Here is a 52,622-nt window from a genome sequence, read left to right on the forward strand (position 1 = left end):
CCGCCCCGCGCGCACCCCGCCGCGGCGGCAGCGCGCGGGGGCAGGGCCTGGTCGCCCACGTCTTCCTGCTGCCCTGGATGATCGGCATGGTCGGCGTGACGGCGGGCCCGCTCGTCGCGTCCGCCGTGCTGGCGTTCACGGACTACGACCTGCTCAGCGCGCCGCAGTTCATCGGCCTCGACAACTTCACGCGCATGGCGGGCGACGAGCGGTTCTGGGCCGCCGTCCGCGTGACCCTCGTGTACGTGCTGGTGTCGGTGCCGCTGCAGCTCGCGTTCGCGCTGTTCCTCGCCGTCGTGCTCGACAAGGGCCTGCGCGGCCTGTCGCTGTACCGCAGCGCGTTCTACCTGCCCTCCCTGCTGGGCGGCAGCGTGGCCATCGCGATCCTCTGGCGGCAGATCTTCGGCGAGGACGGCCTGGTCAACCACGTCCTGGGCTGGTTCGGTCTCGAGCTGGGCTCGTGGCTGCAGGACCCGTCGCTCGCGCTGTCCACCCTCGTGGTGCTCAACGTCTGGACGTTCGGCTCGCCCATGGTGATCTTCCTCGCCGGCCTGCGGCAGATCCCCGAGGACCTCTACGAGGCCGCGATGATCGACGGCGCCGGCCGCGTGCGGCGGTTCTGGTCGATCACGATCCCGCTGCTCACCCCGATCATCTTCCTCAACCTCATCCTGCAGATGATCGGCGCCTTCCAGGCGTTCACGCAGGCCCACGTGGTCAGCGGCGGCAGCGGCGGCCCGCTCGACTCGACGCTCTTCTACACCCTCTACATCTACCAGCGCGGCTTCGTGAACTTCGACATGGGCTACGCGTCCGCGATGGCGTGGGTGCTGCTCCTCGTCATCGCCGCCGCCACCGCCGCGAACTTCGTCGTGTCGCGGCGCTGGGTCTACTACGGAGACGAATGATGGCTGCCACGGTCCGCACCTCGAGGGGGAGCCGCCTGCTGCGGCACGCCGTCCTCCTGCTGTTCGTGCTGCTCATGATCTACCCGCTCGTGTGGATGGTCGTGAGCTCGTTCAAGCCGAGCAACCTGATCCTGTCGCAGACCGGGATCGTCCCGACCGAGGTCACCCTCGACAACTACGTCGACGGCTGGGACGCGCTCGGCTCGCCGTTCACGCTGTTCCTCGGCAACTCGCTGCTCATCGGCGTCGGCTCCGTGCTGGGCAACCTGTTCTCGTGCTCGCTCACGGCCTACGCCCTGGCGCGCCTGAACTTCCGGATGAACAAGGTGTACCTGGCGCTGACGCTCATGACGATCATGCTGCCGTTCCACGTGCTCGTGATCCCGCAGTACATCCTGTTCGCGGAGCTGGGGTGGATCAACACCTACGTCCCGCTGCTGCTGCCCAAGTTCCTGGCCACCGACGCGGTGTTCATCTTCCTCATGGTGCAGTTCATCCGGTCGCTCCCGCGCGAGCTGGACCAGGCCGCGATGATCGACGGCGCCGGGCCGTTCCGGATCTTCTGGTCCGTGATCCTGCCGCTCATGCAGCCCGCGCTCATCACCACCACCATCTTCACCTTCATCTGGACGTGGAACGACTACTTCGGCCCGCTGCTGTACCTCACCCGGACCGAGCTGTACACGGTCCCCGTGGCGCTGAAGTCGCTGGTCGACACCGAGACGACGAGTGGCATCGGCACGATGTTCGCGATGTCGCTGATCTCGCTGGTGCCGATCGTGCTGTTCTTCGTCTTCGCTCAGCGCTACATCATCAAGGGCATCGCGACGACGGGAATCAAATGACGGCTACCCGAACGGCACAGCGCACGCGGCTGGGCGGCGAGCACCGCTGGACCCAGCTCACCTTCGTGGAGAACGACCCGCTCGACTTCGACCTCGACGCGTGGGCCGACGTCATGGAACGCACGGCGTCCACGGCGGTCTGCATCAGCGCGGGCGGCTACGTGGCCTACTACCCGACGAAGGTCGGGCTCCACCACCGCAGCGTCCACCTCGGCGACCGCGACCTGCTCGGCGAGGTGGTCGACCTGGCCCGCTCGCGCGGCATGGCCGTCATGGCCCGGGTGGACCCCCACGCGGTGCACCAGGACGTCGCCGACCAGCGCCCGGAGTGGATCGCCCGCACCGAGGACGGCGCCCTGCGGGAGCACTGGGCGATGCCCGGCATCTACCTCACCGACGCGTTCGGCGGGTACAGCTGGGAGCTCACCACCGAGGTGCTGCGCGAGATCGCCCGCGAGTACGACGTCGACGCCCTGTTCGCCAACCGGTGGCAGGGCCACGGGCCCGGCTACACCGAGACGACCGAGCGCGAGTACCGCGCCGCGACCGGCCTGCCGCTGCCCCGGTCCGCCGACCCCGCCGACGGCGCGGCGTGGGCGACCTACCGCGCCTGGCGCCGGTCCCGCCTCAGCGAGCTCGTCGCCCACTGGGACCGCGCCGTGCAGGACGTCGCCCCCGACGTCCGGTTCGTGCCCAACCTCGGCTCGTTCACCGCGGCCGACCTCGAGCCGCGCGTCGCGCGCTCCGTGCCGTTCCTGCTCGTCGACCACCAGGCCAGGGGCGACGGCGAGGCGCTGTGGGCCGCCGGTCGCGACGCCAAGCGGGTGCGCGCGCTGCACCCCGGCAAGCCCGTCGGCCTCATCACCTCCGTCGGCCCCGAGTCGCACGACTTCCGGTGGAAGGACTCCGTCAACGCGGGCGTCGAGACCACCGGGTGGATCGTCGACGGGTTCGTGCACGGGGCCTTCCCCTGGTACACGAAGTTCGCCGCCCGCATCCACGACCCGCGGTGGATCCCCGCCGTCGAGCGCGCCTTCGGGCTGCACGAGGCCGTCGCCGTCGGCCGCGACGACGAGCGGCCCGTCGCCGAGACCCTCGTCTGGGACGCCGACGCGCACACCGCCTCGCGCCGTGTCCGCGACGCCGCGTCGGGCGTCTACCAGGTGCTCGTCGAGCTCGGGGTGCCGTTCGAGTACGTCGGCCCCGGGTCGCTCGGGGTGCTCGAGCGGCCGGGCGTGCGGCTCGTCGTCGTGCCCGAGGTGCCCCAGGTCCCGGCCGAGGCCGCCGACGCGCTCGCGGCCTTCGCCCGCTCCGGCGGGTCCGTGCTGCTCACCGGCGGCGGACCCGACGTCGCCGGCCGCGGCCACCTCGTCACCGAGCTGCTCGGCGTCGAGGTGGCCGAGCGGCGCGACGGCATCGTGCGCAACAACTACGTGCAGCGCGAGCCCGGCGGCCCCCTCCAGGACGGGTTCGGGGACGCGCGCCGCATCGTCGGCGGCACCCGCCTCGTCCGCTTCGGCCCCCTGCCCGACGCCGCCGAGGTGGCCTGGCGGTTCGTGCCCGACCACCCGGACCTGCCCATGGAGGAGGTCTACCCCCGGTCCGAGCCGACCGAGCCCGCCGTGTTCGGCGCACCGCTCGGCGCGGGGCGCGTCGACGTCGTCGGGTTCAACGCCACCGAGCTGTACTGGCAGGCGCTCCAGGCCGACCACCTCACCCTGCTCGGCAACGCCGTCCGGCACGGGCTGGGCGGCAGCGCCGCGGCGTCCGTGAGCGGCCCCGGTGTGCTCGACGTCGCGACCTGGGCCGGCGAGCGGTCGTTCACCGTGCTCGCCGCCAACCTCACCGACCCGATGATGATGCGCGGGCAGCGGCGGCGGGTGTCGCCGCTCGAGGGGGCGCGGGTGGAGCTCGACCTCGACCGGGTGGGGGCGCTCGCGGGGGCGGCCGGTGCTGTGCCGGATGGTGCTGTGCCGGATGGTGTGCCGGGTGCCGTGCGGGTGCAGGTGCTCGGTGACGCGGGCTGGGTGGACGCCGCGCCGGTGGCGCACGGCCGCCGGCTGGAGGTCGCGCTGCCCCCGGTCCGCGAGCTGGCGACGCTCCGCCTCACCTGGTGACGCCCCCGGGTTGATGCCCCCAGCGCCCGCTGAGATCTGGTGTTCGCGGCGAGATCTGGTCGTGCTCCACCAGATCTCGCCGTGAACACCAGATCTCGGCGCGCGGGGGATACCGGGGGCTGGGTCAGCGGGGGGCCGGGCCCGTCGAGCCGCGGACCACCAGGGCCGGGCGCTCCAGCGGGACCGGCTCCTCGACCGTCTCGCCGAGCAGCGTGAGCACCTTGGCGGCCGCCGCCCGCCCGCGCTGGAACGCGAAGCGCTGCACGGTGGTCAGGGGCGGGTCGATCCACTCGCCCAGCGTGAGGCCCTCGAAGCCGACCACCGAGATGTCGTCGGGCACGCGCAGCCCTGCGGCCTGGAGGGTGCGCATCCCCGCGATCGCCATGGTGTCCGTGCCGTACAGGATCGCGGTCGGGCGCACGGGCGCCGCCAGGAGCGCCGTCGTCTCCTCGGCCGCACGGGCGGGCGAGTACTCGACCGAGACCACGGCGTGCGGCTGCCGCCCGTGCTCGGCGAGGCGCTGGACGAAGGCCTCGCGCCGCTGCACGGGGAGCACGAAGTCCTTCGGGCCGCTGACGTACGCGATGCGCTCGTGGCCCAGCTCGACGAGGTGGTCGACGGTCTCGGCGATGCCCGCGCCCGGCGGGTCGGCGTCGACGTACTCGATCGCGCCCGGCTTCCACGGCGTGCCGACCAGCACGGCGGGCAGGCCGAGCTGGGTCATCAGCTCGGGACGGGTGTCGCCGACCATCGAGTTGGTGAGGATGATCCCGTCCATCCGCTGACGCTCGGCGAGCGTGCGGTAGAAGTGGTGCTCGTCGTGCTGCCCCGAGATGAAGACGTTGAGCAGCAGGCCGTACTCGCGCGGGCTGAGCACCGACTCGATGCCCGAGATGAAGTCCATGTTGCCGGCACCGACGCCCGGCACCTTCGAGTCGCTGCTCAGCACGAGGCCGATCGCCTGGGCGCGCGCCGTGCGCAGCGCGATCGCCGCGGCGTTGGGGCGCCAGCTGAGCTTGCGGGCGGCGTCGCGGATGCGCTCCGCGGTCGCCTCGGAGATGCGCCCGGTGCCGTTGAAGACCTTCGAGACGGCGCCCGGCGAGACCCCCGCCAGCGCCGCCACGTCGCTGATCGTCGGACGGCCGCTGCCACGCGGCTTCTGGGGCGTTCTCGGTGTCGTCATGGGGCACTCATCTCGTGCGCCATCTTACGTGGTCAATCGGTGCACCAGGCCCGGGCGAGGCCGTGGCGCACCGGTGACGGCCCCGGTCAGCGCAGCCGCAGCGTGGCCACGAGCACGCCCGTGAGGCACAGCGCGCCGCCGACCAGTGCGACGGGGGCGGGCACCTCGCCGAGGAACGCCCACGACATGAGCACGGCGAGCGGCGCGGCGGCGTACGTGGCGGCGCCGAGGCGGCCCGCGGTCGTCCGCGTGAGGGCGTAGCCCCAGGTGGCGAACGCGACGGCGGTGGGGAAGACGCCCAGGTAGACCATGCTCAGCGTGGCGGAGGTCGAGGCGGCCGACAGCTCGGCGAGCAGCGCGGGGGCGAACGGCAGGGACGCGACCGTGCCGGCGAGGCAGCCGAGCCACGTCATGGTCAGGGCGTCGACGTGGGGCAGCAGCCGCTTCTGCAGGATGGTGCTGCCCGCGTAGACCAGCGCGGCGGCCAGGCCGAGCGCGACGCTGACGCCGTCGGACGCGCCGCCCGACGTGGCCAGCGCGATGCCCGCGACGCCGACGAACGCGATGCCGATGCCGGCGAGCAGCCGGGCGGGGAAGCCCTCGCCGAGCGTGAGGCCCGCGAACACCGCGATGAGGATCGGCGCGAGGCCGACGAGGAGCGACGCGGTGCCGGCGTCCAGCGTGCGCTCGGCGGCGTTGAGCGCGAGGTTGTACAGCCCGAACCACAGCACGCCCCAGACGGCGACGCCGGCCAGCACCCGGCCGCGCGGCAGCCGGAGCCTGCCCGTGAGCCCCGCCATGACGGTGAGCGCGAGCGTGCCGACGAGGACCCGGCCGAGCGTGAGCGCGCCGGGGGAGTAGTCGAAGCCCGCCGCCCGGATGCCGATGAACGCCGAGCCCCACAGCACGACGGTGACGGCGGCGGCGAGCGGGACGAGGAGACGGCGACCGGGGGCCGGGGCCGCCGGGGCGTCGGCGGGGCCGGGGACGCGGGTGGAGGTCGTGGTCACGTCGTCCACCCTGCCCGCGGGCGACGGCGGTGTCTGGCGGGTTTCGGCCGCTGCGTTCGTGGTCATGCCCTGATCGTCGCCCCGCAGGACCGTGAAGCACCAGCGATTCTTCCTTCATCCGGATTCAGCCTCGCTGTAGGGTTGAGTCATGCTCGACGTCCACCGCCTGCGCGTCTTCCGTTCCGTCGTCGCCTCCGGGTCGATCGGCGCCGCTGCCGCCAACCTCGGGTACACGCCGTCCGCCGTCAGCCAGCACGTCTCGGCGCTCCAGCGCGAGACCGGCCTCAAGCTGCTCGCCCGGCACGGCCGCGGGATCCGCCCCACCGCGGCGGGGCACGCCCTGGCCGCGCAGGCCGACGGCGTGCTCGAGCGGCTGGGCGAGGCGGAGTCGATGATCGCCGACCTGCGCGCGGGGCGGACGGGGTCGCTCTCGCTCGCGTACTTCGCCTCGGTGGGCTCCGCGTGGCTGCCGGGCGTGGTCCGCGTGCTCACCACCCGGTTCCCGGGCGTGCGCCTCGACCTCGAGCTGGCCGAGCACATCCCCGACAAGACGGAGGACCGGGCCGACGTGCAGGTCGCCGTCGCGCAGGCCGGGTTCGACCCGGGCACCGGCTTCACGGCGCACCACCTGCTCGACGACCCGTACGTCGTCGTGCTGCCCGACGGGCACCGGTTCGCCGGGCGGGACGAGGTCGAGCTCGCCGAGCTGGCCGAGGAGTCGTGGGTGGACAACGACTTCGCGCGCGGCTGGTGCCGCCGCAACCTCCTGGAGGCGTGCACGGCGGCGGGGTTCAGCCCGACGTTCCACGTCGAGGCGCACGACTACCCGACCGCGATGGCGTTCGTCGAGGCGGGCATCGGCATGACCGTGCTGCCCGAGCTGGGCGCGGCGCACCTGCCGTCCGGCACCGTGGCCGTGCCCGTCGTGCGGCCCACCCCGGTGCGCTCGATCTACGCCGTGGTGCAGGACGCCGTGGCGCACACGCCGCCCGTGGTGGCGGCCCTGGAGGCGCTGCGCGAGGTCGCCGTCGCTTCGCGAGCCGTGCTGTCACCCGCATAGGGTTGGGGGCGTACCGGCGCCGGGAACCCCCGGTGCCCTCCCGATCGAGAGGCAATCCTCGTGACCACGCTTCCTACCGCCTCCGGCAGCTTCGGTGACAAGCCCGAGCTGACGTTCCCCGAGGGTGGCGCACCCGCCGGCCTGCAGGTCCAGGTGCTCTCCGAGGGCAACGGCCCGGTCGTCGAGTCCGGGCGCACCATCGTCGTGAACTACCTCGGCCAGACCTGGGGCGGCCACGTCTTCGACAACTCCTACGACCGCGGCACCACCATCGACTTCCCGATCGGTGTCGGTGCGGTCATCGGCGGCTGGGACAAGGGCATGGTCGGCCAGAACGTGGGCTCGCGCCTGATGCTGTCGATCCCGCCGGAGCACGGCTACGGCGCGCGCGGCGTGCCGCAGGCCGGTATCGGCGGCACGGACACCCTGGTCTTCGTCGTCGACATCGTCGCCGTCAAGTGATGTCCCGCTGAGTGCGGGATCGTCGCCCTTCGGCAGAGCGGAAGGGGCGACGATCCCGCACTCGGCGTCTCAGGAGGTGGGCGGGTACGAGACGACCTGCGGGCTGGCGAAGCCACCGACCGCCGGGTCGCCCGTGTCGTTGATCACGTGGTTGATGCCGCCCGAGCCGTTGAGGAAGACGCTCGTCATCGACCGGAAGCGCACCCCCGCCGTCCGGGGGGCCTGGATGCCCGACTCGACGCGGACATCGACGCCCTGGTTGAAGAACGAGTACACGCCCAGACCGACCGCCTCGTGCTGGGTCACGCCGTCCGCGACGCGGTACGACGCCCAGCCCGGCCGGTCGCCGTCCCGGTACGCGTCCTGCGACGGCGGGTCGTACGGGATCTCGCTCTGGTAGAAGACCGTGCGGCCGCGCTCGCCGTTCCACACGGTCTGGTTCTCCTGGTAGTGCTCGACGAACAGGCCGGTCGCCGTGACGTCGTCGCCGTTGACGACGACGCCGTGGGCGCCGGTGTTCGCGTCCCAGCCGATGCCCTGGCCGTGGTCGCCGCGCCAGGCCCAGATGTGGTCGAGCAGGGTGTGGTCGGTGTTGACCTCGATGGACGTCACGGCCTTGCCGACCCACGGGCCGCCCACGCGGACGAACACGTCGCTCAGCGTGGTCGGGTCGGACGCGTCGGCGCCCGCCCCGCCGGGCGTGCCCACGCGGACCAGCGTCTCGGACTCGGGCACGTTCGCGTCCACCGTGATCCCCGCGACGACGACGCCGGGCACGTCGCCGATCTCGAGCGCCGCCGTCCCCGCCGTCGGCGTGAGCGACGCGTAGCCGAGGCCGAGCACGACCGTGCGCGGGTTGTCGACCCGGATCGGCGCGTCGAGCTCGTACACGCCGGGCGTCAGCAGCAGGTGCTTGCCGCCCGCGACCGCCGCGTTGATCGAGGCGGCCGTGTCGGTGTCGGCGCGGGCGACGTACACGTCCTCGATGCCGATGGTGCGGCCCGACGCCGCGTCCGTGCCCCAGTCGACGCCCTGGCTGCCGGTCCGTGCGTGCGGCACGAAGACCTTGAGCTCGCCGTCGGAGGCGCGGAAGAGGAACGGCGCCTCCCGGCTCACGGGCGTGCTGTCGAGCGTGGTCTTCACGCCGCGTGCGCCGTCGCCGAGATCCTGGCCGAAGTCCGTGGCCGGGGCGCCCTCGACGCCGGAGAACACCATGTTCCAGACGCCGCCGTCCCAGGTGCCGACCTCGCTGTTGCGCGTGAACCACTGCTGCTGCGAGCCCGTGGTGATGGTGCCGGCCACGCGCGAGTTGGCCAGGTAGCCGCCCGAGGCGAACTCGCCGTACCGGCCGAACACCGTGAGGCTGCCGCGCACGTCGACGCGCCGCATCGGCGCCGCCTGCGAGACCGCCCAGCGCATCTGGTGCGGCTCGACGACGCCCGCGGGGAACGGCCGCGCGGCGTCCTCGCCGACGGGACGCTGGATCGGGTTGAACGCGAGGTTCGACATGGAGCGCCAGAACCGGGTCAGGGAGCCGGGGTCCGCGCACGCCCAGGGCTGGTCCGGGCACCCGACGACGGGCTCGACGTGCAGCGCGCCGTTGACGAGGACGTCGCCGGGCTGGGCACCGAGGCCCGCGATCGACTCGTAGTAGCCGACCTCGGCGTTCACGATGCCGGTCGCGGTGGCCGGGTCGTCCTGCCCCGCGGCGCTGCCGTACGTGCCCGGCTCGAAGAACACCTGGTGCCGGTCGAGGCTGAACTCCGCCTCGTCGTTGACCGTGTCCAGGAAGGCGTTGATCTGGTCGGTGGTCCACGTCTCGTCGATGAACGTGACGTTGGGTCCGAAGTCGGGGTCCGCGGCCTTCGGGTCGTTCTTCCCGGGCTTGCCGGGCTTGGGCTTGCCCGGGCGGGGCGTGTGCTTGCCGGGCTTGCCGGGCTGGTGCTTGCCCGCCTGCTGGCCGGGGTGGGCCGCCGGGGCCAGCGCTCTGCCGGGGCCGTCGCCGGGCGCGGCGGTGGCCGGCAGCGCCGTCACCGCGGTGCCCGCGGCGAGCGAGGCCGCGACCGCCGCGACGGCGGCACCGCGCAAGGTGGTTCGGAGTGTCATCGTCGACGTCCTTCGTGCTCGGGGCAGGCCGGCTCGCCGGTGACGGCCTGGCCGGTCGTGCTGCCGTGCGGGTGCACCCGGACGGGCGCTCCGTCAGGCTAACCGTGGTCAACTGACAGATCAGTAAGTGATTCCCGCAGCCTTCGTGCCACGGGTCAGGCGCGCGCGACGCTCCGCGTGACCGTGAACCGGCGGTTCTGCGCGACGTGCTCCGTGCGGCCGACGGCCCGCTCGAGGGCACCGCGGTAGTGCAGGCCGGTGTTGAACACGGTCCACAGCTCGCCGCCCGGGCGCAGGACGCGGCCCGCCGTGGCGAACATCCGGTGCGCCGCGTCGGTGCTCAGCGCTGCGCGGTCGTGGAACGGCGGGTTGAGCAGCACCAGGTCGGCCGAGCGGTCGGGCAGCGTCGAGCCGGCGTCGTCGCGCAGGACGGTGCCGGTGATGCCGTTGGCGGCCAGCGTCGCCCGCGTCGAGGCACAGGCAGCGGCGCTGCGGTCGGTGGCGACGACGCGGGCCCCGGGATAGCGCAGGCCGAGCACCGTGGCGAGGATGCCGGTGCCGCAGCCGAGGTCGACGGCGGTGGTGCGCTGCGCGGTGGTGGGGTGCGCGGTGGTGCGCTGCGCTGCGGTCGGGTCCGCCGTGCCGGGCCGCTGTGCCGGGCCGGTGGCCGGGCCGGTGGCCGGGCCCGTGGTGGGCAGGGTGGGCCAGCGGTCGGCCTGGGCGAGGAGGAAGCGGGTGCCCTGGTCCAGGGCCGCTCCGGCGAAGGCAGCGCCGTGGGCGACGACGGTGAGGGCGGTGCGCCGGGTCGCGTCCGCGGGGGCGCCCGCGGGCGGGGTCGCGGCACGGACGATCTCCTGATCGGTGAGCCGTGCGGTCACCGGGTAGGACGGCGCTCCGACGTCGGCCCGCGGCTCCCGGGCGATCAGCAACCGCGACTTCTGCCGGGCCAGCGACGCGCTCACGTGGCCGAACGACGCGGCGAGCACGTCGTTCATCGCGTGGGTCATGTGCTTGACGCGCCCGCCCGCGAGCAGGACGACCGCGGGGTCGGCTTCGCGCGCGACGAGCTCGGCGATCTCCGTCAGCTCCGCCAGCGACTTCGGGAGCTGCAGGAGCACGAGCCGCGCCCCGCGCACGAGCTCCGCGGACAGGTCGTCGTGGACCGTGAAGCCGAACCCGCCGCCGGCGTGGGCCGCCCGCAGCGGCTCGCTCACCAGGGCGCTGTTCGCGTCGAGCGCGGCCTCGGCCGTGAGGGCGTCCGTGTGCACGTCGACGTGCCGGACGCCCAGCGCGAGGGCGCCGATCGTGAGCGCGCCGAACCGGTCGCCGATGATGACCGCGCGGTCATCATCGGCGGTGCGCCCGGGGGCGACGTCGGCGCGGGCCGCGCCGTCCTCATCATCCGCGCCGTCCGCGCCGAGGAGCAGCGCGGCGGCCTCGTCGAGCAGCAGCCGGTCGGTCGCGTCGACGGCGACGGGGCCGTCGGCGCGTGCGCCGTCCTCGGGGAAGGGGCGCAGCAGCGCGAGGACGGCCTCGGCGGCGGGGCTCACCGCGCCGAGCGCGACTTCTTCTCCGCCGCGGTGCGGGCTGCCGCCAGCCGTTCCTCCTCGGCGCGTACCTGCACCGCGATCTCGCGCTCCCGCACGAGCCACTCCGGCGGGTCCTCGCGCAGCTCGTCGATCTGCTCGGTCGTCAGCGGCTCCGTGATGCCGCCGCGGGCCAGCCCCGCGATCGAGATGCCGAGCCGCCCGGCGACGACGGGCCGGGGGTGCGGGCCGTTGCGCCGCAGGTCGGACAGCCACTCCGGCGGGTTCGTCTCCATCTCCTCGAGCTCCGCGCGCGTGACGGGGTTCTCCTGGAACTCCCGCGGTGTGGCAGGCAGATACACGCCGAGCCGCTTGGCGGCGTTGGACGGCTTGAACCGCTGCGAGGAGAAGGAGGAGCTCATGCCCCCAGGGTACTGGCCGCCCGGATCGACCGACCGTCGACCGAGTGCAGTCTTCATCACCCCGCGGACCGTCCGCTGCAGACTGTGTCACCGACACCACGGGGATCGCGGAGCCAAGCTCTGCACTTCACGGTGGGGGCGCTCCGGCCCGGACGGCGGCGCGGCGGCGACGCGGCGGCGAGAAGAAGTCGGGGGCGGGCCGGACCGTTCCGTCGGGGGCGCAACGGACCGAGCTCGTCCACAGGCGGCGTCGTCCACAGGCGCCGGTCGGACGCCCGGCGCCGGCCACCCGTGATGCGCTCGAATTCTTCGGGTGAGCCCCGCCCCGATCCTTCCCGCCGAGCTGCTCGACCTCGCGTCCCGCCAGGAGCGGCTGGTCGGCATCACCCAGTGCCTGGACGCCGGGTTGACCCGGCAGCGCGTGCACCGTCTGGTGCGCGCGGGGTCGTGGGCACGGGTCACGCGCGGTGTGTACGACACGTGCGTCGACCCCGTGCCGCAACGGCTGCGCGACGGCCGGTACGACCACCTGCGCCGTCGGGCCGCCTGGGTCGGCCTGCTCGCGTATCCCGACGGCGTCGCGACGGGCGCGTGCGCGCTCGCGCTGCTCGGCGTCGGTGGGCTGCCCGTGCTGGTGACGCCGGAGGTGTCGCGGCCCGCGCGCATGGACGCCGGGGTGCGACCAGGTACGACGCTGCGGCGGTACGGGACGTTTCCGGTGATCAGGTGGCACGGCAGAGACGTCGCCGAGACGGCTCACGCGCTGGCGCAGGGCCTGCTGACCCTGCCGCGGGACAACGCGGTCGCCGTGCTCGGCGACGCGCTGCGCGCGGGACGCGTCCCGGATCTCGGCGAGATCGCGGCGCTGATCCGCGGTCGGCGCGGGGCGACGCGGGTGCGTCCGTGGCTGGCTCTCGTCTCGCGGCACGACGGCTCGCCGGCTGAGACGTTCGCGCGGCTCTCGCTGATCGACCACGGCGTCCCGCCCGACGGGCAGCAGATCGAGTTCTGGGCGGACGGTCGGTTCCTCGGGCGGGTCGACTTCTGCTGGGTGCTGCCCGACGGCCGCTACCTCGTGGTCGAGATCGACGGCCGGGAGTTCCACGCCGGCAGCGAGATGCTCGCGGACGACGCCGCGCGCCAGAACCGTCTCGTCGGCAGCGGTCGCCTCGTGCTCCTCCGCTTTCCCGCGCCGCGGAGCAGCGGCGACGGCGACCTCGGTCGGCAGGTCGCGGCGCACCTGGCCCGCTTCCGTCGGCGTTCCGCGTCCGCCGTCCCGCCGTCGGTCGACCTCACGACCCGGCTGTCTCCCGGTCGGAGCGTGCAGAGTTTGGTTCGGCCGATGGCGGATCTCGCGGAACGAGCTCTGCAGTAGACGGCTCGGGCGGGCTCGGGACGCGCGCACGTCGGCACTCGGTGTCGTCCCGACGGGCCGTAGCCTGGGGGCGTGACGAGTGAGCAGGCGGGCGAGAGGTTCCGGCTGGCGTACGTGCCGGGCGCGACGCCGGGGAAGTGGGCGGCGGTGTGGCGCGAGCGGCTGCCCGACGTCGAGCTCGAGCTGGTCCAGGTCGAGGCCGCCGACGTGCCGGCCACGCTCGGGTCCGGCGACGCCGACGCCGCGATCGGCCGGCTGCCCGTCGACAAGGAGGTCTACTCCGCCATCCCGCTCTACGAGGAGACGCCGGTCGTGTGCGTCTCCCGCGACCACCTGCTCGCGGCGCTCGCCGACGACGAGACCGTGACCAGCGCCGACATCGCCGACGACCCGGTCTGGGTGCCCGGTGACGACGTCCTGTTCGCCGACCGCCCGGTCCCCGGGACGGTGCCGGCCGGCCCCGACGGCACGCCGCTCGAGCGCGTGGCGACCACGGCCGACGCCGTCGCGACGGTGGCGGCGAACGTCGGGGTCGCGGTGCTGCCGATGTCGCTCGCGCGCCTGCACCGACGTAAGGACGTCACCTACCGCGTGCTCGTCGACGGGCCGACGGCGCCCGTCGGGCTGGTCTGGCCCACGGAGCGCACGACGGACCTGGTCGAGGAACTGATCGGGATCGTCCGCGGGCGCACCGTGAACAGCTCGCGCGGGCGCGGGGCCCCGGCAGCGGCGGAGAAGGTCGGTCGCGGACGGGGCGCGAGCAAAGGAGAGGACAAGAAAGCAGGTCACAGCGCCGCCGCGGCGCAACGGGACGGTCGCGGGAAGCAGGCTCGAGGGGCGAAGGGGCGTGGCCGCGGAGCCGCGCAGCGAGGTTCAGGGCCGCGCTCCGGTTCCACAGGGCAGAAAAAGGGCAAACGTCGGTAGAAGCCGAGAAAAGCCGCTGTAAGGTTTTTTGCCGCGAAACTCGAATATTGGCGATCTGCGACATTCTGGCTACGCTCCCCGGAACGCGCCCGACGACGGGCGCCCAGAAGTTCCGTCCCGTCTCCTGCCAGTAAGGAGCGCCCCGTGCGCAAGATCACCGTCTGGGGAGCGTCCGCGCTCCTCGTGGCCGGCCTCGTCGGCGCCCCGTCCGCCGCGTTCGCCGCCCCGGCCCCCGCTGCACCCGTCGCGACCACCGGTGGTGCGACCTGCCCCAAGGACGGGAAGGTCGACGTCGGCGGCGAGCAGGGCTCGGTCACCGTCACCGCGCCGGACGGCTACCTCATCACCGGCTACTGCGTGAAGGCCGGGTCCGCCAAGAACGGCGCCGGACCCGAGACCGTCACGGTGGACCCGCCGGTCGCCGAGGTGACCATCAGCCACTCGAGCGGCAAGGCGGTCAGCCACTACACGCTCGTGACCGTCGCCGCCGGGACGACGCCGAGCACGGAGCCGACGCCCCCTGCCGAGGAGCCCGCGCCGACGGCGCCCGCCGAGGAGCCCGCGCCGGTGGACGAGCCCACGGACGGCCCGGCCGCCGAGCCCGGCACTGAGCCGGTTGCTGGGCCGGTCGCTGAGCCGGTCGCCGACGAGGCCGACGGGCAGGCGCCTGCCGAGGAGGCCGCCGCCCCCGTGCCGGCCGAGGGCGAGCTCGCCGCCACCGGCGCGAGCACCGTCATCGGCTTCACGCTCATCGCGCTGGCGCTCGTGGGCGGCGGCGTGACGCTGCTCGTGCTGCGCCGCAAGGGCGTGCTCAACGGCTGAGCCGAGAGGCGACGCGGCACGAAGGCCGCCGGCGGGCACCCACCCGCCGGCGGCCTTCGCTCACGACACGGCCGTCACGTGGAGGACGAGCGCCTGCATCGGCCAGAGCGTCGGCAGCTGCAGCCCGACCCCGGTGAGCACCGCCCCGGGCATCTCGACCGCCTCCTTGCCCAGCCACCCCGGTGTGATGCCGCCGAGCCATCTCGCGGCGCCGACCTCGTCACGCACCCGCACGCTGTAGCGCCGGGCGGGGTCGAGGCCGTCGAACCGGACCCGCTCGGTGAGCGCGTCCTGCGGCGACGCCACCGTCGCCACCGTCCAGACGCCCGCGGAGCGGTCGGGGGCGACGAACCCGGTGACACGCAGCGCCGGGTCCACGGTGTCGGCGTGCACCACGGTTCCCGTGTGCACCAGGCCGCGCAGCTCCTTGTAGAGCGCCGCGTAGGCGGACACTGCGGCGAGCTCGTCCTCCGTGCACGTCAGGAGGTCCCACTCGAAGCCCGCGTGCCCCTGCAACGCGGTCGCCACACGGTAGGACAGCTCGGTGACCCGGCCTGACGAGTGCGTCGGCGACGGACCCACGTGCGCGCCGATCAGCTCCGGCGGCAGGACGAGCGACGTCCACCGCTGGATGTCGAGCCGCTCCAGCGGGTCGTTCGAGTCCGACGCCCACACCCGGTCGGTCAGCTCCAGGATCCCGAGGTCCGTGCGGGCACCGCCCGACGAGCAGGACTCGATCTCCAGGCCCGGGTGGTCCGCCTTGAGGCGGGCGATGAGCGCGTACGCGGCCAGCGTCTGCACGTGCGTGCCCGGCTGTGGCACGCCGTCGGCCCGGTGGTGCACCGGCTCGGCGAGGTCGCGGTTGTGGTCCCACTTGATGAAGTCGATGCCGAGCTGGGACACCAGCGCGGACATCTGGCCCCGCACGTGCTCCCAGGCGTCGGGGTTCGCCAGGTCGAGCACGTACTGCGTGCGGTAGGACAGCCCGTCGGGCGACGGCACGGCCGCCGTGTTCGACAGGATCCACTCGGGGTGGGCGCGGGCCAGGTCGGAGTCGAGGTTGACCATCTCCGGCTCGAACCACAGCCCGAACTCCATGCCGAGCCCGTGCACCAGGTCCGCCAGCGGGTCCAGTCCGTCGGGCCATACGTCGCGGTCCACGACCCAGTCGCCCAGTCCCGCGGTGTCGTCGCGGCGGGAGTGGAACCAGCCGTCGTCGAGCACGAAGCGTTCGACGCCCACGGAGGCGGCACGCCGCGCCAACCGCTCGAGCGTGGCAGGGGAGTGGTCGAAGTACACCGCCTCCCAGGTGTTGAGCACGAGCGGCCGCGGCGTCGTGACGTGCTGCGGACGCGCGCGCAGCCAGGTGTGGAACCGGTCGGAGACGCCGTCGAGCCCGGCGGGCGACCACGCGAAGTAGGCCACCGGGGTGCGGTACGTCTCGCCCGGCGCCAGCCGGATCTCGCCGGGGCGCAGCAGCTCGCCCGCGCCGAGCAGCGTCGTGTGCTCGGTGAGGCGGTCCACGCGGTGCGTCACGTCGGCGCTCCAGCCGAGGTGGGTCGCCCACGCCTCGCCGGTCCGGTTGCGCGGCGCGCCCGACGACGCGACCGTGACCCACGGCGCGTCGTGCCCCGACCGGCCGCGCCGCGTCTGCCGCACGGTGCTGCCGCCCGGCAGCTCGCTGGTCACCGGCACCTTCTCCCGCGACCACCGGCCCGTGAACTGCGTGAGGTGGTCGGCCGCGCGCGGCACGGGCAGCGTCGCCTCCAGCCAGTGCACGTCGAGGGTGCGCTCGCCGTCGTTGGTCAGCTCGTGGCGCAGCAGCACGAGGCCACCGGCCCCGATCTCGAGCCGGGTGCTGACCGTGAGGTCCAGCACCTCGTCGCGCGCCGTGACCCGCAGCTCGGCCGGTGCCCGCTCCGCCTCGGTCACGGCCCAGCGCGGGTAGAGCAGCACGCCGTCGGCCGCCACCTGCACGCCCGGGCGGCCCGACCAGCCGTCACCCTCCTGCGGCAGGAGGGAGGGCCGCCAGGCCGCGTCGAGGGTGCCCGGCGCCGTCTGCCTGCTCGTCGCCGCGTCCAGCGCGAGCACGTCGGCGGGGGACAGGTCCCCCAGGTCGGCGCCCCAGTGCAGCACCAGCGGCAGGCCCCGCTCGGGGTGCGACACCACGACGCTCACGCCGTCGCGGCGCAGCACCGACCAGCTCGACCCCTCGGCCAGGTTGTTCATCCGTCGTCCTCTCGCCCCCCTGGGCCACCACCGTACGTGGGGCCCCTGACATCCGGCCGCCCGGGCTCGGCCCGTCCGGACCTGCCCGGGCTCAGCCCGCCCGGACCAGGTCGTTCTCCGTGCGCAGCACCGGCCGGGCCGTCAGTGCCTCCGGGTCGAGCCCGGTACCGGTCACGTGGAACACCGCCGTCGCGCCGGCGGGCAGGTCGACGACCTGGTCGTCGACCTGTGCGGCCGGGTCGAGCCGGTCGGGCAGCAGCGTCACGCCGAGCGCGAGCGACGTCGCCGTGACCTCGACCCGGTAGCCGTCGCCGTCCGGCGTCACGGCCGTGCGGAGCGGGGCCGGGTCGAGCGCGAGGTCCTTGCTCTCGGCCCACCGGTGCAGGCCGCGCTCCCCGCCGAACGACACGGTCAGCACCTCGCGGGAGCTGTCGGCGACGGCGGCGACGTCGCCGGCGAGCGGGACGAGCGTCACCGACCTCGGCTCGACCGTCACCTCGGCGCGCGACGTCGCCAGGACCTCGCCGCCCAGCGTCGTGCGGGCCGCCTCGACGCGCCCCGTCCACGGCTCGTCGGTGTCGTTGACGAGCGCGGCCGCCAGGCCGCCGTCGCGCGGCTGGACCGTCACGAGCCGGTCGGCGAACGCGTGGCGCAGGGCGTACCAGAGCGGTTTGCGCCTGCCGTCGCCGTCGACGGCGGCCCACGAGGTCACCGGCCAGCAGTCGTTGAGCTGCCAGACGATCGCGCCTGCCGTACGCGGCCACCACGAGCGGTAGTGCTCCACGGCGTACCGGACCGCCCGCGCCTGGTTGAGCTGCGTGGCCCAGTGCCAGTCGACGAAGTCGTCGGGCACGTCCAGGTGCGGGGCCAGGCCGCGGTCGAGCTTGCCGTTGCCGTCGATCGCCTTCTGGTGCAGCAGGAAGACCTCGGAGTCCTTGAAGCCCTCCGGCACGTCAGCGCTGTCAGGAAGGACCGCGCGCCGCAGGGTGGCCCACGTCGCGGGCCCCTGGAAACCGAACTCCGACGCGAACCGCGGCACGTCGTCCCGGTAGTGCGCCCAGTCGATCCGGTTCCAGACGTCCCACTGGTGGTGCGTGCCGTGGTCCGGGTCGTTGGGGTGCCGCTCCTGCGGCGTGAAGCCGGGGGAGTACGGGGAGCCGTCGGAGTACGGCCGCGTCGGGTCGACCTCGGCCAGGACTCGCGGGAACAGCTCGTAGTAGTAGTGCTCACCCCAGGTGAGGTCGCCCAGGCGCTCCTTCCAGCCCCAGTCCTCGTGGCCCCAGATGTTCTCGTTGTTCCCGTTCCAGAGCACGAGGGAGGGGTGCGGAGCCAGCCGCGCCGCGTTCTCCCGCAGCTCGGCCTCGAGCTCGGTCCGGTGCGGCTCCTCCTCGGGGTACGCGGCGCACGCCAGCAGGACGTCCTGCCAGACCATGACGCCCTTCTCGTCGCAGACGTCGTAGAAGTCGTCGGACTCGTAGATGCCCCCGCCCCACACGCGCAGCAGGTTGAGGTGCGCGCCGCGAGCCTGGTCGACGCGCTGCTCGAGCCGTTCGCGCGTGATGCGGGTCAGCAGGTGGTCGTCCGGGATCCAGTTGGCGCCGCGGGCGAAGACCCGCTTGCCGTTGACGCGGAACACGAAGCTCGTGCCGTGCTCGTCGCGGTCGGTGACGACCTCGACGGTGCGGAACGCGACCCGGCCCGACCACGTGTCCAGCGGTGCCGAGCGGTCGGTGCCGTCGCCCTCGTACAGCGTCACCTCGATCGGGTGGAGCGGTTGGTCGCCGTGGCCGGCCGGCCACCAGAGGTCGACCTCGCCCGCGTCCACCGCGACCTCGAGCGTCCCGCCGGACCAGCCCGCAGGCACGCCGGTGGAGGCGCCGCGATCCCCGACGGCCACGTCGACGGTGAGCGGCCCGGCCTCGGCCAGCCCGGACGTCTCGATCTCGACCCGGACGTCGACCCGCCCGGTGCCGTCGTCGGCCACCGTGGCCAGGGGCGTGACGCGTGCGAGCCGCGCGACGCGCCAGCGCTGGACGCGCACGGGCTTCCACAGGCCGGCGGTCTGGAGGTCGGGGCCCCAGTCCCAGCCGAACGAGCAGGCCATCTTGCGGACCATGTTGAACGGCTGGTCGTACGCCATGGGCCGCGTCCCGATGCGCTCGGCCTCCGCCTCGGCCACGACGACGGCGGGCCGGAGGTCCACCACCAGGTCGGCCGGTGCGCCCACGAGCGAGCGGACGTCGAACCGGTAGGAGCGGTGCATGTTCGCCGTGCTGCCGAGCGCCGTGCCGCCGAGCGACAGGCTCGCCACCGTGTCGATGCCCTCGAACAGCAGGTCCACGCGCTCGTCGGGCGCGGCGGCCGGCTCGTCGAGCACCGTCGCCCACCGCCAGCCGGTGCGCCGCATCCAGGCGACCGCGGTCTCGTTGGTCCCGAGGTACGGGTCGGGGATGAGGTCCCGCTCCAGGAGCGCCGTGTGGCTGGTGCCCGGGACACGGGCGGGCACGGACACCCCCGCGAGCTCCTCCGGGACGGGGCCGTCGGTGGCGGTCAGGGTCCAGTCGGTCAGTTCGCGGCTGATCATCGTCGATCCTCGTCCCTCTGGCTCGGGTGGCTGGTCGGTGTGCGAGTCCGTGTGCGAGCGGACCGAGCATAGGCCGCCCGCGACACCCGATCGAACCGATTCCACGAACCGGTTCCCCGGGCGCTCAGCCCCGATGGACGACGACGCCGAGGGCCTCGGCGAGCACGCGCGCCTGGGCCTCGTCGACCACGGCGCCGGTGAGCGTGGCCGTGCGGGGGTCCAGCGCCGACAGGTCGCTGCCGCGCAGGTCCGCGTTCGTGAGGTCGGCATGGTCGAGGTCGGCGGCCGAGAGGTCGCAGCCCGTCAGCACGGCGCCCGACGCCGTGATCCCGGACAGGTCGGCCTCGCGCAGCCGGACGCCGTCGAACCGGGCTCCCGCCAGTGCCGCGCGGGGCAGCGCGGTGAACGACCAGTTGCCGCCGTCGACCTTCAGCAGCTCGAACCGGCAGCCGCCGAACTGCGAGCCGACGAGCTTGCAGCGCTCGAGCGTCGCGTCGAAGAACACGCACCCGTCGAACGCGCACGACGTGAACGCCACCTCGGTGAGGTGCGCGCTGTTGAAGCGCACGCCACGGAAGACGCACGAGTCGAACGTGGCGCCCGTCCCCGTCGCCTCCGTGAGGTCGACGTCGCGGAACAACGTCGCCATGTGGTCCTCGCCGGACAGGTCGCGGCCGTACCAGTCCTCGGCGGCCACGGTGATCTCCGTGGCGGGCATCCGCATCATGCGGCGACTCTACGGGCCGCCACTGACAGCCGATAGGAGCATCACGCCCGTGGCCACGCCCCCGGTGCGGGGACGTGGCCACGGGCCGGAGCGGGTCCGGGTTCAGCGAGAGGTGCTCACGCGGCGTCGGGGAACGGGACGCCCGTGGTGGCGTGGCACCGGTAGCCGTTCGGGTTCTTCGCGTCGGACAGGTACTGCTGGTGGTAGTCCTCCGCGTAGTAGAACGGGCCGGCCTCGGCGGCGGGGGCGATCTCCGTGGTGATCGCGTCGTACCCGCGGGCGCTGAGCACCTCGGCGTAGCGCTGCGCGGTCTCCTGCGCGGCCTCGGCCTGCTCCGGCGTCGTCCAGTAGACCGCCGAGCGGTACTGCGTGCCCACGTCGTTGCCCTGGCGGAAGCCCTGGGTCGGGTCGTGCCGCTCCCAGAAGATCTTGAGCAGCTCGGCCTCGCTGACCTTCTCGGGGTCGTACGCCACGAGGGCCGTCTCGGTGTGGCCGGTCCGCGCCGTGCAGACCTCGTCGTACGTCGGGTTGGGCGTCGTGCCGCCCATGTACCCGACAGCGGTGCTCACGACGCCGGGGACCTGCCAGTAGATCTCCTCGGCGCCCCAGAAGCAGCCCATCGCGAGGTACAGGACGCGGGTGCCGGGCTCCCACGGCCCCGTGATCGACGACCCGAGCACCGTGTGCGGGCGCGGGGCCTGCAGCACCGGGGCGGAGCGGCCGGGCAGCGCGTCCTCCGGCGCCACCATCGTGGTCTTGCCGGAGTACGAGCCGAAGAGGGAGTTCAGGAACGTCATCGAACACACATCCTTTGGTTCTGTTCCGTGCGGTGGCACGTCTCGTCCAGCACAACACCGGCGGAGCGGGGGGTGTTCCGTCCGTACCTCCAGCATGACGCACGGCACAGCGCTCTGCCGTCGGCAGAAGCGGGTGGCGCGCCGCCGCGGCGGGCGCCAGGCTCGGGGCATGAGCGAGACCGGTGACGCGCAGGTGCGGACGGTCGCCGTCCTGTCCGACGTGCACGGCGTGCTGCCCGTGCTCGACGCCGTGCTCGCCGAGCCCGACGTCGCCGCCGCGGACCGGGTGGTCGTCACCGGCGACCACGCGGCCGGACCGCAGCCGGTGGAGGTGCTCGACCGGCTGCGCGCCCTCGGCGACCGGGCCCTGCTGGTGCGCGGCAACGCCGACCGCGAGCTCGTCACGCTGGCCCGTGGCGGCACGGCCGACGTCCCCGACCCCGTCGCCGCGTGGGCGGCCGCCCGCCTGCGGCCCGACGACGTCGCGCTGCTCGCCGCCCTGCCGTACCCCGCCGAGCTGACCGTGCGCGGGTTCGGCCGCGTCGTCTTCTGCCACGCCACGCCGCGCGACGACGAGGAGGTGGTGCTCGTCGACTCGTCGCTCGAGCGCTGGGCCGAGGTGCTCGGCGGGCTCGACGCCGACGTCACGACGGTGGTCCTCGGCCACACCCACATGCCGTTCGTCCGCCTCGTCGACCGCAGGCTGTGCGTCAACCCCGGCAGCGTCGGCATGCCGTACGGCCGCGCCGGCGGCTCGTGGGCGCTGCTGCGCGACGGCCAGGTCGAGCTGCGGCACACGCCGGTCGACGTCGAGGCCGCGGTCGCCGCCGTGACGGCGGGCAGCACCTACCCGGACGCCGCTGCGTGGGCGCGCGAGTACGTGACGTCCGCGAACAGCGACGCCGACGCGCTGCGGGCGTTCGCGCCGCGCGACGGGCGGCGGGATGTCAGTGGCCCCGCGTAGCGTGCCGTCCATGGCGCAGCGAGAACCCGCAGCAGGCACCGACCCCGAGATGCTGGTCCCCGACGTCGCGGCGTGGCGGGCCTGGCTGGACGCGCACGAGTCGACGTCGGACGGGGTCTGGCTGATCCTCGCGCGCAAGGGCAAGGACGCCCCGACGGCGCTCGGCTACGACGCGGCGCTGGAGGAGGCGCTGTGCAGCGGCTGGATCGACGCGCAGGGACGCAGCCGCGACGACGTGACGACCCTGCAGCGGTTCTGCCCGCGCCGCCCGCGCGGCCGCTGGTCGGCGCGCAACGTGCGCATCGTCGACCGCCTGGTCGCCGAGGGCCGCATGCGCCCGCGCGGTCAGGAGGAGATCGACCGGGCCAAGGCCGACGGGCGCTGGGACGTGGCCTACGAGGGCAGCGCGAACATCCAGGTGCCGCCCGACCTGGCCGAGGCGCTCGCGGCGAGCCCGCGCGCGGCGGAGATGTTCGGGATCCTCACGGCGCAGAACCGGTACGCGATCCTCCTGCGCATCACCGGCGTCAAGAGACCCGAGACCCGGGCGCGGAACATCGAGCGGTACGTGGCGATGCTGGAGCGCGGGGAGACGCCGCACCCGCAGAAGCGCAGGCTGGAGGCCTGACCGATCTGTCGGGATCGTGAGGGCGCCGTGCACCTTCCGTGCGGCGCGTGCGCGAGCCGCCGGGCGCGAGGTGTGCTCACCTAGGGTGTTGGACCAGGGAGTTCGTCGCAGAGCAAGGAGACCAGCGTGACGTCGAGCCGGACCACCGCGCCGCCCACCGACGAGTCCGGGGCGGTTCCGCCCGCCATCCGGGCAGCGGCGTCCTGGTCGTGGCGCATGCTGCTCATCGGGGCGTTCGTCGCCGCGACGCTCTGGCTGCTCACCCTGCTCAAGACGATCGTCGTGCCCGTCGCGGTGGCGCTGCTGCTGACGATCATGCTCACGCCGGTGCGGCGCCTGCTCAACGAGCGGCTGCGCATCCCGCGCGGGCTGTCGGCGGGCCTCACGCTCATCGGGCTGATCGTGGTGGTGGCGGGGCTGGTGACCCTGGCCGGCCAGTCGATCGCCAACGGCTTCGCCGACCTGCGCACGCAGGCCGTCTCGGGCTTCAACGAGCTGTGGACGCAGCTCGCCGCGACGTTCGGGCTCGAGAACGAGCTGCAGACCTACAGCCAGGACATCCTCGACCAGCTCGAGTCGCAGCAGAGCGCCATCGTCAGCGGCGCCCTCGGCGCCGCGGCGACGGCGGGCAGCGTGCTCGTCGGGGCGCTCATCGCCCTCTTCTGCACCTTCTTCTTCCTGCACGACCCGCGCGGCATCTGGAGCTGGGTCGTCGGCCTGCTGCCCAAGTCCGCGCGCGAGCGTGTCAACCAGGCGGGCCGCCGCGGCGCCGTCACGCTCGCGGCCTACACCCGCACACAGATCCTCGTCGCGGCCGTCGACGGTCTCGGCATCGGCATCGGCGCGCTGTTCTTCGTCCCGTCCCTCGCGCTGCCGATCGCGATCCTCGTGTTCGTCGGGTCGTTCGTCCCCGTCGTCGGTGCCATCGTGACCGGCGCGATCGCCGTGATCGTCGTGCTCGTGTCGAACGGCTGGGTCGCGGCCCTCATCATGCTCGGCGTCGTGCTGCTGGTGCAGCAGATCGAGTCGCACGCGCTGCAGCCCTTCCTCATGGGCCAGGCCGTCTCGCTGCACCCCGTCGCCGTGATCCTCGCGGTGGCGGCGGGCTCGTACGCCGGCGGCATCGTCGGCGCGCTGTTCGCCGTGCCGGTCGCGGCCGTGCTCAACACGGTGATCCTCTACCTCAACGGGCACGACAAGTTCCCCGAGCTGGGCGACGAGGACGCGCTGCCGATCCGCTGGCGCGCGGCCGACGCGCCACCGATCCCGCTGCGGCTGCGCCGCAGCGCCGGCGCCGTCCCCACGGTGGACACGACGCCGGAGGACGCGACCCCGGACGAGGAGGCCGACGGGGCGCCGGTCGCCGGAGCGGGCGCCGGCGCCGCCGCTGACGCCGGGCCGGACGCGCCGGGCACGGCACGCTGAACGTGCATCCGGCGGCGTAGTCGGGCAGCATGCGCGCTGTGCCACTGGATCCGTTCGACCTGGAGTCCTACGGCGGCCACCTGACGGTGTCCGCCGCCGACGCCCGGGCCGCCGCCGAGCTGCTCGACGGCGTCATCACCCGTACCCCCGTCACCGAGAGCCGGGCGCTGGCGGCCGTCGCGGGGACGAAGGTGCTGCTCAAGTGCGAGAACCTGCAGCGCGCGGGCTCGTTCAAGGTGCGCGGCGCCTACGTGCGGCTCGCCCGGCTGACGCCCGCGGAGCGCGAGCGCGGCGTGGTCGCCGCCTCCGCCGGCAACCACGCCCAGGGCGTCGCGGTCGCCGCGGGCATGCTCGGCATCGACACCGTCGTCTACATGCCCGTCGACGCGGCCCTGCCCAAGGTCGCCGCCACACGCGGCTACGGGGCCGAGGTGCGCCTCGTGGGCGCGTCCGTCGACGAGGCGCTCGCCGCGGCGCGCGTCGAGGCGGCGCGGTCCGGCCGGGTGCTCATCCATCCCTTCGACCACGTCGACGTCGTCGCGGGGCAGGGCACCGTCGCCCTGGAGATCCTCGACCAGGTGCCGGACGTCGCGACCGTCGTGGTGCCGCTGGGCGGCGGCGGTCTCGTGGCGGGCATCGCCGCGGTGCTGGCCGAGGCCGCGCCGCACGTCAAGGTGGTCGGTGTGCAGGCGGACTCGGCCGCGGCCTATCCGGGCTCGCTGCAGGCGGGCAAGCCGGTCGCAGGGGACCTGGGCGCGACCATGGCGGACGGCATCGCGGTCGGCCTGCCGGGCGACGTGCCCTTCGGGATCGTGCAGAAGCAGGGTGTCGAGGTCCGCACCGTCACGGAGGACCAGCTCTCCCGGGCGCTGCTGGGCGTGCTGGAGCGTTCGAAGCTCCTGGTCGAGCCCGCCGGCGCCGCCGCCGTCGCGGCGATCATGGCGGCGGGCGAGGGAGCGTTCGAGGGGCCGGTCGTGGCCGTGCTGTCGGGTGGCAACATCGACCCGCTGGTGCTGCTGCGCGTGGTCCAGCACGGCCTGGTCGCAGCCGGGCGCTACCTCAAGCTGCAGGTGCGGCTGACCGACCGGCCGGGTGCCCTCGCCGGGCTGGTGGAGACGATCGCGGCAGCCGGCGCGAACATCGTCGCCGTCGACCACACGCGCACGGACGTGTCGCTCTCCGTCTCGGAGGTGTGGGTCAACCTGCAGCTCGAGACCAAGGGCGAGGAGCACAGGACCGCCGTCGTCGAGCGGCTGGTGTCCGAGGGTTACGAGGTCGCCGCCGTGTGAGCACCGGCGAGGGGTGTCGTGCCGGCGCCCGCCCGTTCGTCGTGAGGACGACGCGGCACCACGGCCGCGTCACGACGTCACCGGGGCACGTCCCCGCCGAAGGGAGCACACCATGCGTTACCTCATGCTCGTCCTGTCCACCCCCGACGCGCCCGCCGAACCGGAGGGCGTGCCCGCGATCGAGGACTGGGTGCGGGACACCTACGGCTCCGGCCGCGGCGTCCTGGGTGAGCGGCTGCGGCCGCCTGTCGACGCCGTCGGCGTGCAGGTCCGCGCGGGCGAGGTCGTGGTCACCGACGGCCCGTTCTCCGAGACCAAGGAGGTCGTCGCCGGGTTCGACGTGATCGAGGCCCCCGACCTCGACGAGGCGATCACGATCGCGGCGGCGCACCCGATGGCGTACGCGGGGGCGATCGAGCTGCGTCCGTTCTGGCCTCTGGGCCTCGGGGACGGTTCGCCCGAGGACGGCCCCGGCGCCGCGGACGAGGGCGCGGCCGGCGCGGCAGGTCAGGGCGCCGTCGGCGGTCCTGCGGGCGCGTGACCGACGTCGGGCAGGCCGTCGCGGAGGCGTTCCGTGACGAGTGGGGCCGGGTCCTCGCGGCGGTCGCCCGCAGCACGGGAGACCTCGACCTCGCCGAGGACTGCGCCCAGGAGGCGTTCGCCGTCGCGCTGCGCACGTGGCAGCGCGACGGCGTCCCCGAGCGTCCTGGCGCCTGGCTCACGACGACGGCGCGGCGCCGCGCGCTGGACCGGCTCCGGCGGCGCGCGGTCGAGACCGAGAAGGTGACGACGGCGGCGCGCCTGGCCGAGCCGCTCACGACCGCCTCCGCCGACCCGGTGCTCGAGGCGGTCGGCGCCGCCGACGACGCGGCGGGCTGGGCCGGCGCGGCCGACGACCCCGACGGAGACCTGCTGCGGCTGATCTTCACGTGCTGCCACCCGGCGCTGCCGCTCGAGGGCCGTGTCGCGCTGACCCTGCGCTCGCTCACCGGCATGACGACGGCGCAGGTCGCGCGTGCCTTCCTCGTTCCGGAGACGACGATGGCCCAGCGCCTGACGCGTGCCAAGCGCAAGATCCGCGCCGCCGGCATCGCCGTCCGTGTGCCGCCGCCGGACCTGCTGCACGAGCGCGTCTCCGCGGTCCTCGCGGTCCTGTACGTGCTGTTCACCGAGGGGTACGACGCCTGGGCCGAGCCCGACGGCACGCCGGACCGGCGGGCGCTGGCCGGCGACGCGGTGCGCGTCGCGCGGCTCGTCGCCCGCCTGCTGCCCGACGAGCCCGAGGCGCGTGGGCTCCTCGCGCTGCTGCTGCTCCAGCACGCACGGCGCGACGCCCGGCTCGGCCGCCCTGCCGGCGACGTGCCGCGCACGATCGAGGAGCAGGACCGGAGCCTGTGGCGGCACGACGAGATCTCCGAGGGCCTCACGGTGCTCGACGACGCCCTCGCGCGCCGTCGCCCCGGCCCGTACCAGGTGCAGGCCGCGATCGCGGCGCTCCACGCGCGGGCCCCGTCGCCCGAGGCGACCGACTGGGCGGAGATCGAGGCCCTCTACGACGTGCTGCTCGGCATGACGCGCTCGCCGGTCGTCGCCCTCAACCGCGCGGTCGCCGTCGGCATGGCGCGGGGCCCCGAGGCAGGCCTGCGCGTGCTCGACGACGTCGCAGCGGCCCCCGAGCTCGCGGCCTACCACCTGCTGCCCGCGGCGCGGGCGGACCTGCTGCGCCGGGCCGGGCGGACGGCGGAGGCCGTGGCGGAGTACCGGCGCGCGCTCGACCAGGTCGACCGCGAAGGGGACCGGCGCCTGCTCCGGTCCCGCCTGGCGGCGCTGCAGGAGGGCGAAGCACGCGAGGTCTGACGCCGGGTGCCACGACGACGACGGACCTGCCGGGCACAGGCGTGCCGGACAGGTCCGTCGGGGTGTCTTGGTCCGGGGCTCAGCCCGCGAAGGGCTTGGCCGCCGTGATCTCCACGGAGATCTCGCGCCCGTTCGGCGCGGTGTAGCTCGTCGTGTCGCCGACGGACTTGCCGTCGATCGCGGCACCGAGCGGCGACGTCGGCGAGTAGACGTCGAGGTCGGTGGACCCGGCCATCTCGCGCGAGCCGAACAGGAACGTCATCTCGTCGCCCGCGACCAGCGCCGTCACGACCATGCCCGGCTCCACCTTGCCGTCGTCCGCCGGGGTGCCGACCTGCACGTGCCGGAGCTTCTCCGTGAGCTCCAGGATGCGTGCCTCGTTCTTGGCCTGCTCCTCGCGCGCGGCGTGGTAGCCGCCGTTCTCCTTGAGATCGCCCTCGTCGCGGGCAGCGGCGATGCGCTCGGTGATCTCCGCCCGGTACGGGCCGGAGAGATGCTCCAGCTCCGCCTTGAGCTTGTCGTGCGCCTCCTGGGTGAGCCAGGTGACAGAGGCTTCGGCCACGGGGGCTCTCCTTTCGTCGTTGCTCGGGTCGAGCGACAGTCCACGGCAGCGCGCAGGTCCCGGCCGACGGGCGGAACGGGCACGCGCGTCAGCCGGTCAACACAGCGTGTGAAACGACAAGAATACCAATTTCCGGGAAACCTTTGCCGACGCCCCCGACCTTTCCGCTCTCAGCGGACGGTGGGGCGGCCCGGGCCGCGGGCGTCAGGCCACCCGGCAGTGGTCGACCACGCCGGTCGTCGCGAGCTCGGTCGTCGCGACGGTCGCCGTGTGCCGGGTGGTCCGCTCCTCCTGCGGGCCGACCTCCACGTCGAGCGCCCCGACCTCGGCGAAGCTCCTGTTCAGCGCGGTGATCGTGCACACGGCCCCCGTGCCGGGCGGCATGCTCACGTCGAACGTCACCTCGACCTCCTCGGGGCTGGTCACGGAGAAGCCCACGTCGGTGAACGACACCGGGTCGCGCTGCGTGTCGACGATCGTGAACCACGCGGCGACGGCGACGGCGGCCGCCAGCGCGACCCACACGGTGATGCGCGCGCCGACGGTCAGCCGGGGCCGCGGGCCGATGCCGTCGCTCTCGTCCCAGGGGTCCTCGTCCTGGTCAGGGCGGGGGCCGGGGGTGCGGCCGGAGCCGGCCGCCGTGCGCGCCGGGGTGCGGGACCGGCCGTAGCGGTCCGCGAGGTCGGGCGCGGGGGAGCCGGTCGGGGTGTCGGTCTCGGGGTCGGTCATCACGGCTCGCTCGGGTCAGGGGGCTCGGGGTGTCGGTGGTTCGTAGCAAGATTGTCCGTGGACCATCATGGTCCATGGGTCGAGTGTCCCAGAGCGAGTGGCCCAGCACGCATCCCGCAGACGCATCTCACAGGAGGACCCCGTGTCCGTACCCGAGCGCGAGCCGCTCCGACTCATGGCGGTGCACGCGCACCCGGACGACGAGTCGAGCAAGGGCGCCGCCACGACCGCCCGCTACGCCGCGGAGGGGGTGGAGGTCCTCGTCGTGACGTGCACGGGCGGTGAGCGTGGCGACATCCTGAACAGCTCGTTCGTGGTGCCGGACGGCCACGAGTTCGAGACGATCGAGGGCCGCCGTGCGGTGCGTGAGCTCGAGATGGCGCGCGCCGCCGAGGCGCTCGGCGTCCGGCACCGGTGGCTCGGCTTCGTGGACTCCGGCCTGCCGGAGGGCGACCCGCTGCCGCCGCTGCCCGAGGGCAGCTTCGGCCTCGTGCCGCTCGAGGAGGCCGCTGCGCCGCTGGTCCAGGCCGTGCGCGAGTTCCGGCCCCACGTCATCACGACGTACGACCCGTCGGGCGGGTACCCGCACCCGGACCACATCAAGTGCCACGAGGTGTCGTTCGAGGCGTTCCACGCGGCCGGCGACCCCGAGCGCTACCCGGGGACGGGCGCGCCCTGGCAGCCGCTCAAGCTGTACTACAACCACGGGTTCTCGATGCGGCGCATCCGCGCCGTGCACGAGGCGATGGAGGGCGCAGGGCTCGAGTCGCCGTTCGGGGACTGGGTCGCGTCCCGCGACGCCCGCGAGATCCCCGAGCGCGAGCTCACGACGCTCGTGCCGGTCGCGGACTACTTCGCGCAGCGCGACGCCGCCCTCGCGGCCCACGCCTCGCAGATCGACCCCCACGGGTTCTTCTTCGCCGTGCCGCGCGACCTCGAGGCCGACGTCTGGCCCTGGGACGAGTACGAGCTCGCCGAGTCGCGCGTGCCGCTGCCCGAGCGCGCGCCGGGCACCTACGAGGAGGACCTGTTCGAGGGCGTCCGGTCGGAGGTGCCCGCATGAGCCGCCTCGCCGCCGCCGCGCTGTCGTTCGCGACGGAGCCGTCGCCCGCGCCCACCGAGATCGAGCTGCGCCCCGGCCTCGAGGAGTGGCAGGTCTCGCCGGGCCTCGTGGGCTTCCTCGTGACGTTCGCCCTGGCCGTCGCCTGCGTGCTCCTGTTCCTCAACATGAGCAGGCACCTGCGGCAGGCGCGCCACAACGCGGAGCGGGCCGGTCTGCCCGTGCCGAAGCAGGAGGTCATCGGCGTCCGTCGGGACGGGACGGTCGGGTCGGTGCCTGCCGTCGGGGCCGAGGGTCCGGCCCGGACCCAGCGTCCGGACCGTGACGAGGACGGCTCCGCCGGGCCGGAGCCCGAGCCGTCGGCCTCCCCGTCCGGCGGCGACACCACCGGCGGCAGCCCGTCGGGCGGTTCGTCCGGCGGCTCCGACGGAGGCTCGTCCGACACCGGCGGCGGCGGTGGCGGTGACTGACGGCCCCGCGCCGGTCCGCGTCACGGTCGCGCAGGTCGTCGTCGCGCAGGACCGTGAGGTCAACCGGCGCACCGCGCGCGACGCGCTCGACGAGGCGTCGCGCGCGAGGGCCGACCTGCTGGTGCTCCCCGAGTACGCGTCGGGATACGACCCGCGCGGCGTCGGGCCCGCGCACGCGGAGCCGCTCGACGGCCCGTACGTGACGCTCCTGCGCGAGAGCGCGGGCAGCACGGGGATCGCCGTGATCGCGGGCGTCACGCTCCCGGGCTCCGCCGCGGCCGGGCCTCCCGCCCGCGCCGTCAACGCCCTCGTCGCGGTCGACGCGGCGGGCGAGCTCGCCGGCGTCTACCGCAAGGTGCACCTCTACGACGCGTTCGGCTACCGGGAGTCGGACCACCTCGAGCCCGGCCCGCCCGACGCCGAGCCCGTCACGCTCCGGGTCGGTGACCTCACCTTCGGCGTGCTGACCTGCTACGACCTGCGCTTCCCCGAGGCGTCCCGGCGGGTGGTCGACGCCGGTGCCGACGTGCTCGTCTACCCGGCGGCGTGGGTCGCCGGGCCGCTCAAGGCGGACCACTGGCGCACCCTGCTGCTGGCCCGGGCCATCGAGAACACGGCCGCGGTGGTCGGTGTGGGCATGACCGGGCCGGGCGTCACGGGCCGGTCGCTCGTCGCCGGGCCCGACGGCGTCGTCGCGCTCGAGCTCGGCGAGGAGGAGACGTACCGCACGGCGGACCTCGACCCCGCGCGGGTCGCGGAGGTGCGCCGTGCCAACCCGTCGCTCGCCAACCGCCGCTACGCCGTGACCCCGGCGCGGGGCTGAGCCGACCGGTGCGCACCTTCGGGCAGGGGCGAAGGTCGTGGGCACGTGCGTGGCGACCGGCCAGGATGGCTCCGTCCGGAGACGGAGGGGGCAGGTCATGGTCACGGCTCGCCGGCGCACCTCGGGCGTGCGCGCACTGGCGTCAGGGGCACTCGCTCTCGGGTTGGCGGGAGCTGCCCTGACACCGGCCGCGGCGGCGGAGCGCGACGCGGAGGCCGCGCGTCCCGGCGGCCCCGTCCCCGTGGTCTACGACTCCGACCTGGACTTCGACGACGCCGCCACGCTGCTGTACCTCTGCCAGGCGGACAAGCGCGGGCTCATCGACCTGCGCGCCGTGACCGTCGTGAACAACGGGGTGGGCACGCCCGGGCGCTCGCTCACGCACGCCCGCACGATCCTGGCCCACTGCGGGCTGCCGCACGTGCCGGTCGCGGACGGCTCCGAGCAGTGGGTCAACGAGCCGCCGCCCGAGGCCCGGGTGCTGTTCGAGCAGGTGCTGAGCAGCGCCCTCGGTGACGGCGACGTGCCCGACCGGCCCGGCCAGGTGCCGGCCGCCCGCCTCATCGCGGACACGGTCCGTGCGTCGCACCGGCCGGTGACCCTGCTGGCCACGGGCCCGCTGAGCAACGTGGCGGCCGCGCTCGACCGGATGAGCCCCCGCACCGTCGACCGGCGCCTGGGCCGGGTGGTCGTCATGGGCGGGGCGTTCGACGTCGGCGTCAACCTGTTCGGCTCGACCACCGAGGGGTTCGACAACACCCAGGAGGTCAACATGTGGATCGACCCGGGCGCCGCCGACCGGGTCCTCGCGCGCGTGCCGGGTGCGCGCGTGCACGTCGTCTCGCTCGACGCCACGAACCACGCCCCGATCACGCCCGCCTACGTCGAGCGGCTCGGGGCGCGGGCCACCACGTACGAGGCGCGCACGGTGCACGCCATCGTGACGCAGCCAGGCCTGCCCGAGCTCATCGATCTCGGGATCATGTACTGGTGGGACACGCTGGCCGCGGTCTCGCTCGTCACCGGCGAGGGCGTGGGGTACCGGGTGCGTCCGGTCGACGTCGTCCTGGACGGACCGTCCGCGGGCCGCACCGTGGCGGCGCCCGGCGGCACGCCGCAGCACGCGAGCACCACCGCCGACGGGGCGCTCTTCGAGGACCTGTTCCTCGCCGGTCTGAACGGCGGCTGAGCGGCACCGGGACCGCTCAACCCGGCCCGTTCAGATCGCCAGGTTCGCCAGGTAGATCGCGACGACGTGGCACGCGAAGCCGAGCACCGTGAAGACGTGGAAGATCTCGTGGAAGCCGAACCAGAGCGGGCTGGGATCGGGCTTCTTGGTGCCGTAGACGATCGCGCCGAGCGTGTAGGCAATGCCGCCGCCGATGATCAGCCACACGACCGCGGGGCCCCCCGTGGCCCAGAACTGGCCCATGTACGCCACGGCCACCCAGCCGAGGGCGAGATAGACGGGCACGTAGACCCAGCGGGGCGCGTTGAGCCAGAAGACACGGGCGAGGAGCCCGACGAGCGCGCCGCTCCAGACGATGGTGAGCAGCACGGTCGACCGGTCGGGCGGCAGGAGCAGCACGGCCAGGGGCGTGTACGTGCCCGCGATGATGAGGAAGATGTTGGTGTGGTCGAGGCGCCGGAGCACGGCGTCGGTGCGCGGCGACCAGTTGCCGCGGTGGTAGACCGCGGAGACGCCGAAGAGCAGGCAGGCGCTCAGCGCGAACACCGACGCGGAGATCTTGCCCTCGAGCGTCGGGGCGAGCGCGATGAGCACGATGCCGGCGGCCACCGCGAACGGGAACGTGCCCGCGTGGATCCAGCCGCGCAGCCGGGGCTTGATCTTCCGCTCGACCTTCTCGACCGTGGCCGAGACGGAGGCGCGCACGCCGTCCAGGGCACCTGAGGCCTGGTCCGTGACCTCGTCGCGGTGTCCGGACGAGCGGTCCGGTCCGTCTGCAGCAGCTACCACGTAGCCTCCTTCGTCCTCGGCAACCGGCGTCCCCCGGCACGGGGAACTGTACCTACGGTTGCGTAACCTACTCCAGCGTAGGTTAAGGGTCGTCACGCCGGAGAAGGGCCTTGTGAAGATCCTGCGCCGGGTTGGCGCGAGTCGCCCGTCGGCGCGGTTCCCGGGCCCTGCGCGCGCCGGGACGCGGCCCGGCGAGGGGTACCTTTGTGCACGTCCCGCCGGGTGTCACCCACCCCGGCCAGTGCTGCCGTGCGGACCGCGTCTCGTGGCGCCCGCGGCCCGACCGACCTGAGGTATCCGTGCGCCTGCCCAGCCCGCTGTACCGCCTCTACGAGCGACGCCTCGCCACATCCCTGCAGGGCGCGACCCTGCCCCGGCACATCGGCGTCATGCTGGACGGGAACCGCCGGTGGGCGCGCTCGTTCGGCGAGACGGCGGCGACCGGCCACCGGCGCGGTGCCGACAAGATCGGCGAGTTCCTCGGCTGGGCGGAGTCGCTGGGCATCGAGGTCGTCACCCTGTGGATGCTGTCGACGGACAACCTCGGCCGGTCGGCCGACGAGCTGAGCAACCTGCTGGACATCATCGAGGACGCGGTCACCGACCTCGCCGGCTCGGGGCGCTGGCGCCTGCGCGTCATCGGCCGGCTCGACCTGCTGCCCGCGCGCCTGGCCTCGGCGCTGCGCGCCGCCGCCGAGCGGACGGCCGGCGTCAGCGGGCTCCAGGTCAACGTGGCCATCGGCTACGGCGGCCGCACCGAGATCGCCGACGCCGTCCGCTCGTACCTCACGGAGCGCGCCAAGGACGGGGCCACCCTGGCCGAGCTCGCCGAGTCCATCGACGTCGAGCACATCGCCGAGCACCTGTACACGAAAGGCCAGCCCGACCCCGAGCTCGTGATCCGCACGTCCGGTGAGCAGCGCATCGGCGGCTTCCTGATGTGGCAGAGCCAGCACAGCGAGTTCTACTTCTGTGAGGCGTACTGGCCCGCGTTCCGCCGCGTCGACTTCCTGCGCGCGCTGCGCGACTTCTCGCTGCGCGAGCGTCGCCTCGGCCGCTGACGCCGGGGTCCGCGCCGGGGTCGCCGAGTCGCGCTTCGTATGGTGAAATTCGCCACCACTCGCCCAAGTGGGTAAGTGAAAGTCCCCTCGGGTAGCGTGCCGTGAATGAGACGGAGTACGCGCTGATGACCGAGCGACGTGAGCCGTCGGCGCGAGAGGCGGCCGAGGCGTGGGAGTCGCTGTTCCGGGCGCAGGTGACGGTGATGCGCCGCCTGCTGGCGGACGACATCTGGGGCGACCTGAGCATGCGGGAGTACGACGTGCTGTTCACGCTCGCGCTCGCACCGGGCGAGACGCTGCGGCTGCGCGAGCTCAACGAGAACATCCTCATGGCGCAGTCGTCGCTGTCCCGCATGGTCGAGCGCCTGGAGAAGCGCGGCCTGGTGCGCAGGCACCCCGCGCCCGAGGACGGCCGCGGCGTGCTGGTCAGCCTCACCGAGGAGGGGTCCGAGACCCAGAAGGAGCTCGGCCGCCGGCACGTGCGCTCGATCGCGCACTACGTGACGCCGGCGATGGACGCCGCGGAGCTGTCCCGCCTGCGCGAGCTGACCGAGCGCCTGCGCACGGCCCAGTCCGACATCGACGACTTCTGACCCCGGCGCGCCCGCCCCCGCGCGCAGCCGCCCTCAGGACGCCCGCGCGGCGCGCTGCAGCGCCTCCGTCACGACGCGGGCGGCGGCGCGGTCGAGCGTCGTGCGGCGCGCCACGAGGTGGATGTCGCGGCGGGGCGGGTCCACGAGGTCGAACGTGTGCACCGCGTAGCGGTCGTGCACGGCCAGCAGCGGCAGCAGCGTCACCGACAGGCCCGCCTCGACGTGGCTCAGGAGCGTGCCGTGGCTGCTGAACCGCGCCACGGTGGCGGGCGTGAACCCGGCACGCCGGCACAGGCGCTCGGCCAGGTCCGCCAGGTGCGCTCCCGGGTGCTCGAACGCCCAGGGTTCGTCGGCGAGGGAGGCGAGGTCGACCCGGCCGGACCGCTCGCTCGGCGTCGTGTCGCGCGCCGTCACGAGCACCACGCGGTCACCCGTGAGCGGGAGGCGCGCGAGGTCGGCCTCGGGCGGAACGGGGGCGTCGGGGAAGTCCGCGCAGACCGCGACGTCGACCTCCCCTCGCTGGACGGCAGCCCGGCTGACCAGGGGTTCCGCCTCCGTGAGCTCGACGGCCACGCGCGGGTGGGCCGCGGCGAGGTCGGCGACGGCCGGGACGACGATGCCGTGGAACGCGCTGGTGAACGCCGCGACCCGGACGACGCCGGCGGCCTCGGAGTAGAGCCCCGCCAGGTCGGCCTCCGCCGTCGCGATGCGGTCGAGGATGTCGGCCGCGTGGTGCGCGAGCGTGACGCCGGCGGGTGTGAGACGGATGCGCCGTCCGGCGCGCTCGAAGAGCTGCGCCTTCGACTCGGCCTCGAGCGTGGCGAGCTGCTGGGACACGCTCGACGGGCTGAGGTGGGTCGCCTCGGCCACGGCGCGCACGGTGCCGAGCAGGTGGAGCTGGTGGAGCAGGCGCAGGCGCCAGGGGTTGAGCATGACCGCATTCTTGTGCAGCACAGCCGAACATTCTATTCAGGAATGTGTTCTCGACCCGCACACGGGTGGGTGTCTACCGTCGGCCCATGAACATTGGAGTTCCGAGCGAGATCAAGAACAACGAGAACCGGGTCGCTGTCACCCCGGCAGGTGCGCACGAGCTCGTCCGTCGCGGCCACGAGGTGCTGGTCCAGGCCGGCGCCGGCCTCGGCTCCGGCTTCGCCGACGACGACTACCGGCTCGCGGGTGCGCGCATCCTGGCCGACGCCGCCGAGGTGTGGGGCGCCGCCGAGCTGCTCGTCAAGGTCAAGGAGCCGATCGAGGCCGAGCTCGGTCTCATGCGCCCCGACCTCACCGTCTTCACCTACCTCCACCTCGCGGCGTCCGGTCCCTGCGCCGACGCGCTGCTCGCCGCCGGGACCACGGCGATCGCCTACGAGACCGTGCAGCTCGCCGACGGCTCGCTCCCGCTGCTGAGCCCGATGAGCGAGGTTGCCGGGCGGCTCTCCGCCCAGGTCGGTGCCTACCACCTCCTGCGGCCGCACGGCGGGACCGGTGTGCTCATGGGCGGCGTGCCCGGGACGCCCAAGGCCAAGGTCGTGGTGATCGGCGGCGGCGTGGCCGGCGAGCACGCGGCGGCCAACGCGCTCGGCACCGGTGCCGACGTCACGGTGCTCGACGTCTCCCTGCCCGCGCTGCGCCGGATCGAGGCGCGGTTCGGCGGCGCCGTCGCCACGCGCGCGTCGACGACGTACGAGGTCGCCGAGCAGGTCGAGACCGCGGACCTGGTGATCGGGTCCGTCCTCGTGCCGGGTGCGGCGGCGCCGCGCCTCGTCACCGACGCGATGGTCAAGGCCATGCGGCCCGGCGCCGTGCTGGTCGACATCGCCGTCGACCAGGGCGGCTGCTTCGAGCACACGCGGCCCACCACGCACGACGCCCCCACCTTCCCCGTGCACGAGACCCTCTACTACTGCGTCGCCAACATGCCCGGTGCCGTGCCCGCGACGTCGACCCGGGCGCTGACCAACGTCACGCTGCCGTACGTCGCGGCGCTCGCCACGAAGGGGTGGCGCACGGCGCTGCAGGACGACGCCGCGCTCGCCCGCGGCCTCAACACCCACGCGGGGCAGGTCACCAACGCGGGCGTGGCCGAGGCGCTGGGGCGCGTGCACGTCCCGGTGACCGAGATCCTGGCCGCCTGACCCGCCCGACCGCCTACGATCGGGCGCGTGGAGCCGCTTCGCGTCGTCGTCTGTCCCGACTCGTTCAAGGGGAGCCTGTCGGCCTCCGAGGTCGCGTCCGCCGTCGCCGAGGGCGTGCTGGACGTCGCGCCGGACGCCGTCGTCGCGCGCCTGCCCATGGCCGACGGCGGCGAGGGAACCCTCGACGCGCTCCTCGCGGTCTGGGGCGGGGAACCGGAGACGGTCGCGACGGTCGACGCGATCGGCCGCCCCGCGCAGGCCCGGTGGGTGGTGTCGCCGGACGGCCGCACCGCCGTCGTCGAGCTCGCGGAGGCCAGCGGGCTGCCACGGGTCGCGGACGTGCCGCTCCAGCCCTTGCACGCGAGCACGCGGGGGACGGGCGACGTCGCCCGGGCCGCGCTCGACGCGGGCGTCTCCGAGATCCTGCTGTGCCTCGGCGGGTCCGCGTCGACCGACGGCGGGGCGGGCATCCTGACCGGCCTGGGCGCCCGGCTCCTCGACGCCGAGGGCCGCGACGTGCCCGACGGCGGAGAGGGCCTCGCCGCGGTGGCGTCGCTCGACCTGGCCGGGCTGCACCCGCGGGCCCGCGAGGTGCGCTGGCGGCTGGCCGTCGACGTCACGAACCCGCTGGTCGGCGAGCTCGGGGCGGCGCAGGTCTTCGGTCCGCAGAAGGGCGCGCGCGACGGCGTCGCCGACTTCCTCGACGACGCCCTGCGGCACTGGGCGCACGTGCTCGAGGCCGAGACCGGGCGGGCCGTCGCCGAGCTCCCGGGCGCGGGTGCCGCCGGTGGTGTCCCCGCCGGCCTCGTCGCGGTGCTCGACGCCGAGACGACGCCGGGCGCCGAGCTCGTCGCCGAGGCCGTCGGCCTGCCCGCCGCCCTCGCCGACGCCGACCTCGTGATCACCGGCGAGGGCTCGTTCGACTCGCAGTCGGTCAACGGCAAGGTGGCCGACGGTGTGGCCCGGCTCGCGGCGGCGTCGCCCCGCCGGCCGCCGGTCGTCGTCGTGGCCGGTCAGGTGCTGCTGCCGGAGGCACAGGCCCGCGCGGCGGGGATCGCCGCGGCGTTCTCCATCGCGCCCGGACCCATCGAGCTCGACGACCTGGTGTCCCGCACCGGCACGCGCCTGCGCGACCTGGCGGCGGCGGTCACGAGCCTGACGGCGGCGTCGCGGGGCTGAGGGGTCCGCCCGGCCGGGCGTCCGCGGTGCGGCGGGTGCGGAGCCAGACGGCGGCGACCAGGGCCGCCACCACCTGCAGCGCGCCCGTGACCACCAGCACGGGGCCCGCGCCGAACGCACCGATGAGCCCCCCCGCCCACGAGCAGCCCGGCGGACGCGCCGCCGGCGTGCAGGACGTTCTCCGCGGTGAAGGCGGCTCGTCGGGCGGCCCCGGAGGTCCGGTCGATGACGAGGGCGTTGAGCGCGGCGATCCCGAACGGCATGGTGATGCCGCCGACCGCGGACACCAGGCCCACCGCGAGCAGGTCCGGCGCGGCGGCGGGCAGCGCGAGGTACGCCAGCCCGAACATGACCCACGAGGTCAGGATCGCCGGCATGCGCGGCACCCGGTGCACGACGGCGGGCGCCACGAGCGACCCGGTCACCGTCGCCACGCCGTAGCCCGCCATCCCCGCGGCGATCAGCTCGCCGGGCCGGCCGAGGTCCGCGCCCAGCAGCGCGAGCCCCAGCGCGAACGCGAACCACGTGACTCCGCCGACGGCGGCCAGCGCGAGCGCGGCGGCCAGGTCCGGGTTGGCCCGCAGGATCGGGCGGAGCGTCGGGCCGTGCGCGTCGTCGCCTCCGCGAACGGACCGCGGTCCGTTCGCGGAGGCCGCGGCACCACGCCGGGCCTCGGCGTCCGGCCCCGGACCGACCCCCGGCACCGTCAGCATCGCTCCCGCGGCCACCAGCACGGCGGCCGCCTCCCACCACAGCAGCGGCTCCGTGCCCCACACCACCAGCAGCCACGCCCCGAGCGGCGGCGCGAACACCATGGAGACGCGGTGCGCGAGGTCCTGCCAGGCCAGCGCCCTCGCCCCGGTGCCGGGCGCGTGGCCGGGCAGCTCGGCCAGGTCGGCGGTCAGGGCGCGCTGGGCGGGCGTGAGCAGCGCCGACGTCGCGCCGGTGACCAGGCCCGTCGCGCACAGCACGAGCGCACCGACGCCGACCGTGGCCGCGGCGACCGGTACGAGCACGAGGCCGAGCGCCTGCGCGACGAGCAGCGCGGCCAGGGCTCGCCCCGACGTGAGCAGCGGCCGCAGGCGTCTGCCCCACCAGCCGGAGGTGAGCAGGGGCAGGCCCGCGCAACCACCGACCAACCCGGTGGTCCAGGCGTCACCGGTCTGGTCGAGCGCGACCAGCGGCAGCGCGACGGCCGTGATGCGCTGGCCGGTCCAGGTGACGAAGGTCGTCCCGGTCAGCGTGACGAGGTGGGAGGGCAGGCGGGGGAGGGGCACGCTGCCATGGTCCGTCGCCGTGCGGGCCGCCGGTAGACGGCGGGGCGGCATGACGCCTCATAGGCTGTGCCTATGGCCTCATATCCCACGGTCGAGGACCTGCGGCTGGTCGACGCCGTCGCACGGCACGGCTCGCTCGGCGCCGCGGCCCGCGAGCTGCTCGTCAGCCAGCCCGCGGCCAGCCAACGGCTCGCCGCGCTCGAGCGCCGCGTCGGCGCCACGCTGTTCGAGCGGGACACCACCGGCGCCCGCCCCACCGCGGCGGGCAGGGAGTTCAGCGAGCAGGCCGCCCACGTGCTCGACCACCTGGGCGGCATCGTCGAGCGCACCCTGTCGGCCGCGCAGGCGCGCACGGTCTCGGTCGGCGCGTTCCCGAGCCTCGCGGGCACGCTCTTCGCGGCCCTGGACGTGCTGCTCGACGACGTGGTGGTGCAGCCCGTCATCGACCACGGCCCGCGGCTCATCGAGGGGGTCGAGCGCGGCACGCTCGAGGCGGCGTTCACGAGCATCGCGGGGCAGGTGCCGCTCGCACGCGGCCTCGTGGTCACCGAGGTCGGGCGGCACGACCTGGTCACCCTCCTGCCCGACGGCGCCCCGGAGCCCGCCACCGGCCGGCGGCCCTACGCCGGGCAGACCGTGGTGTACTGCCCGCTCGACCTCAGCGGCGACGTCCTGCACCGGCGGCTCACCGAGCTCGGGGCGCACGCCCGCCCCGGCGCCACGGCGGAGGCGGCGGTGCGCACCGGCCGGGAGCGGCGCTGCGCCGTCGTCGTGCCGGACATGGTGGCGCGCTGGTACGCGGCGCCAGGAGACCGGACGGTGCCCGCCCCGACCCGCGGCCGCATGACGCTGTCGATGGTCACGCGGAGCCCGGCGCCCGCCGTCCTGCTCGACGCGCTGCCGGGCCTGCGCGGACGCCTGCGGTCAGGGAACGGGCACGCGAGCACGATCTGACAGCCCGTCGCATCGATGTCACGTCCCGTTCGTCCCTCTCCCGGCGTGCCGGCGGGTCCGACGGTGGAAGGATGGTCGCATGTCCGCCACGATCCCCCAGTCCGCGGCGCAGGCCGCCGCGCCGTACGACGCCCTGCTCCTGTACTCCTTCGGCGGCCCGAACCGCCCCGAGGACGTGGTGCCCTTCCTCCGCAACGTCACGGCGGGCAAGGGCATCCCCGACGAGCGCCTCGAAGAGGTGGGCGAGCACTACTACGGCTTCGGCGGCAAGAGCCCGATCAACGAGCAGAACCTCGCCCTGAAGGCGGCGCTCGAGGCCGAGCTCGCCGCGCGCGGCATCGACCTGCCGGTGGTCTGGGGCAACCGCAACTGGGAGCCCTACACGAACGACGCCGTCGACGAGCTGGAGAAGATCGGCGCCAAGCGCGCCGTCGCGCTCGTGACCAGCGCGTTCTCCTCCTACTCCGGCTGCCGCCAGTACCGCGAGGACCTCGCCGTCACGCTGGAGAAGCGCGGTCAGCTCGGCGCCGACGGCTCCACGGGCGTCCAGTTCGACAAGATCCGCTCGTACTTCAACCACCCCGGCTTCGCCGAGGCGAACGTCGACGCCGTCGTCGACGCGTACACCGAGCTCGCGGCGGCAGGGGGCGACGGCGCGGCCGCTCGCCTCGTCTTCGTCACGCACTCGATCCCCGAGACCATGGAGGCGGCGTCGCGGATCTCCCACGCCACCTACTCCCAGCAGCACCTCGACCTGGCGCGCGTGGTGGCCGGCCGGGTCGCCGAGCGGCTCGGCCACGAGGTGCCCTGGGACCTCGCCTACTGCTCGCGCTCCGGCCCGCCCAGCCAGCCCTGGCTCGAGCCCGACGTCAACGACCACCTCGAGGCGCTCGCGGCCGACAGCGTGCGCGACGTCGTGCTGTCGCCGATCGGGTTCGTCTCCGACCACATGGAGGTCGCCTACGACCTCGACACCGAGGCGCTCGCCACCGCGAAGGACCTCGGTCTCACCGCGGTGCGCGCGGGCACCGTCGGCACGCGTGAGCCGTTCGTCCGCGGGCTCGTGGACCTGCTGCTCGAGCGCGCGGCGCTGGCCCGCGACGAGGACGTCGCCGAGGCGACGGTCGGCGAGCTGCCGCCGTTCCGCTCCGTGTGCGCCCCGAACTGCTGCCTGCGGCGCGACGGCGAGCCGAGCGGCGTCCCCGCGCTGTGCGGCACCGAGGTGTACGCCTGAGGTCTGCGTCCGAGCGGGCCACGACAGAGAGGTTGCAGATGAACGACCACCACGTGCACGGGGACACCGGGCACGAGATCGACACCACGGCGATCAACGAGGGCATCCGGTACACGATGTTCTCGGTCTTCTCCGTCACCGAGACGCTCCCGGCCGACGACGCCGAGCGCAAGGCCCTCGTGGCCGACGCCGAGGCAGCCGTCGGCGGCGGCTCCGACCCGGCGGCGTCGTCGGGGGACCTCGTGACCCGTGGCTGGTACGACGTCGGCGGCCTGCGCTCCGACGCCGACCTCATGCTGTGGACCCACGGCCCGTCGATCGAGTCGGTGCAGGGCGCCTACCAGCGACTGCGTGCCTCCGTGCTGGGCCGGTCGCTCGAGCCGGTGTGGTCGGTCGCCGCGCTGCACCGCCCCGCGGAGTTCAACCGCGGGCACGTGCCGGCGTTCCTGGCGGGCGAGGCGCCGCGTGACTACCTGTGCGTCTACCCGTTCGTCCGCTCGTACGACTGGTACCTCCTGCCCGACGACGAGCGCCGCACCATGCTGCGCGACCACGGCATGGCGGCGGCCGGCTACAAGGACGTGCGCGCCAACACCGTCTCGGCGTTCGCGCTCGGGGACTACGAGTGGGTCCTGGCCTTCGAGGCCGACGAGTTGCACCGCATCGTCGACCTCATGCGCGACCTGCGGGCCACCGAGGCGCGCAGGCACGTGCGCGAGGAGATCCCGTTCTTCACGGGCCCGCGCACGACGCTCGCCGACTGGTCGGACCGCCAGCCCCTGAGCTGACCCGCCGAGACGCCGAGGTAGTCACAGGGCGAGGTAGTCATGGGGCGAGGTAGTCACAGGGCGAGGTAGTCACACAGCGCGTGCGCTCCGTGACTACTTCGCCCCATGACTACCTCGCCCCATGACTACCTCGGCGGGGGCGGCGGGAGGGTGCCGGCCAGGGCCGTGGCGCCCAGGTCGTCGTCCTCGAGGACGACGGGCGTCAGGCCCGCGGCCCGCACGTGCGCGACGGCGGCGCTCACCTGGGACCCGCCCGTCTCGACGAGCAGGTGCCCGCCCGGGCGCAGCAGCGTCGAGGCCAGGTCGAACACGCGGCGCAGGATCGCCAGGCCGTCGTCCCCGCCGTCGAGGGCGGTGTGCGGCTCGTGGTCGCGGGCCTCGGGCGGCATGGTGGCGATGGCCTCGGTGGGCACGTAGGGCGCGTTGGCGACGACGACGTCGACCCGCCCCCACAGGCGCGCGGGCAACGGCTCGGCGAGGTCGCCGACGGAGGCCGACGCCGTGAGCCGGCCGTGTCGCGGGGCGCCGGCGCCGCCCTCGGAGGCCAGCGCCGCCAGGTTCTCCCGCGCGCAGGCCACGGCGGCGGGGTCGAGGTCGGCGGCGCGCAGCTCGACGTCGTGCCCCGCGGCCAGGAGCCGGGCCGCGACCGCGCCGCCGAGCGCGCCGCAGCCGCAGCAGAGGTCCACGAGGAGCACGGGGCCCGCGGTCGCCGCAGCCCGGCCGGCCAGGGCTCGCTCCGCCGCCTCCCGGACCAGCAGCTCCGACCGCTGCCGGGGCACGAACACCCCGGGCGCCACGGCCCAGCGCCTGCCGTCCAGCTCGGCCCAGCCCACGAGGTGCTCCAGCGGCAGCCCGGAGACCCGGCCGGCGGTCAGCTCCTCGAGGCGGTCGGCGTCGCCGTCGGCGGCCTCGGTGAGGATGCGCGCCTCGTCCTCGGCGAAGACGCACCCGGCGGCCCGCAGCCGCGCGACGAGTTCGGTCACCCGGGAAGCCTAGGTCACGCACGAGAACGACCTGGGGTACCGGTCGCGGGCGGAACGGGTACCCCAGGTCGTTCTCGAAGCGGACCTCGCGGACTCGTCAGGGGTAGAGGCCCCGGATCTGGTGGGCCTCGGCGACGCGCTTGACGCCGATCACCAGCGCGGCGTCGCGCAGGGACAGGTTCTCCCGGCGGGCCAGCGCCGAGACCTCGCCGTACGCCGTGGTCATCCGGTGCTCGAGCTTGTCGGCGATCTCCTGCTCGGTCCACCAGTAGGTCTGGTTGGCCTGGACCCACTCGAAGTACGAGACCACCACGCCGCCCGCGTTCGCGAGGACGTCGGGCACCACGGTGACGTCGTTCTTGGCGAGCAGCGCGTCGCCCGCGGCCGTCGTCGGGCCGTTGGCGCCCTCGACCACCCAGCGGGCCTTCACGTCGCCCGCCGTCGTCTCGTCGAGCACGCCCTCGATCGCGGCGGGCACGAGCACGTCGACGTCGAGCGCGAGCAGCTCCGTGTTGGACACGGGGTCGGCGCCGTCGAACCCGACCACCGAGCCCGTGCGCTGCACGTGCTCCATGAGGCGGGGCACGTCGAGGCCGCCGTCGGCCTTGATGCCGCCGTACTGGTCGCTGACGGCGACCACGCGGGCCCCGCGCTCGGCGAAGATCGCCGCGGCGTGCGAGCCCACCTTGCCGAAGCCCTGGACGGCCACGGACACGGCGTCGAGCGGCACGCCCGCCTCGGCGAGGGCGGCGCTCGTGACGTGCACGATGCCGGCCGACGTCGCGGTGCCGCGACCCAGCGACCCGCCGACGGCGAGCGGCTTGCCGGTCACGACGGCCGGGATGGTGTACCCGCGGTTGACCGAGTAGGTGTCCATCACCCAGGCCATGGTCTGGGCGTCGGTGCCCATGTCCGGGGCCATGATGTCGGTGTCCGGGCCGATCATCGGCATGATCTCCGACGTGTAGCGCCGGGTCACGCGCTCGAGCTCGGACTGCGAGTAGCCGCGGGGGTCGATCGCGACGCCGCCCTTGGCGCCGCCGTACGGCAGGTTCACCACCGCGCACTTCCAGGTCATCCACATGGCCAGCGCGCGCACCTCGTCGACGTCGACGGAGGGGTGGTAGCGCAGGCCGCCCTTGCCCGGGCCGAGGCTGACGTTGTGCTGCACGCGGAAGCCGTGGAACAGCACGGTCTCGCCGGTGTCGCGGCGCAGCGGCACCGCGACGTGGATCTCACGGCGGGGGGTCGCCAGCATGCGGTGCAGCCCCTCGTCGTAGCCGAGGATCTCGGCGGCGGTGGCGAGCTGCGCGTGCGCGGTGGCGAGCGCGGAACCCTCCTGGGGCGTGTCGGACGGGGCGAAGCTGGGTGCAGGGGGTACTGACGTCGTTGTCGTCGTCACGTGGGTCCTCCGGGGAGAACGGCGCCTGCCCGGTTGCGGGCAGGGGCGCGGGTTGCGCGGCGCGGGGTTTGCGCCTCGGCATCAACCGTATCGCTTCGATGCGGGTGATTGCCCGACGGCGGTGTGTGCGACCGGAGAACTTCCGGTGAGCGAGCGTGTCCGGCGTGCGGGTGGCGTCGGCACGGCCCGCGTGCGGGCCCCCGCGACCGGTGGTCGCGGAGGCCCGGGGCGTGGTGCGCTCAGTCCTTGTCCGCGCCGGTCAGCCGCCAGGCGCCAGGCAGCATGACGCCGGCGAGCACGGCCTTGATCGCGTCGCCGGCGAGGAAGACGACGGCACCCGCCATGAGGGCCTCGCCCGCACCCATGCCGGTGGTGACGGCGAGCCACGGCACGCCGACGGCGTAGATCGTGGCCGTGCCCGCCGCGAAGGCGAGGACCGTGCCGAGCACGCCGCGGTCGAGGCCCCGGCGGGCGAGCGCGCCCACGACGAGGCTCGCCAGGACGAACCCGACGATGTAGCCGCCCGAGGCGCCGAACACGACCTCGACGCCGGACGCACCGCCGGTGAAGACGGGCAGGCCGACCAGCCCGACGGTCAGGTACAGGGCCTGGGCGAGCGCGCCGCGCACCGGGCCGATCGCGGCGGCACCGAGCAGGACGGCGAAGGTCTGGCCGGTCACCGGCACCGGCAGGCCGGGGATCGGGACGCGGAGCTGGGCCGCCAGGGCGGTGAGCGCGGCGACGCCCACGACGAGCGCGACGTCGCGCGCGACGGTGCCGGGCAGGAGGTCGGCCAGCACGCGGCGCGGGTTGGAGCGCGGGACCAGAGGGAACGCGAGGGTCGTCATACCGTCGAGGCTAGGCGGCCGGGGGGCGCGGCGTCGTGGTCCCGCCCCGCCTGCGATGCCCCACGTTCGTTGTGGGGATCCGTCAACGAAACGTTCCCTGGCTCACGGCCGTCGGGAGCGGGCCCGGAACGACGACGGCGTCTCGCCGGTCAGCCGCGCGAACGTGCGGGTGAACGACGACTGGTCGTAGAACCCGGCCGCCGCGGCGACGTCGGCGAGCGGGACGGTGCTCGTGGTGAGCAGGTGGGCCGCGCGGTCGACCCGCAGCCGCAGCACGAGCTGGCGCGGCGAGAGGCCGAACACGCGCCGCACACGCCGGTCGAGCGACGCGGGCGCGCAGCCGGCCAGTGCGGCGAGGTCGGCCACCGAGGGGACCTCCCCGCGATCGAGCAGCTCCTCGACCTGCGTGCGCAGGCGGGCCATGGCCTGGATCGTCGCGTCGTCGGCGTCACCGGAGCGCAGGTCCTGCGACACGGACACGAGGCCCACGTACGTGCCCGACTCGTCGTGCAGAGGCAGCTTGGACGTGAGGAACCAGCCCGGCGCGCCGCCCACGTGCCGGATCAGCTCGAGCTCGCCGCGCAGCGGCCGGTCGGTGGTGCGCACCAGCGCGTCCTGGCTCTCGTAGCGCTCGGCCAGCTCGGGCACGAACAGGTCGGCCGCCCGCTTGCCGATGACGTCCCGCCGCGACCGCTCGCGCGTGCGCCCCACGAACACCTGGTTGACGACGACGTAGCGGCCGTCGGCGTCCTTGGCGCAGAACATGACGCCGGACAGCTCGTCCATGAGGGCGACCATGGCGGGGTTCAGCGCTGCCAGCAGGGCCGTCGCCTCCGGCCGAGCCGCGCCGTTCGACGGGGTGCTCATCGCACCCCGCATGCTACGCGGGCCACGGCGGCCCGCTTGGCGAAAACCGCTGCGGATCGCGAGCGATGCCGCCAATACATCGGTCGGCATCCGGGTGCACCCTGGAGACATGAAGACCTCTGCCCGGCGCGACAGCGCCGCACCTGCCGACGTCCCGACCGGGGGCGCAGGCGCACCGGACACCGCTGGTCCCGCTCCGACCGAGCAGACCGGTGGTCCGACCGCCGTGCCCACCGCTGAGCCCACCGACGTGCCCACCGCTGACAGCCTGGTCGAGGACGCCGTCGCCCTCGCCCGGACCTGGATCGGAGCCGCCACCGGACCCGCCACCACCGAGAGCGGCGCGTCCGGTGCGGGGAGCCGGACCGACAAGGCTGTCGCCCGCGCCTCCGCCGCCCTCGGCGCCCTCGTCTCCGACCCCGCGGGCCTCGAGCTCGCCGTCGGCTTCGTCGACGACGTCGCCCGCCCGCAGGACGCGCGCGTCGCCGCCAAGGCCCTGGCCCGCCTGGGCAGGAAAGCGGGCGACGCCTCGTTCCTCAGCGCGACCGACCGCGCCCTCTTCCGCGCCGGTGCGCTCGCCGCCCCGGTGCTCCCCGGCGTCGTGGTCCCCGCGGCGCGCGCCCGGCTGCGCCAGCTCGTCGGGCACCTCGTCGCCGACGCCGGCCCCGGCCTCACGGCCCACCTCGCGCGCACGCGGGCCGAGGGCTACACCCTCAACGTCAACCTCCTCGGCGAGGCCGTGCTCGGCACGGACGAGGCCGCCGCGCGCCTGGCGCGCACCGTCGCGCTCGTCGAGCGGCCCGACGTCGACTACGTGTCGGTCAAGGTGTCCAGCGTCGCCGCCCAGCTCGTCACGTGGGACCTCGACGGCTCGCGGGAGCGCGTCGTCGAGCAGCTCCTGCCGCTGTACCGCGCCGCGCGCGACCACGGGGTCTTCCTCAACCTCGACATGGAGGAGTACCGCGACCTCGCGCTGACCACCGCGGTGTTCCAGGACATCCTGGGCCGCGAGGAGTTCCGCGACCTCGAGGCCGGCATCGTGCTGCAGGCCTACCTGCCCGACGCGCTGGGCGCGCTGGACGAGCTCACCGCGTTCGCCGCCCGCCGCGTCGACGACGGCGGGGCCCGCATCAAGGTGCGCGTGGTCAAGGGCGCGAACCTCGCGATGGAGCACGTCGAGGCGGCGCTGCACGGCTGGCCGCAGGCCCCGTACACCAGCAAGGCCGACGTCGACGCCAACTACGTGCGTCTGCTCGACCACGCCTTGCGTCCCGAGCGGACCCGCGCCGTGCGCATCGGTGCCGCGTCGCACAACCTGTTCCACGTGGCGCTCGCGATCCTGCTCGGCCGGGCGCGCGGCGTCTCCGAGGGGCTCGACGTCGAGATGCTGCAGGGCATGGCGCCCGCCGAGGCCGCGGCCGTCCGCGACGAGGTCGCCACGGACGACGGCCGCGTCGTCCTCTACACGCCGGTCGTGCGCGACGAGGACTTCGACGTCGCGATCTCCTACCTGGTGCGCCGCCTCGAGGAGAACGCCGCGGAGCAGAACTTCCTGCACGCCGCGTTCGCCCCGGCGTCCGACGCGCCGACGTCGGCCATGGACCGCCAGGAGGCCGCGTTCCGCGCCTCGGTGGAGCACGGCGTGCGCTACACGGCCGAGGACGTCACCCCGCGCCGCCGCCCGCGCCCGGCTCCGGAGCCGGTGACGGGGCCGTTCGAGAACGCTGCCGACACCGACCCCGCCGTCGCGGAGAGCCGTGCGTGGGCACAGCAGGTCACGGGCCCGAGCTCGGGGTACGTGCCGGTGCTCACGCAGCCGCTGTCGACGACGACGCAGGTCGACGACGTCGTGGCCCGTGCCCACCGCGCCGGCGCCGCGTGGGCCGCCGTCAGCCCGGCCGACCGCGGACGCGTGCTGCGTGCGGCGGCGCGGCACCTCGAGGCCGCCCGCACCGACCTGGTCGCCGCGGCGGTCCACGAGGCGGGCAAGACGGTCGCCGAGGCGGACCCCGAGGTCAGCGAGGCCGTCGACTTCGCCGCGTACTACGCGCAGGCGGCCGAGGCGCTCGACCCGGCGTCGGAGGCGTGGGCCGGTGCCCGGTTCGCGCCCGACGGCGTCACGCTCGTCACGCCGCCGTGGAACTTCCCCGTCGCCATCCCGATCGGCGGTGTGCTCGCGGGGCTCGCGGCCGGGTCGGCCGTCATCGCCAAGCCCGCGCCGCCCACGCCGCGCTGCCTGGAGATCGCCGTCGAGGCCGTGCACGCGGCGCTCGACGAGGTCGCCCCGCAGATCGGCCTCGACCCGGCGGTCGCGCGCGGCGTCGCGCAGTACGTCCGCGTGCCCGACGGCGACCTCGGCCGCCACCTCGTCACGCACGAGGGCGTGTCCCGCGTGATCCTCACGGGCGCCATCGAGACCGCGGAGATGTTCGCGTCGTGGCGGCCGGGGCTGCCGGTGCTCGCCGAGACGTCGGGCAAGAACGCGATCGTCGTCACGCCGTCCGCGGACCTCGACCTCGCGGTCGCCGACGTCGTCCGCTCGGCGTTCGGCCACGCGGGGCAGAAGTGCTCCGCCGCGTCGCTGGTCATCCTCGTCGGCTCGGTGGGCGACCCGCGCACCGCGACCGGCGAGCGGTTCCGGCGCCAGCTCGTGGACGCGGTGTCGTCGCTGGCCGTCGGCCCCGCGACCGACCTGGCCACCGTCATGGGCCCGCTCACGGAGCCCGCCCAGGGCAAGCTGCTGCGCGCGCTCACCACGCTCGAGGAGGGCGAGAGCTGGCTCGTGCGCCCGCGCCGGCTCGACGCGGTGGCGCAGGAGGCGGGCCTGGGCACGGGTCGCCTGTGGACGCCCGGCGTGCGCGACGGCGTCCGCCCCGGCTCGTTCTTCCACCTCACCGAGTGCTTCGGCCCCGTGCTCGGCATCATGACCGCCCGCACCCTCGACGAGGCGCTCGCGCTGCAGAACGCCGTCGCGTTCGGCCTCACGGGCGGCATCCACTCGCTGGACGACGCCGAGGTCGCGCACTGGCTGGAGCGCGTCGAGGTCGGCAACGCCTACGTGAACCGGCACATCACCGGCGCGATCGTGCAGCGGCAGTCGTTCGGCGGCTGGAAGGCGTCCGTCGTCGGACCCGGCGCCAAGGCGGGCGGGCCGAACTACGTGGCGCAGCTCGGGAGCTGGTCGGACGCGCCGGACGTGCCGTCGCGCGAGACCGACCCGTCGGGCTGGCTCGCGTGGGCCCGCGCCGACGACGCCCGCGCGTGGAGCGCCGAGTTCGCCCAGGAGCACGACCGCTCCGGGCTCGGCGTCGAGTCCAACGTGTTCCGGTACCGTCCGGTGCCCGGCATCACGGTGCGGGTGGGTAGCGGTGCGCGGGACGTCGAGGTGCAGCGGGTGCTCGCCGCCGCGGCCCGGGCCGGTGTGCCCGCGACCGTCGTCGGGCCGGAGACCTCCGACGAGGCGTTCGCCGAGGCCGTCGCGGACGGCCGGGTGACCGGCCGCATCCGGGTGGTCGGCCGGGCGCAGGGTCTGCGCGACGCCGCGGCCAGCCGGCTCGGCTCGGTCACGGTGCTGGACGGCCCGGTGCTGGCGAGCGGCCGCCGCGAGCTGCTGACGATGCTGCGCGAGCAGGCCGTCAGCCGCACGATGCACCGCTACGGCCACCTCCGCACCCCCTGACCCGCCGTGCCGAGGTAGTCATCTGGCGAGGGGCGAAGATGCGGCGCTCGTCCTGGACCGGGCGGCCTGCCACGAGGTCCACGAGCATGCTCGTCGCCGCGCCGACCATCTGCACGACCGGGTTGTGCACGGTGGTCAGGCGCGGTGACGTCGTCTCGGCGATGCCGAGGTCGTCGAAGCCGACCACCGACACGTCGCCCGGCACGGACCGCCCGCGCTCGGCCAGCACGCGCAGCGTGGCCTCCGCCATGAGGTCGGACGCCGCGAAGATGCCGTCGAGGTCCGGGTGCTGGTCCAGCAGGCGCGCCGCCGCGACCGCCGCGCCCGCCGTGGTGAAGTCGCCCTCGACGATCGCGTCGTCGGCCAGGCCGGCGTCGCGCAGCGCATCGCGCCACCCGATCATCCGGTCCACGCCGGCGGGCATGTCGAGCGGGCCGGTGATGGTGCCGATGCGGCGCCGGCCCCGGTCGATCATGCGTTGCGTGGCCAGGCGCCCGCCCGTCACGTTGTCGACGTCGACGTACCGCAGCCCGCGCGAGAACTGCGGGTCGGGCTCGAACAGGCGCCCCACGAAGACCGCGGGCAGCCCCGCGGGCCCGAGCTCGGTCTCGAGGTGGTCGCCCCGGTGGTGGGACGCCACGATGACGCCGTCCACGTGCCCGCTGCGCAGGTACCGGCCGACCCGTCCGCGCTGCTCGCCCGGCCGGGCGAGCAGCAGCACGAGCTGCAGGTCGGTGCCCGCGAGGCCCTCGCTGACGCCCGCCAGGGTGCCGGAGAGGAACGGGTCGGTGAGGATGCGCTGGTCGGGCTCCGGCACCACCAGCGCTATCGAGTCGGTGCGCCGGGTCACGAGCGAGCGCGCGGCGCGGTTGGGCGCGTACCCGAGGCGGGCGACGGCGTCGTCCACCGCCGCCTGCGCCTCGGGGGAGACACGCAGGCCACCGTTGATGGCGCGCGACGCCGTCGACCGGGAGACCCCGGCCGCCTGCGCCACGTCGTCCAGGGTGGGTGGGCCTGAGGTCGTCACGCCTGGGGAACCGCCTTCGAGTCGTCGTCAGGGCGCGCCGGACGATCCGGAACGGCGTTGGCCCGTGCGACCTGACCGTACCAGCGGCCGGACGCCTTGACGGTGCGTTCCTGCGTCTCGTAGTCGACACGCACGAGCCCGAACCGCTTGCCGTAGCCCCAGGCCCACTCGTAGTTGTCCAGGAGCGACCAGCCGAAGTAGCCGCGCACGTCGGCGCCCTCGTCGATCGCGTCCCGCACGGCGCGCAGGTGCACGTCGATGAACTCCAGGCGGTTCTGGTCGTCGACGCACCCGTCGGGGCCGGGCACGTCGTCGTACGCGCTGCCGTTCTCGGTGACGTACAGGGCGATGCCACGGGGGCCCGTGTAGTCCTGCTGCAGGCGCAGCAGGAGCCGGGTGAGGCCCTCCGGCTGCACCTCCCAGTTCTGGTCGGTGACAGGCAGGCCGCGCGGGTGCGTGTAGGCGCCGTCGCCCGCGGGGAACGGGTTCGACGACGGGCGCGACACCGGGGCGCCGCCGTCCAGCGACCGCTCCGGGGGCCGCGCCGAGACGGCGTTGCCGTGGTAGTAGTTCACGCCCAGCGAGTCGATCGGCGTCGAGATGATCTCGAGGTCGCCGTCCTTGATGTGCTGCTCCAGGCCGTACTCGCGCACGTCCTCCAGCACGTCGGCCGGGTAGGCGCCGCGCAGGATCGGGTCGGCGAAGATGCGCGTGAAGCCGCCGTCGAGCCGGCGGGCCGCGTCGACGTCCGCGGGGTCGTCCGGGTCCAGCGGGTCCTCGACCTCGAAGTTCAGCGTGATGCCGAGGTTGGCCTCCGGGGCCCGCTCCCGCAGCGCCTGCACGGCGAGGCCGTGGGCCAGCGAGAGGTGGTGGGCGGCGGCGAGGCCGTCCTCGCGGGACTGCCGACCCGGTGCGTGCTGGCCACCCGTGTACCCGAGGAACGCGGCGCACCACGGCTCGTTGAGCGTGGTCCACACGTCGACGCGGTCGCCGATCGCCTCGTGCATCGTCACGGCGTAGTCGCGGAACCGGTAGGCGGTGTCGCGGTTCACCCAGCCGTTCGACTCGGCCTCGATCGCCTGCGGCAGGTCCCAGTGGTAGAGCGTGAGCCACGGCAGGATGCCCGCGCCCAGCAGCTCGTCCACGAGCCGGTCGTAGTAGGCCAGGCCCGCCGGGTTGACCTCGCGGCCGCCGGGGACCACCCGCGACCACGACGTCGAGAACCGGTACGCCTTGATGCCGAGGTCCTTCATGAGCGCGACGTCGGCGGGGTAGCGGTGGTACTGGTCGCAGGCGACCTCACCGTCCTCCTGGTTGAGGACGGCGCCGGGCAGCTTGGCGAACACGTCCCACACCGAGTCCTCGCGGCCGTCCTCGTGGGCCGCGCCCTCCACCTGGTAGGCGGCCGTGGCGGCGCCCCAGAGGAAGCCCTCGGGGAAGCGGACGGTGCCCGTGGCGTTGGCCGTCGTCGCGGTGCGCGGCGCGCTCGGCGTGAACGGCAGCGCGGTGCCCGGGGCGGGGACGCGGGGTGCGGTCGGGTCGGTCCGGAAGCTCCGCAGGAAGCTGTCGGTGGTCTGGGTCATCCCTTCACGGCTCCTTGCATGATGCCGGCGACGAGTTGTTTGCCGACGAAGACGAACATGATGAGCAGGGGCAGGGTGACCAGGAAGACGCCGCCCATGACCAGGGAGTAGTCGACGAAGTAGTTGG

The 52,622-nt window shown here is 74.4% G+C and carries 45 protein-coding genes and 2 pseudogenes; 26 read left to right on the forward strand and 21 right to left on the reverse strand.

Translation table 11 applies throughout. From position 1 onward, the window contains the following. The 3 genes from HLB15_RS04665 to HLB15_RS04675 form a co-directional block, all read left to right on the forward strand. A partial coding sequence (locus tag HLB15_RS04665) for a carbohydrate ABC transporter permease (protein WP_171104142.1) occupies window positions 1-908 on the forward strand: 908 nt, incomplete at its 5' end. Continuing rightward, window positions 908-1,753, forward strand: coding sequence for a carbohydrate ABC transporter permease (locus HLB15_RS04670; protein WP_171104143.1), 846 nt, complete (start codon window positions 908-910; stop codon window positions 1,751-1,753). The genes HLB15_RS04665 and HLB15_RS04670, both read left to right, overlap by 1 nt. After that, a complete protein-coding gene (locus HLB15_RS04675) occupies window positions 1,750-3,870 on the forward strand; it encodes a family 10 glycosylhydrolase (protein ID WP_171104144.1) in 2,121 nt (706 codons plus the stop codon). Before HLB15_RS04670 ends, HLB15_RS04675 begins: the two co-directional genes overlap by 4 nt. A gap of 124 nt (window positions 3,871-3,994) precedes the next feature. Here the strand turns inward: HLB15_RS04675 and HLB15_RS04680 are convergent, their stop codons facing one another. Both HLB15_RS04680 and HLB15_RS04685 read right to left on the reverse strand, forming a co-directional pair. Beyond that, complete coding sequence (locus HLB15_RS04680; RefSeq protein ID WP_171104145.1) at window positions 3,995-5,053, reverse strand: LacI family DNA-binding transcriptional regulator; 1,059 nt, start codon at window positions 5,051-5,053, stop codon at window positions 3,995-3,997. Between the two features lie 86 nt (window positions 5,054-5,139). Then, a complete protein-coding gene (locus tag HLB15_RS04685; protein WP_171104146.1) occupies window positions 5,140-6,129 on the reverse strand; it encodes a DMT family transporter in 990 nt (329 codons plus the stop codon). An 82-nt stretch (window positions 6,130-6,211) separates the two neighbouring features. Between HLB15_RS04685 and HLB15_RS04690 the strand changes: the two genes are divergently transcribed. Together HLB15_RS04690 and HLB15_RS04695 are read left to right on the forward strand one after the other, a co-directional pair. Then, window positions 6,212-7,123, forward strand: a complete 912-nt coding sequence (locus tag HLB15_RS04690) for a LysR family transcriptional regulator (RefSeq protein ID WP_171104147.1) — start codon at window positions 6,212-6,214, stop codon at window positions 7,121-7,123. Between the two features lie 60 nt (window positions 7,124-7,183). Beyond that, window positions 7,184-7,585 (forward strand): FKBP-type peptidyl-prolyl cis-trans isomerase, encoded by a 402-nt coding sequence (locus tag HLB15_RS04695; RefSeq protein ID WP_171104148.1) that lies wholly within the window; start codon window positions 7,184-7,186, stop codon window positions 7,583-7,585. Window positions 7,586-7,654: 69 nt separating this feature from the next. On the opposite strand, the gene HLB15_RS04700 is transcribed toward HLB15_RS04695, so the two are convergent. The 3 genes from HLB15_RS04700 to HLB15_RS04710 form a co-directional block, all read right to left on the reverse strand. Then, window positions 7,655-9,691, reverse strand: coding sequence for a pectate lyase-like domain-containing protein (locus HLB15_RS04700; protein ID WP_171104149.1), 2,037 nt, complete (start codon window positions 9,689-9,691; stop codon window positions 7,655-7,657). A 155-nt stretch (window positions 9,692-9,846) separates the two neighbouring features. Continuing rightward, a complete protein-coding gene (locus HLB15_RS04705; protein ID WP_171104150.1) occupies window positions 9,847-11,241 on the reverse strand; it encodes a class I SAM-dependent methyltransferase in 1,395 nt (464 codons plus the stop codon). Further along, window positions 11,238-11,639 (reverse strand): DUF5997 family protein, encoded by a 402-nt coding sequence (locus tag HLB15_RS04710; RefSeq protein ID WP_171104151.1) that lies wholly within the window; start codon window positions 11,637-11,639, stop codon window positions 11,238-11,240. Before HLB15_RS04710 ends, HLB15_RS04705 begins: the two co-directional genes overlap by 4 nt. A gap of 313 nt (window positions 11,640-11,952) precedes the next feature. Between HLB15_RS04710 and HLB15_RS04715 the strand changes: the two genes are divergently transcribed. The 3 genes from HLB15_RS04715 to HLB15_RS04725 all read left to right on the forward strand — a co-directional run bounded on the left by HLB15_RS04715 (window position 11,953) and on the right by HLB15_RS04725 (window position 14,760). Next, window positions 11,953-13,014 carry a type IV toxin-antitoxin system AbiEi family antitoxin domain-containing protein gene (locus HLB15_RS04715; protein WP_171104152.1) on the forward strand — a complete coding sequence of 354 codons (1,062 nt, stop codon included), beginning with the start codon at window positions 11,953-11,955 and terminating at the stop codon, window positions 13,012-13,014. 72 nt (window positions 13,015-13,086) lie between these two features. Further along, window positions 13,087-13,938, forward strand: coding sequence for a LysR family transcriptional regulator substrate-binding protein (locus HLB15_RS04720; protein ID WP_171104153.1), 852 nt, complete (start codon window positions 13,087-13,089; stop codon window positions 13,936-13,938). A gap of 144 nt (window positions 13,939-14,082) precedes the next feature. Next, entirely contained in the window at window positions 14,083-14,760 is a 678-nt protein-coding gene (locus HLB15_RS04725; protein WP_171104154.1) for an LPXTG cell wall anchor domain-containing protein, read from the forward strand. Between the two features lie 60 nt (window positions 14,761-14,820). Here the strand turns inward: HLB15_RS04725 and HLB15_RS04730 are convergent, their stop codons facing one another. The 4 genes from HLB15_RS04730 to msrA form a co-directional block, all read right to left on the reverse strand. Beyond that, on the reverse strand, window positions 14,821-16,989 hold the full coding sequence (locus HLB15_RS04730) for an alpha-galactosidase (protein WP_171104155.1): 2,169 nt from the start codon (window positions 16,987-16,989) through the stop codon (window positions 14,821-14,823). 91 nt (window positions 16,990-17,080) lie between these two features. Next, window positions 17,081-19,573, reverse strand: a complete 2,493-nt coding sequence (locus tag HLB15_RS04735) for a glycoside hydrolase family 2 protein (RefSeq protein WP_171104156.1) — start codon at window positions 19,571-19,573, stop codon at window positions 17,081-17,083. Window positions 19,574-19,697: 124 nt separating this feature from the next. Next, window positions 19,698-20,300: a pentapeptide repeat-containing protein gene (locus HLB15_RS04740; protein ID WP_171104157.1), complete on the reverse strand. Its 603-nt coding sequence runs from the start codon at window positions 20,298-20,300 to the stop codon at window positions 19,698-19,700. Between the two features lie 116 nt (window positions 20,301-20,416). Next, window positions 20,417-21,097: a peptide-methionine (S)-S-oxide reductase MsrA gene (msrA, locus tag HLB15_RS04745; RefSeq protein WP_171104158.1), complete on the reverse strand. Its 681-nt coding sequence runs from the start codon at window positions 21,095-21,097 to the stop codon at window positions 20,417-20,419. Between the two features lie 169 nt (window positions 21,098-21,266). Here msrA and HLB15_RS04750 point away from each other — a divergent pair, with 169 nt between their 5' ends. The 6 genes from HLB15_RS04750 to HLB15_RS04775 all read left to right on the forward strand — a co-directional run bounded on the left by HLB15_RS04750 (window position 21,267) and on the right by HLB15_RS04775 (window position 27,260). After that, window positions 21,267-22,061: a metallophosphoesterase family protein gene (locus HLB15_RS04750; protein ID WP_171104159.1), complete on the forward strand. Its 795-nt coding sequence runs from the start codon at window positions 21,267-21,269 to the stop codon at window positions 22,059-22,061. A 10-nt stretch (window positions 22,062-22,071) separates the two neighbouring features. Then, window positions 22,072-22,689: a YdeI/OmpD-associated family protein gene (locus HLB15_RS04755; RefSeq protein ID WP_171104160.1), complete on the forward strand. Its 618-nt coding sequence runs from the start codon at window positions 22,072-22,074 to the stop codon at window positions 22,687-22,689. Window positions 22,690-22,815: 126 nt separating this feature from the next. Continuing rightward, window positions 22,816-24,114, forward strand: a complete 1,299-nt coding sequence (locus HLB15_RS04760; RefSeq protein ID WP_171104161.1) for an AI-2E family transporter — start codon at window positions 22,816-22,818, stop codon at window positions 24,112-24,114. Window positions 24,115-24,152: 38 nt separating this feature from the next. After that, window positions 24,153-25,403: a threonine ammonia-lyase gene (gene ilvA, locus HLB15_RS04765; protein ID WP_189087079.1), complete on the forward strand. Its 1,251-nt coding sequence runs from the start codon at window positions 24,153-24,155 to the stop codon at window positions 25,401-25,403. Between the two features lie 112 nt (window positions 25,404-25,515). Then, the gene (locus HLB15_RS04770; protein ID WP_171104163.1) at window positions 25,516-25,944 is read left to right on the forward strand and encodes a YciI family protein; all 429 of its coding nucleotides are present in this window, start codon (window positions 25,516-25,518) and stop codon (window positions 25,942-25,944) included. Beyond that, a complete protein-coding gene (locus HLB15_RS04775) occupies window positions 25,941-27,260 on the forward strand; it encodes an RNA polymerase sigma factor (protein WP_171104164.1) in 1,320 nt (439 codons plus the stop codon). Before HLB15_RS04770 ends, HLB15_RS04775 begins: the two co-directional genes overlap by 4 nt. Before the next feature lie 79 nt (window positions 27,261-27,339). Here HLB15_RS04775 and greA read toward each other — a convergent pair whose 3' ends face one another. Continuing rightward, complete coding sequence (gene greA / locus HLB15_RS04780) at window positions 27,340-27,822, reverse strand: transcription elongation factor GreA (protein ID WP_171104165.1); 483 nt, start codon at window positions 27,820-27,822, stop codon at window positions 27,340-27,342. Between the two features lie 204 nt (window positions 27,823-28,026). Then, on the reverse strand, window positions 28,027-28,551 hold the full coding sequence (locus HLB15_RS04785; protein ID WP_171104166.1) for a DUF4307 domain-containing protein: 525 nt from the start codon (window positions 28,549-28,551) through the stop codon (window positions 28,027-28,029). Between the two features lie 175 nt (window positions 28,552-28,726). Between HLB15_RS04785 and mca the strand changes: the two genes are divergently transcribed. The 4 genes from mca to HLB15_RS04805 all read left to right on the forward strand — a co-directional run bounded on the left by mca (window position 28,727) and on the right by HLB15_RS04805 (window position 32,093). Beyond that, the gene (mca, locus tag HLB15_RS04790; RefSeq protein WP_171104183.1) at window positions 28,727-29,614 is read left to right on the forward strand and encodes a mycothiol conjugate amidase Mca; all 888 of its coding nucleotides are present in this window, start codon (window positions 28,727-28,729) and stop codon (window positions 29,612-29,614) included. After that, on the forward strand, window positions 29,611-30,081 hold the full coding sequence (locus HLB15_RS23970) for a hypothetical protein (protein WP_171104167.1): 471 nt from the start codon (window positions 29,611-29,613) through the stop codon (window positions 30,079-30,081). The genes mca and HLB15_RS23970 overlap by 4 nt, the downstream gene beginning before the upstream one ends. Then, on the forward strand, window positions 30,074-30,904 hold the full coding sequence (locus tag HLB15_RS04800; protein WP_229785552.1) for a carbon-nitrogen hydrolase family protein: 831 nt from the start codon (window positions 30,074-30,076) through the stop codon (window positions 30,902-30,904). Before HLB15_RS23970 ends, HLB15_RS04800 begins: the two co-directional genes overlap by 8 nt. 97 nt (window positions 30,905-31,001) lie before the next feature. After that, window positions 31,002-32,093: a nucleoside hydrolase gene (locus HLB15_RS04805; RefSeq protein WP_171104169.1), complete on the forward strand. Its 1,092-nt coding sequence runs from the start codon at window positions 31,002-31,004 to the stop codon at window positions 32,091-32,093. Between the two features lie 30 nt (window positions 32,094-32,123). Here HLB15_RS04805 and trhA read toward each other — a convergent pair whose 3' ends face one another. Further along, on the reverse strand, window positions 32,124-32,882 hold the full coding sequence (gene trhA / locus HLB15_RS04810; protein WP_171104170.1) for a PAQR family membrane homeostasis protein TrhA: 759 nt from the start codon (window positions 32,880-32,882) through the stop codon (window positions 32,124-32,126). Between the two features lie 299 nt (window positions 32,883-33,181). Here trhA and HLB15_RS04815 point away from each other — a divergent pair, with 299 nt between their 5' ends. Both HLB15_RS04815 and HLB15_RS04820 read left to right on the forward strand, forming a co-directional pair. After that, entirely contained in the window at window positions 33,182-33,943 is a 762-nt protein-coding gene (locus HLB15_RS04815) for an isoprenyl transferase (RefSeq protein ID WP_171104171.1), read from the forward strand. A 125-nt stretch (window positions 33,944-34,068) separates the two neighbouring features. Continuing rightward, entirely contained in the window at window positions 34,069-34,536 is a 468-nt protein-coding gene (locus HLB15_RS04820) for a MarR family winged helix-turn-helix transcriptional regulator (protein ID WP_171104184.1), read from the forward strand. 33 nt (window positions 34,537-34,569) lie between these two features. Here the strand turns inward: HLB15_RS04820 and HLB15_RS04825 are convergent, their stop codons facing one another. Further along, complete coding sequence (locus HLB15_RS04825) at window positions 34,570-35,490, reverse strand: LysR substrate-binding domain-containing protein (RefSeq protein ID WP_212759511.1); 921 nt, start codon at window positions 35,488-35,490, stop codon at window positions 34,570-34,572. 65 nt (window positions 35,491-35,555) lie between these two features. Here HLB15_RS04825 and ald point away from each other — a divergent pair, with 65 nt between their 5' ends. Both ald and HLB15_RS04835 read left to right on the forward strand, forming a co-directional pair. Next, window positions 35,556-36,674 (forward strand): alanine dehydrogenase, encoded by a 1,119-nt coding sequence (ald, locus tag HLB15_RS04830; RefSeq protein ID WP_171104172.1) that lies wholly within the window; start codon window positions 35,556-35,558, stop codon window positions 36,672-36,674. Between the two features lie 27 nt (window positions 36,675-36,701). After that, window positions 36,702-37,853, forward strand: coding sequence for a glycerate kinase (locus tag HLB15_RS04835; RefSeq protein ID WP_171104173.1), 1,152 nt, complete (start codon window positions 36,702-36,704; stop codon window positions 37,851-37,853). A gap of 209 nt (window positions 37,854-38,062) precedes the next feature. Here HLB15_RS04835 and HLB15_RS24960 read toward each other — a convergent pair. Further along, window positions 38,063-39,181: pseudogene (locus HLB15_RS24960) on the reverse strand (MFS transporter); the annotation flags it as partial. Window positions 39,182-39,202: 21 nt separating this feature from the next. On the opposite strand from HLB15_RS24960, the gene HLB15_RS04845 reads away from it, so the two are divergent. The 3 genes from HLB15_RS04845 to hemQ all read left to right on the forward strand — a co-directional run bounded on the left by HLB15_RS04845 (window position 39,203) and on the right by hemQ (window position 42,106). Then, the gene (locus HLB15_RS04845; protein WP_171104174.1) at window positions 39,203-40,084 is read left to right on the forward strand and encodes a LysR family transcriptional regulator; all 882 of its coding nucleotides are present in this window, start codon (window positions 39,203-39,205) and stop codon (window positions 40,082-40,084) included. Window positions 40,085-40,163: 79 nt separating this feature from the next. Further along, on the forward strand, window positions 40,164-41,318 hold the full coding sequence (locus tag HLB15_RS04850) for a ferrochelatase (RefSeq protein ID WP_171104175.1): 1,155 nt from the start codon (window positions 40,164-40,166) through the stop codon (window positions 41,316-41,318). A gap of 38 nt (window positions 41,319-41,356) precedes the next feature. Then, complete coding sequence (gene hemQ / locus HLB15_RS04855; protein WP_171104176.1) at window positions 41,357-42,106, forward strand: hydrogen peroxide-dependent heme synthase; 750 nt, start codon at window positions 41,357-41,359, stop codon at window positions 42,104-42,106. Window positions 42,107-42,231: 125 nt separating this feature from the next. On the opposite strand, the gene HLB15_RS04860 is transcribed toward hemQ, so the two are convergent. The 4 genes from HLB15_RS04860 to HLB15_RS04875 form a co-directional block, all read right to left on the reverse strand. Beyond that, on the reverse strand, window positions 42,232-43,089 hold the full coding sequence (locus HLB15_RS04860; RefSeq protein WP_171104177.1) for a putative protein N(5)-glutamine methyltransferase: 858 nt from the start codon (window positions 43,087-43,089) through the stop codon (window positions 42,232-42,234). A 97-nt stretch (window positions 43,090-43,186) separates the two neighbouring features. Further along, window positions 43,187-44,491: a Glu/Leu/Phe/Val family dehydrogenase gene (locus HLB15_RS04865; protein WP_171104178.1), complete on the reverse strand. Its 1,305-nt coding sequence runs from the start codon at window positions 44,489-44,491 to the stop codon at window positions 43,187-43,189. Between the two features lie 239 nt (window positions 44,492-44,730). Next, window positions 44,731-45,339 (reverse strand): biotin transporter BioY, encoded by a 609-nt coding sequence (locus HLB15_RS04870; protein WP_171104179.1) that lies wholly within the window; start codon window positions 45,337-45,339, stop codon window positions 44,731-44,733. Window positions 45,340-45,441: 102 nt separating this feature from the next. After that, window positions 45,442-46,206, reverse strand: a complete 765-nt coding sequence (locus HLB15_RS04875) for a helix-turn-helix domain-containing protein (protein ID WP_171104180.1) — start codon at window positions 46,204-46,206, stop codon at window positions 45,442-45,444. Between the two features lie 109 nt (window positions 46,207-46,315). Here HLB15_RS04875 and HLB15_RS04880 point away from each other — a divergent pair, with 109 nt between their 5' ends. Continuing rightward, window positions 46,316-49,885, forward strand: coding sequence for a bifunctional proline dehydrogenase/L-glutamate gamma-semialdehyde dehydrogenase (locus HLB15_RS04880; protein WP_171104181.1), 3,570 nt, complete (start codon window positions 46,316-46,318; stop codon window positions 49,883-49,885). On the opposite strand, the gene HLB15_RS04885 is transcribed toward HLB15_RS04880, so the two are convergent. The 3 genes and pseudogenes from HLB15_RS04885 to HLB15_RS23975 all read right to left on the reverse strand — a co-directional run. Then, the gene (locus HLB15_RS04885; protein ID WP_311979555.1) at window positions 49,842-50,912 is read right to left on the reverse strand and encodes a LacI family DNA-binding transcriptional regulator; all 1,071 of its coding nucleotides are present in this window, start codon (window positions 50,910-50,912) and stop codon (window positions 49,842-49,844) included. The genes HLB15_RS04880 and HLB15_RS04885 overlap by 44 nt on opposite strands. Further along, window positions 50,909-52,495 (reverse strand): GH1 family beta-glucosidase, encoded by a 1,587-nt coding sequence (locus HLB15_RS04890; RefSeq protein WP_171104182.1) that lies wholly within the window; start codon window positions 52,493-52,495, stop codon window positions 50,909-50,911. Before HLB15_RS04890 ends, HLB15_RS04885 begins: the two co-directional genes overlap by 4 nt. Next, a pseudogene (locus HLB15_RS23975) lies at window positions 52,492-52,622 on the reverse strand (carbohydrate ABC transporter permease); the annotation flags it as partial. The gene HLB15_RS04890 and the pseudogene HLB15_RS23975, both read right to left, overlap by 4 nt.

The sequence above is a fragment of the Promicromonospora citrea genome (assembly GCF_013004695.1).
Classification (GTDB): domain Bacteria; phylum Actinomycetota; class Actinomycetes; order Actinomycetales; family Cellulomonadaceae; genus Promicromonospora; species Promicromonospora citrea.

Bases quoted from the DNA above. Each gene is read 5' to 3' on its own strand.
- HLB15_RS04740 (WP_171104157.1), bottom strand. From the start codon at position 20,300: ATGATGCGGATGCCCGCCACGGAGATCACCGTGGCCGCCGAGGACTGG.
- HLB15_RS04750 (WP_171104159.1), top strand. From the start codon at position 21,267: ATGAGCGAGACCGGTGACGCGCAGGTGCGGACGGTCGCCGTCCTGTCC.
- HLB15_RS04680 (WP_171104145.1), bottom strand. From the start codon at position 5,053: ATGACGACACCGAGAACGCCCCAGAAGCCGCGTGGCAGCGGCCGTCCG.
- HLB15_RS04755 (WP_171104160.1), top strand. From the start codon at position 22,072: ATGGCGCAGCGAGAACCCGCAGCAGGCACCGACCCCGAGATGCTGGTC.
- HLB15_RS04785 (WP_171104166.1), bottom strand. From the start codon at position 28,551: ATGACCGACCCCGAGACCGACACCCCGACCGGCTCCCCCGCGCCCGAC.
- HLB15_RS04700 (WP_171104149.1), bottom strand. From the start codon at position 9,691: ATGACACTCCGAACCACCTTGCGCGGTGCCGCCGTCGCGGCGGTCGCG.
- HLB15_RS04890 (WP_171104182.1), bottom strand. From the start codon at position 52,495: ATGACCCAGACCACCGACAGCTTCCTGCGGAGCTTCCGGACCGACCCG.
- HLB15_RS04850 (WP_171104175.1), top strand. From the start codon at position 40,164: ATGTCCGCCACGATCCCCCAGTCCGCGGCGCAGGCCGCCGCGCCGTAC.
- HLB15_RS04770 (WP_171104163.1), top strand. From the start codon at position 25,516: ATGCGTTACCTCATGCTCGTCCTGTCCACCCCCGACGCGCCCGCCGAA.
- HLB15_RS04845 (WP_171104174.1), top strand. From the start codon at position 39,203: ATGGCCTCATATCCCACGGTCGAGGACCTGCGGCTGGTCGACGCCGTC.
- HLB15_RS04730 (WP_171104155.1), bottom strand. From the start codon at position 16,989: ATGAACAACCTGGCCGAGGGGTCGAGCTGGTCGGTGCTGCGCCGCGAC.
- HLB15_RS04820 (WP_171104184.1), top strand. From the start codon at position 34,069: ATGACCGAGCGACGTGAGCCGTCGGCGCGAGAGGCGGCCGAGGCGTGG.
- HLB15_RS04875 (WP_171104180.1), bottom strand. From the start codon at position 46,206: ATGAGCACCCCGTCGAACGGCGCGGCTCGGCCGGAGGCGACGGCCCTG.
- HLB15_RS04670 (WP_171104143.1), top strand. From the start codon at position 908: ATGGCTGCCACGGTCCGCACCTCGAGGGGGAGCCGCCTGCTGCGGCAC.
- hemQ (WP_171104176.1), top strand. From the start codon at position 41,357: ATGAACGACCACCACGTGCACGGGGACACCGGGCACGAGATCGACACC.
- HLB15_RS04735 (WP_171104156.1), bottom strand. From the start codon at position 19,573: ATGATCAGCCGCGAACTGACCGACTGGACCCTGACCGCCACCGACGGC.
- HLB15_RS04710 (WP_171104151.1), bottom strand. From the start codon at position 11,639: ATGAGCTCCTCCTTCTCCTCGCAGCGGTTCAAGCCGTCCAACGCCGCC.
- HLB15_RS23970 (WP_171104167.1), top strand. From the start codon at position 29,611: ATGAGCCGCCTCGCCGCCGCCGCGCTGTCGTTCGCGACGGAGCCGTCG.
- HLB15_RS04870 (WP_171104179.1), bottom strand. From the start codon at position 45,339: ATGACGACCCTCGCGTTCCCTCTGGTCCCGCGCTCCAACCCGCGCCGC.
- ald (WP_171104172.1), top strand. From the start codon at position 35,556: ATGAACATTGGAGTTCCGAGCGAGATCAAGAACAACGAGAACCGGGTC.
- HLB15_RS04880 (WP_171104181.1), top strand. From the start codon at position 46,316: ATGAAGACCTCTGCCCGGCGCGACAGCGCCGCACCTGCCGACGTCCCG.
- msrA (WP_171104158.1), bottom strand. From the start codon at position 21,097: ATGACGTTCCTGAACTCCCTCTTCGGCTCGTACTCCGGCAAGACCACG.
- mca (WP_171104183.1), top strand. From the start codon at position 28,727: ATGGCGGTGCACGCGCACCCGGACGACGAGTCGAGCAAGGGCGCCGCC.
- HLB15_RS04805 (WP_171104169.1), top strand. From the start codon at position 31,002: ATGGTCACGGCTCGCCGGCGCACCTCGGGCGTGCGCGCACTGGCGTCA.
- HLB15_RS04690 (WP_171104147.1), top strand. From the start codon at position 6,212: ATGCTCGACGTCCACCGCCTGCGCGTCTTCCGTTCCGTCGTCGCCTCC.
- HLB15_RS04685 (WP_171104146.1), bottom strand. From the start codon at position 6,129: ATGACCACGAACGCAGCGGCCGAAACCCGCCAGACACCGCCGTCGCCC.
- HLB15_RS04675 (WP_171104144.1), top strand. From the start codon at position 1,750: ATGACGGCTACCCGAACGGCACAGCGCACGCGGCTGGGCGGCGAGCAC.